The organism is Nonomuraea angiospora, assembly GCF_014873145.1.
Taxonomy (GTDB): Bacteria; Actinomycetota; Actinomycetes; order Streptosporangiales; family Streptosporangiaceae; genus Nonomuraea; species Nonomuraea angiospora.
In genome coordinates, this window is the sequence record NZ_JADBEK010000001.1 from 7,830,014 (window position 1) to 7,885,507 (window position 55,494).

Below are 55,494 nucleotides of genomic sequence, written 5' to 3' on the forward strand. Positions count from 1 at the left end.
CTTCGACGCGGAGTACGCCGACACTCCGGGGAAGGACATCCGCCCACCCTGGCTGCTCATCTGCACGATCGTCCCGGTGCCCCGCGCGCGCATCGCGGGCAGCGCCGCCCGCACCAGCGCGGCGGGGCCGAACAGGTGCAGGTCCATCAGCTCACGCAGTTGCGCGTCGCCGACCTCCTCGACCGCTCCCACCACGGCCCGGCCCGCGTTGTTGACGAGCACGTCGAGCTGTCCGAACCGGACGAGGGTGGCACGCACGAGCTCGGCGGCCGCGGCGGCGTCCCGGGCGTCGAACTCCGCGATCAGGCAGTTGTCCGGGTGCTTCGCCGCCAGGTCGGCCACGCTCTCGGGCCGGCGCACCGCCGCCACCACGCGGTCGCCCGCCGCGAGCGCCGCCTCCGCCAGTGCGCGTCCGAAACCCCGGGAAGCGCCGGTGATGATCCAGGTCTTGGTCGTCATGGCGGGAACGCTATGGCTTCGAGCGCGCTCGAACGCAACTACCTGGGGCCGGGCGACCGGAAAGCCATGACATTGAAGACCGTCGAGGTGACGAGGAAACAGACGGCGGGAACCATCAAGATCATTCGCAACAGCGGATCGACGTCCAGGACCTGGGGGAGCAGTATTGTCGTCAGCGAGGCGGACATGAAGATCTGTGCCCAGGCGAACGGCTTCCAATAAGCCGATTTTCTTGCCGGAACCCAGGGCGGGAGCCTCTTGGCGATCAGCGTGAAGACGCCTACCAAGAACACGACAGCACACAGAGTGAGAGCGATCAGCGCCATGTAGTCCGTGCCCGTCTCTAAGCCCTCAAGCATGTGACCCGCTCTCCACAACACGTCGCTCCGCGGCGTCGATGTAGTCGCGCAGGGACTGGCGGGAGCGGGCGAGCGTGTCGATGTGCTCGTCCAGGCCGTGCAGGCGGGCCTTCAGGGTGTCCAGGAGCTCGGGGCAGGGCTCCAGGTCAGGGGCGACGCCGGTGGCGCAGGGCAGGAGGTACGCGATCTCCGGGGTCGACAGCCCGGCTTCGAGCAGCCGGCGGATCTGGGTGACGGTCAGGACGGCGTCGTCGCCGTACTCGCGGTAGCCGTTGGAGCCGCGCTCGGGTTCGAGCAGGCCCTGGGCCTCGTAGTAACGCAGCTGATGTGTGTGAACTCCGGTCTGCCGGCTCAACTCCCCGATCAGCACGCTCGTTCCCCCTTGACCTTCATATCGGTATGAACGTTGAGGATTCTGCCATGAGCACCAACAACGTCAACCACACTCCCGTGACGGTCATCGGCCTCGGGCTGATGGGCCAGGCGCTGGCCGGAGCGTTCCTGCGTGCGGGGCATCCCACCACCGTGTGGAACCGTACGGCGGCCAAGGCCGACCAGCTGGTGGCGCAGGGCGCGACGCTCGCCGGCTCGGTCGGCGAGGCCGTCGCGGCCGCCCCGCTCGTGGTCGTCTGCGTCACGGACTACGACGCCGTGCACGGGCTGCTCGACCCGCTCGGCGCGGTTCTCGACGGCCGGGTCCTGGTCAACCTGGGGTCGGGCACGTCGCAGGGCGCCCGTGAGACCGCCGAGTGGGCGGCGCGGCAGGGCGGCGCCTACCTCGACGGCGCGATCATGGCCGTCCCCGCCGAGATCGGGGCGGACGCCGTCATCACCTACAGCGGGCCGCGCTCGGCCTTCGAGCCGTACGAGCCCGCCCTGAGGAGCCTCGGTTCGGGAACGACGTACCTCGGCGACGATCACACCCTGTCGGCGCTGCACGAGATGGCCGTGCTGAGCCTGATGTGGAACATCCTGAACGGATTCCTGCAGGGCGCCGCCCTGCTCGGCGCGGCGGGGGTGCGCGCCGGAGCGTTCGCCCCGCTCGCGGGCAAGGGGATCGAGATCGTGAACGGCTGGCTGGCGGACTACGCGGAGCAGGTCGACGCGGGCACGTACCCGGCCCTGGACTCCACCATCGACACCCACCTGGCCGCGATGGACCACCTCATCCACGAAAGCGAGGCCCTCGGCGTCAGCGCCGAGCTGCCGAGGTTCATCAAGGCCCTGACCGACCGGGCCGTGGCCGACGGGCGCGGCGGCGACGGTTACGCGGCGATGGTCGAGCAGTTCCGCAAGCCGTCATGAGCGCCACACCGTTCGACCCGCGTGCGCTGCTCGCGGAGAGCCGGCTGGGGGTCCTCGCGACGATCAAGGCGGACGGCCGCCCGCAGCTCTCCCCCGTCATGCCCTTCTACGACCGGGAGGCCGAGGTCGTCCACGTGTCGATGACCGAGGGGCGGGCCAAGACCGCGAACCTGCGCCGGGACCCGCGGGCCGCGCTGGAGGTCACCAGCCCCGACGGCTGGTCGTGGGCCACCGCCGAGGGCACGGTGACGCTCACGGGGCCGGGCGCCGACCCCCACGGTCCCGAGGTGGAGGCGCTGGTGGACTACTACCGCCGCGCTGCGGGGGAGCATCCGGACTGGGACGAGTACCGGTCGGTGATGGTGTCCGACCGCAGGGTGCTCATGACGATGCGGGTCGAGCACGTGTACGGCGAAAGAGTCCGCTGACCGGCGGGCGTTTCGCCGTTTCCATGACCTCCCGGCCATCCAGCGGGACCTGCACGCCACGCCTTCGCAGATTCAGTTCGTGGTGGCGGGGTTCGGCGTCGCGCTGGCCGCCGGGCTGATCACCGCCGGCCGGCTGGGGGACCTGTACGGCCGGCGCCGCATGTTCGCCGCCGGCCTGGCCGTCTTCACGGTGGCGTCGGCGCTCTGCGGGGCGGCGCCCACCGCCGGGATCCTGATCGCGGCCAGGGTCGGCCAGGGACTCGGCGCGGCGCTGCTGATGCCGCAGGTCCTGGCCATCATCAACACCGCCTTCACCGGTGAGCGCCGGGCCAAGGCGTTCAACGCCTACGGCGTCACGATGGGCTTCGGCGGCGTGTTCGGGCAGCTCATCGGCGGCGTGCTGATCAACGCGGACCTGGCCGGGCTGGGCTGGCGCACCATCTTCCTGATCAACGTGCCGGTGGGCGCGCTCGCCATCGCCCTGGTCCCGCGCCTGGTGCCCGAATCCCGCCTTCCGGGCGGCCCGAAGCTGGACCTGGCCGGTACGGCGCTCGTCTCGCTCGGCCTGGTCGCCATCGTCTACCCCCTCGTCCAGGGTCAGGAGCAGGGCTGGCCCGCGTGGACCTGGCTGTGCCTGGCGGCGGCGGTCGCCCTGCTGGCCTCGTTCGCGCTGCACCAGCGGCGGGCCGCCGCACCGCTGGTGGACCCCGGGCTGTTCCGGCACCGCTCGTTCTCCGCGGGCACCGTGGTCAGCCTGCTGCACTCGATGACGATGGGCTCGTTCTTCCTGATCCTGGCGCTCTACCTCCAGCAGGGCCGCGAGCTGGACGCCCTGGGATCGGGGCTCATCTTCCTCCCGCTGGGCCTCGGCTACTTCGCGTCCTCGACGCGGGCCGTCCGGCTGGCGGCCAGGCTCGGCCGCCAGGTCGTCGCGCTCGGCGCGCTGACCATGGCCCTCGGGTACGGCCTCCTCGCCCTGACCGCCACCGCCCTGGGCGAGCACGGCCCCATCGCCTGGATCATCCCCGGCCTCGTGGTCGCCGGCGCCGGAATGGGGCTGGTCATGGCCCCGCTGCCCGCACTCGTCCTGAACGGCGTGGACCCCGGGCACGCGGCCGCCGCCTCCGGCGTGTTGAGCACCGCGCAGCAGGCGGGCGGCGCGATCGGCGTGGCCGTGGTCGACGTGGTCTTCTATGGCGCGCTGGGCGGCTACCCGCACGCCTTCGCCATGGGCCTGCTCCTCCTCATCGCGCTGGACGTGGCGGTCGCCGCCCTGGTCCAGGCCCTGCCCCGGCCGAACCACCCATGAGCTGCGGGGTCAATCTAGGTTGACGCCAACGATCGCGTCAACCTAGGATGACGCTGTCAGGCTGATCCCGTCGCTCTCGTGCGAGGACCCATGAGCTCTCAGTCAGCAGTGCGTGAGGCCGTCGCGGTCGCGATAGCCGCGAACCTGCCCGTCATCCTGTGGGGCGCCCCGGGCACCGGCAAGACCTCGTCGGTGCTCGCGCTCGGCGCCCGGCTCGGCCTGCCCGTCGAGGTCGTCGTGGGCTCGATCCGCGAACCGAGCGACTTCTCCGGCCTGCCGGTCCTGCGGGACGGCGGCACCTGGTTCGCCCCGCCCCGGTGGGCCGAGCGGCTGGCCGCGGCCGGCCACGGGCTCCTGTTCCTCGACGAGCTGACCACCGCGCCGCCCGCGGTGCAGGCCGCCATGCTGAGGGTGGTGCTGGAGCGTACGGTCGGCGATCTCACGCTGCCGGACGAGGTGCGGATCGTGGCCGCGGCCAACCCTCCGGACCAGGCCGCCGACGGCTGGGATCTGTCCGCGCCGCTGGCCAACCGCCTGATCCACCTGCACTGGCAGGTCGAGGCGGCCGACATCGCCGAGGGCTTCGCCACCGGCTTCGCGGTGCCCGAGCCGGCGCCCGCGCCGAGCCCCGCGGCGGTGGCCCGGGCCCGCGCGCTGGTCGGCGCCTTTCTGCGGGTACGGCCCGAGCTGGTGCTCGCGGTGCCGGACAGTCCGGAGCGGGCGGGACGCGGCTGGCCGAGCCCGCGAAGCTGGGAGATGGCGGCCAGGGCCGTCGCCGCCTGCGAACACGGCATGGCGGCCAGGGCCGTCGCCGCCCGCGAACACGGCATGGCGGCCAGGACCTCCGCGACCGGCGAAGACGGCGAGGCCGCCAGCACCTTCGCGGCCGGCGAAGGAGGCAAGATCTCCGAGGATGTGGTGGCCGAGCTCGTGCTGGGTGCGGTCGGCGAGGCGGCCGGTTTCGAGCTGATCTCCTGGCTGCGCAACCTCGACCTGCCCGACCCCCAGACCCTGCTGACCGACCGGCACGCGCCACTGCCTGACCGGGTCGATCGCCTGTACGCGGTGCTCGGCGCGGTCGTCTCCCACGTGCTGGCCGACGGCAGTCCACAGGCGTGGGAGCAGGCGTGGACCGTGGTGGCCCGGGTCGCCCGCAGCGCGCCCGACGTCGCGGCCGGCGCGGCCAGGTCGCTGGCCAGGGGTCGGCCGGCCGGTGCGGCCCTGCCGCACACCATGCTCGAACTGGCGCCGATCCTGCGTTCGGCGGGTCTGCTGCGATGAGCGAGGGGGCGGACCTGGTCGGGCAGGCGATGGCCCGGTTCGCGGCGGCCAGGCTGTGGGCCGCGCACCGGGCGCCGTACCTGGCCACCGCGGTGTTCGCGCTGAATCCGGTGGTGCTGGAGCCGTACCTGGACGACAGGACCGGGCGGCCGGTGCCGGACGTGGAGTTCCGCGCCTTTCCCGCCGACACCCGCTGGAACGTGCACGTGGACACCGGCACCGCGCTGGCCACACCGGTCGAGGAGATCGGCTGGTGGCTGCTGCACCAGGTGGGCCACCTGGTACGGGCGCACGCCGAGCGCTCGCCCGCGGCTGAGGCGCACCGCTGGAACCAGGCGGCCGACGCGGAGATCAACGACGACCTCGAGGCCGAAGGGCTGCTCGGACCGGCCGGCGTGATCTCGCCCGCCGCGCTGGGCCTGCCGCCCAACCGTATGGCCGAGGAGTACGTGCCGATGCTGGACGTGCTCGCCGAGGCGGTCGGCAAGGGCGGCAGGGAACTGTCGGAGGCCGTCGACTGCGGCAGCGCCGCGGACGGCGTCACCCGAGGCTACGAGGGATCGGGCGGCGGGCTCGGCGACCTGGACCGGGAGCTGCTGGAGCGCTCCGTCGCCGCCGGCATCCAGGAGCGGATCGGCGCCCGCAGCGAGGTGCCGTCCGGCTGGCGGCGCTGGGCCGAGGAGCGGCTGCGTCCCGAGGTCGACTGGCGGGCGCGGCTCCGCGCGGTGATCCGGCGCGGGCTGAGCTCGGCGGCCGGCCGGGTCGACTTCAGCTACCGGCGGCCGTCACGCAGGGCGGGCGCCCACCCCGAGATCGTGGCCCCGGCCATGGTCAGCCCGGTGCCCGGCGTCGCGGTGGTCGTCGACACCTCGGGCAGCGTCACGGAACCGCGGCTCGACCGCCTGGTCACCGAGCTCACCGGCATCCTGAACGGAGTCGCCGGCCGGAACCGGCGGCTGCGCGTGATCTGCTGCGACGTCGCGGCCCATCCGGTGCAGGAGGTCCGGCGCGCCGCCGACGTACGGCTGGTCGGCGGCGGTGGCACCGACATGCGGGCCGGGCTGGCCGCCGCGACGGCGCTGCGCCCCCGGCCGGACCTGGTGATCGTGCTGACCGACGGGCAGACCCCCTGGCCGGAGCGCCGGGTCGCGGCCGACGTCGTGGTCTGCCTGATCGGCGAGGACGGGCACGCCCCGGAATGGGCGGCCACCGTGCGCGTACCCAAGGAGGATCGATCATGATCGTGGCATTCCCCGACGACGCGGAGCCGCGTCCCGAACCGCTGCACACCTGGCAGGAGCACGGCTTCACCGTCGCCGAGGCCCGTGGCTGGATCAAGGAGGGCTTCCGGCTGCCGCAGGCGCGGCGGTGGCGTGAGTCGGGGGTCTACGCGGCGGACCAGGCGCGGCAGTGGCGTACCGCGGGTGCGACGCCGTACACGGTGGACGTCTGCCTGCGCGCGGGCATGACGCCGCGGGACGCGGTGCGCTGGCGGGAGCTGGGGCACTCGCTGGAGGAGGCGGCGGATCGGCATCTGGCCGGTGAGAGCCCGCGGCCGAGGCGGTGGCTGCGCCGCCTGTTCGGCGGCGGCCGGAGCAGGGCCGCCGAGCCCGGCGCGATGCGGGAGCTGTTGCGGGCCGGTGTCGCGGCCTCGACGGCCCGCGGATTCGCCGATGCGGGCTGGGCCGGTCGCGACGCGGTGGAGTGGGCGCGGCGCGGCGTGGCGCCGACCGACGCCAGGATCTTCCGCGCGCTCGGCTTCTCCGCGGCCGAGGCGGAGAAGCTGGACGAGGACGCGATCTCGGTGATGGTCGGGTGGTGGCGGGCCGGAGTGCCGTTCGACGAGGTCGCCGCCTGGCGAGGAGCGGGTTTCCAGCCCGGCGAGGCGGTCGCGCTGCGCGCGGACGGGACCGGGGTGGAGCAGGCGAAGATCCTGCGGGCCCTCAGCGACGGGGCAGAATGAGCCGGTGACCAGTCCCATCGAGGCGCCCGCGCTCGTCCTCGTCCCGTTGCGCCCGGAGCACGCCGACGAGATGGCCGCCGTGCTGTCGGACCCGGACCTGCACACGTTCACCGGCGGCGCCCCGCTCACCGCGCCGGAGCTGCGCGCCCGCTACGAGCGGCTGGTCGCGGGGCCGCCCGGCTGGCGCAACTGGGTGATCTGGTCGCGGGAGCAAGAGCGGCTGGTCGGGTACGTGCAGGCCACGATCGACGGCCGGACCGCCGAGATCGCCTGGGTGATCGGCACGCCCTGGCAGGGCCGCGGCCTGGCCACCGCGTCCGCCCGGGCCCTGGTCGACCAGCTCGTACGGGACGGGATCGACACGATCGTCGCGCACATCCACCCCGGCCACGCGGCCTCCGCCGCCGTCGCCACGGCGGCCGGCCTGCGTCCCACCGACCGCTGGCACGAGGGGGAGGTCCGCTGGGAACGTACCGTCTGATCCGCAAAGATCCCCTACCCTTGGGGGAACTTGATCGCAAGGGTCTGACGTCGGGGTGTTGAATCGTGGTCACGCACGAAGAGATGGTCGAGGCTTTCGGTGACGAGGGCCTGCTGCTGATGGACGTCGAACAGTGCCGCGAGAAGGGGCTGTCGGAGGAGGACGTCCGGATCCTGTCCGAGGTCGGGCTGCCGGTGCGCGCGGACCAGGCGTTCACCACCTTCATCGCCGACGAGCCGCGGGTGGGCTCCCTCGTCGTGTTCAGGACGCCGGGCGGGGACCTCAACGTCCTCACGCTCGGCGGCACGTCGGGGGACACGGGCATGCGCTACTTCCTCGACATCCGCAGCGGCGTCGTCGGCCTGCTCTCGATGGACGAGACCCCGCAGGCGGAGAAGGTCAACAGCTCGCTCGCGAACTTCGTCGAGTTCCTCTACCGGCTCAGGCTGCGCCAGCAGGCGTTGAACGGGGAGTCCCAGGAGGCCGGCAAGGAGTACACGGAGAAGCTGTGGCTCTCGCTCAAGGAGCTGGATCCGGACGCCTTCGACGACGCCGAGGCCTGGTGGTCGATGGTGATGGACACCCTGATGAGCCGGAACCTCATCTCCGAGACCCGCGCGTTCCTCGAACAGCGCCGCGCCGAGGTCGCCGACACGCTGTCCAAGCTGATCGAGTTCGAGGAGGCGGTCTCGCCGCGCGGCACGCAGCGCGAGGGTTTCGACCGGGCGCTGAGCCGGTTGGAGCACGAGGGCTGGCAGATCGTCGACGCCGAGCGCTTCGCGTCCGACGTCGGGACCAGCGGCCTGCTCAGCCAGTGCGCCGACCACTTCACCCCGGACGGCGCGCTGGCCGATGACGTGCCGCTGGCGTGGCGGGGCGGGCTGCCCTCCAACATCCAGGCGGCGTTCGCCCGTGAGGGTCTCGTGGTCTCCGTTCCCGGGCAGGCGGGTCAGGACGACGACTACGACGCGCTGCTGGAGATGGACGACGAGGAGCTGGCCAGGCACAGCGACGCCATGATGGAATCGCTCGTCGCCGCGGTCCACGGCTTGAACAAGCCGGAGGAAGGGGTGGTGACCTGCCTGGCCGCCGACCGGTCGTCCGACCTGTGCCGGATCTCGGCGGCCTTCGACCGGCTGGCCGCCCACGGCTACCTCGCCGAGCCCGACCTCTGGCCGACCGCCTCCGGCGCCTGGCAGCAGGTCCACGAGGCGGCCGCCGCCGCCGGGCAGCCGCCCAGGGCCGTCTTCTGGACGACGCAGTCGCACACGGCGAGCTTCGACGCGTACGGCGATCTGGTGGACGAGCTCGTCCTGCAGTGGGCCGGCGATCGGGAGCTGATCGCGCAGGCGCTGGCCGGCACCGGGCTCGAGGTGGAGGTCCCTGAGCACGAGAGCACCGCGTTCCTCCTCCGCCCGGCCTCGAAGGGGCGTTTCGAAGTTTCTTGATGTGAGCCGTCGCGGGTCGCGGGCCTCTGTACCGTGCTGCCGGTGAAGATCCAGAAGATGGGAACGCGGCCGTGGCTGGCCGCCGGCGCGGCGATGATCACTGTGCTCACGGGGGTGGCCGGCCCGGCCCGGGCGGGGGAGAACTACGGGCAGTACTCCCGGTTCGCCGACCGCAGCGCCGGACAGTACTGGTCAGACGGGCAGGCGGCCGGGCAGTGGACCTGGAAGCCCCTGTCGTCCACGACCTCGGAGATCAGCTGGGGCGATCCGAAGAAGTGGCCGCCGGACTACGCGGAGAAGTTCGTGCGCGACGGCGACTGGCTGACGCTGGACGGGTGGCGGGGCAACGGCACGTACTACACCGTCAGGGTGAGCAAGGAGCAGATCGGCGACGCCAAGTGCGGCGACCTGCGTACGTTCGCCACGTCGGGTCCGCAGCACTATGTGAAGTGGGACATCCCCTCGCAGGGCTACTGCCTCAAGGCGTGGGGGACCATCACCGAGAAGTCGTCGGGGAAGGTCATCGACTTCGGCCACACCCAGATCTGGTCGCCGCCCGCGCCCTGCTCGAACCAGTACCTGAGCGGGAAGACCTGCATCAAGCAGTGGGAGTCCTGGTGGGACAACAAGGACGCCCCCGGCAAGCCGATCACCAGGAAACTGGACCGCGACCAGTACATCGCGCGCGGCCTTGGCATGGCGTTCAAGATCCAGCAGTATTTCCCGAAGGACTGGAAGTCGGAGGCACGCTCCTACTGGACCTGGTGATCCATGATCGTCTGATTGAACGGACGATTCGGCGCCGTGAGGGAGCTCGTTCCGCTCTTTCCCGGCGCTCGCTACTTCAATCCCGAGCAGGTCGTGGACACGACCGAGCAGCCGCCCGCCGAGGTGGCCAGGAGCATCGCGAACCGGCTCGGCTGAGGGTGTTCATCCACAGGTGTGTGCCCAGGCCGGTGGACAGCCGGGCCGAGGTGGTCGCGGGCTGTGGTATTGCGACGCCAAGCCCTGATTCTCCAGCGTTCCGGCCCTGCCGGGGCGTCGGGCGCGGGTGCTTCCGCCACCCCTGGTGAGGGCCGGTACGGGCATGGTTATCCACAGGATGACCCGGTTATCCACAGTCGGCGGCCCTCTCGTACGAACAGCAGGGCGAAGGCGGGAAGGGCCGCCAGAGCGCTCATCAGGATCACGGCCCCCGCCAGGTTGCCCGCCACCAGCAGCGGGGTGACCACGGCGGCCCCGACGGGTGGGGTCGCCTGCATCATCGTGCGGAAGACGCTGAAGACCCGGCCGCGCTGGGACGGCGGGATGCGCTCCATGCGCAGCGACTGCGCCCAGACGGTCATGGGGGCGCTGAACATGCCGATGACCAGGAAGCCCGCGGCCACCGGGATCCAGTCGGGCGACCCCAGCGCCGCCAGGAACCCTGCCGCCGCCACCAGCTCCACCACGGCGATCGCGACCAGCCTGTCGATCCGCGGGCGCCAGGCCCCGGCCGCGAACCCGCCCAGGAGCTCACCGGCGGACAGGGCGGCCATGAGGAGCGAGAGGGCGGCGCCGTCCCCCGGAAGCTGCTCCTTGGCCAGCCACGGGGCGACCACCATGGTCATCGCGCCTTCGGCGATGTTGAAGGCCATGAAGGCGAGCGTGGTGCTGACGAGGACCCTGTCGCGGAAGACCGGCACGGGTGCGGACCGGGCCGACGGCTTCGCGTGCGGGCGCAGGGGGCGGCGGATCAGGGCCACGGCCCCGGCGAAGCAGGCGTAGGTGGCGGCGTCCAGGGCCAGGATGTTCGCCGGGCCGAGGGCGCCCAGGAGCGGGGCGGCCAGGCTGAAGCCGATGATGCCGGACAGGGAGTAGCTCACGGATTCGAGCGCGTTGGCGGCGTCGCGTTCTTCCGGGGCGACCAGGTCGGGGATGGCGGCCGGGACCGCCGCCATGGGGACCATTTTCAGCAGGCCGTAGAGGGCGGCGACGAGGAAGGGGAGCCAGGCCGGCACGGTCGCGACCGCCGCCGAGAGGGGGATCGACCCGACGGCGACACCGCGCAGCACGCTGTCGGCGATCAGCGCCGCCCGCTTGTCGAACCGATCGAGCAGCGGCCCCGCCACCAGGCCCCCGACCACGACGGGGGCGGTGTAACAGACGGCCAGGAGGCCCAGCTTCGCCGTTCCGCCGGGCTGGGCCAGGACGAGCCAGGACAGGGCCACGAACGTCATGCTGTCGCCCATCACCGAGACGGACGCGCCGAGCCAGAGGCTGCGGAAGTCGCGCCTGTTCTTGAGGAGGGACAAATAGGTCGACACGAAGGTTCCTCAGGGGGTGTGGGGGTGTGGCGCGCTCAGGTGCTGCATCGCGTACGAGCGCCAGGGCCGCCAGCGGCGCGCGTCCCCGGCCGTCAGCCCGAGGCGGTGCAGCCCCTCCTGCACGGCCGGGTCGGAGGGCAGGAAGACGTCGGGGTCGCCGAAGGCTCGCATGCGGATCCGTGCCAGGGCCTCCGCGTCCAGGCCCGGCAGGGTCAGGAGCTCGCGTTCGACCTGGTCGCGATCGGCTTCGGGGCCGAGGTGGAGGGTCCCGGCGGTCAACGCGCGGGCCAGGGCGGCGACCGAGGCGGGCCCGTCGGAGCTCGCCAGGGCCTCCATACGGGGGAAGGCGTGAGTGACGCCGGCCGCGTGGAACGGCGGATGGGGGAGCAGCGTGCCGTAGGTGCGGACCAGTTGGGTGAGCCGGGATCGGCCGGTGGGGGTCTCCTCGTTCAGGATCGCGCGGATCGCCATCTCGGCCGCGTCCACATGGCCGGGCACGCGCCTGCCGGGAGTCCGCGCCACCACGGCGGCGAGGAGCGGGTCGCGGGTCAGGTGGTCGGCGATGTCGCGGGGGTCGGCGTCCAGGTCCAGGAGGTGGCGGCAGCGCTGTACCGCCGCCGCCAGGTCCTTCAGGTCCTCCAGGTGGAGCTCGCAGGAGACGTACGTGCCCGCGGGGCGGAGCGCGACGAGGCCGAGGCCGTGCGGGAGGGTCAGCGAGCGGCGGTAGCAGTGGGCAGTGGCGTCCTCCAGGCCCGGGATCGCGCGGGTGGCGAGGTAGGAGAACAGGGCCGGCAGGTCCAGGGGCGGGCGGTAGGTGAGGCGTAGCCGCAGCGCGCCGGGTGGGCGGCGGGCGGAGGGCGCGCCCCGCAGGGCGGTGGGCGTCGTGCCGTAGACCTTGCGAACGGTGTCGTTGAACTGGCGGATCGACGAGAAGCCGGCGGCGAACGCTATCTCGCTCGCGGGCAGGTCCGTGGTCTCCAGGAGCGTCCTGGCAGTGGCCGCGCGCTGGGCCCGGGCCAGGGCCTGCGGGCCCGCGCCCAGGTCGGCGGTGAGCTGGCGGTGCAGCTGGCGCTCGCTGTAGCCGAGCCGGGACGCCAGGCCGGCGACTCCTTCGCGATCCACGAGGCCGTCGGCGATGAGCCGCATGGCGCGGCCTGCCACGTCCGCCCGGACGTTCCACTCGGGGGAGCCGGGGGCGGTGTCCGGGCAGCAGCGCTTGCAGGCGCGGAAGCCCGCCTCCAGGGCGGCCGCGGAGGAGGGGTAGAAGCGGACGTTCTCGCGCTTGGGGAGGGCGGCCGGACAGCTCGGGCGGCAGAAGATGCCGGTGGTCACGACGGCGACGAAGAACCGGCCGTCGAACCGGCCGTCGCGGCTTCTGAGCACGGCATACGCGTCTTCGTCGGTGAGCACGCGGACCACTCTTCCGGCTCCACGGCCGCACCCACTAGTGGAAATCGGACATCAAGCGGCTCAGCCCAGGTCGCGGTCGTGCAGGCGGATCAGGGCGGTGGTGACGAGCAGCGCGGTCAGGGCGAGGATCACCGTCGCAGGCACCGCGGTGAACGGCTCGCCCGACACCGTGTTGGGCGTGTAGTGGAAGGGCTCCACGCGGCTCCAGCCCCACAGCCCGATCAGCGGCCCGGCCAGGTCGCCCACCACGGTCACCGCGCCCCAGACCGTCCACGAGAAGGCGACCGACACCCGCGGCAGCACCCCCACGGCGAAGGCGGCGAACGCTCCGACGAGCCAGGCGGCCGGTACGTGTTCGAGCGCCGCCGCCAGGACCCGGCCCACCGCCGGGTCCCCCATGACCAGCGAATAGATCAGCCCCGTGACGAACCCGCCGAGGGCCAGCAGCGCCAGCGTGCCGAGCGCGGCCACGGTCAGGTGCGCCGCCGCCCAGCGCAGCCGGCTCACCGCGGTGGCCAGCAGGGCCTCGGCGTGGCCGGAGGACTCCTCGTGGTGCAGCCGGAGCGTGGCGAGCACCGGGTAGAGCGCGACCGTGTACGCCAGCAGGAGCACGATGATCCACAGGTACGCGTCCACCGGATCCCCCGACGGACCCCCGTACCGCCGCAGGAAGGCGTCGAGGACCCGGCCGGGCTGCTCCGCGAGGCGGGGCGCGACGCCGCTGAGGCCGGCGAAGAGCGCGGCGGCGGCCGTCACGCCCACCGCCCACTTGGCCAGCAGGCCGCGCTGGAGGCGCCAGGCCAGGCTGAACGGCCCCCTCAGGTACGGGCCCGCGGCCGGCCCAGGGCGTACGGGGAGCAGGCCCGCGTCCAGGTCGCGGCGGGCGGACAGCGTGTACGCGAGCGCCAGCAGGACCCCCGTCGCCACCAGCGACACGATCAGCGGCCACCACCGGTCGGCCGAGTAGGCCCGCACCAGGTGGCTCCAGCCGAGCGGCGAGATCCACGTCAGCCAGGTCGCGCCCGAGGCGTCGCCGAGGTAGCGCAGCACGTAGGAGACGCCGAGCGCGAGCAGCCCGAGCGTGGTGGCGGTGCGCGCGGTCTGCGCGAGCTGGGAGGTGACCGCGCCGATCGCGGCGAAGACCCACCCCGCCGCCGTGATCGCGGCCCCGTACGCGAGCGACCCGGCCGCCTCCATGCCGATCGAGACGAGGACGCCCGAGGTGAGCGCTCCGGCGACCAGCGCGGCGACGGCCGCGGTGACGAGGGCCGCGGTGAGCGGCGCGGCCCTGCCGATCACGCCGGACAACATCAGCTCCTGCCGCCCGGCCTCCTCCTCCGCCCTGGTGTGCCTGATCACGATGGTCAGGGCCATCCAGGCGGTGAGCAGGAAGAGCAGGCCGCCGCTCCGCCAGGCCGCCATCGCGCCGACCGAGGGTTCGGCGACGGGGCCGCCGAGGCCGAGGAAGATCGGGTTGCCCGAGATCACCCGGGCGTACGCGCGCAGCGCCTCCTGGGTGGTGAAGTAGCCGTCGATGTAGGAGACCAGGCCCGCGCCGAGCATGACGATGACCAGGATCCAGACGGCCGAGCGGAGGCGTTCGCGGCGGGCGGCCAGCCCGAGCAGCACGGTCATCGCGCGGCCTCCTGGTAGTGGCGCAGGAACAGGTCCTCCAGGCTCGGCGGGCTGCAGGTCAGGCCGCGTACGCCGATCGCGGACAGCCGGGCGAGCAGGCCGTCGAGCGCCTCGGAGTCGGCCCGGCAGGTGAGGCGGCCGTTCTCGACCAGCACGTCGTGTACGCCGGGCAGATCACCCAACGAGCCGGGGGAGCCCGCCAGGTCGGCGGTGATCGAGGTACGGGTGAGGTGGCGCAGCTCGGCAAGGCTGCCCGACTCCACGGCCCGGCCCGCGCGGACGATGGTGACCCGGTCGCACAGGGCCTCGACCTCGGACAGGAGGTGGCTGGACAGCAGCACGGTGCGGCCCGCCCGCTGCTCCTCGATCACGCTGGTGCGGAAGGCCTCCTCCATCAGCGGGTCGAGGCCCGAGGTCGGCTCGTCCAGGATCAGCAGCTCCGCGCGGGAGGAGAAGGCGGCGACCAGCGCCACCTTCTGGCGGTTGCCCTTGGAGTAGGCGCGGGTCCTCTTGCGCGGGTCCAGCTCGAACCTGTCCATCAGCTCGGCGCGGCGCCGCTGGTCGAGCCCGCCCCTCGCCCGGCCGAGCAGGTCGATCACCTCGCCTCCGGTGAGCGCGGGCCACAGGGTCACCTCGCCCGGCACGTACGCCAGGCGCCGGTGCAGCTCGGTGGCCTGCCGCCACGGGTCGCCGCCGAGCAGCCTGACCGTGCCGGAGGTGGCCCTGATGAGGCCGAGGAGGATGCGGATGGTCGTGGACTTTCCCGCGCCGTTCGGGCCGAGGAAGCCGTGCACCTCGCCGGCGCGTACGGACAGGTCGAGCCCGTCGAGCGCGCGGGTCGCGCCGTACGACTTCGTCAGCGCGGTGACCGAGATCAAGTCGTCCATGGGGATTTCCTTGTGAGAAGGCATGGCGGGACGGCGGCGTGGCCGCAGAGAGCCCGCCGCGTCCGCTCTGGGTTTCAGCCGGAGGCCTGGTCGAGCACCTTGGCAAGCCCGGCGATGGCGGTCCTGGCCGACTCGATGCGCCTGGTCTGCGCCTCGTCGGTCCAGCCGAGCCGCAGGCCCTCCGCGGCCAGCTCGTCGAACGCGGTGAACGCGGCGAGCTTCTGCCGGATGACCTTGGACCAGGCGTCGTCCTCGATCTGGTAGTAGACGTTCCGCTCCCCTGGCTTGCGGAACCTGCGGATGAGTTTGATGGACGTCAGGAGGTGCATGTTCGTCGTGAGCGAGGCGCGGCTCGCGCCGATGGCGTCGGCGATCTCGCCCGCGGTCTGCGCCGGCGGGTCGCACGCCATGAGCCAGCCCAGGACGCGGCCGGTGATCGGGGCGAGTCCCCATTCAGCGGAGACGAAAGCGGCCACCCGCTCGACCCATTCGAGCACCTGCTCGCGGTCAGGGCCGTCCTGCGTACTCATGCGGTCATCCTAACGTTCAGCTTTCCAGCCAGTAATTTCAGACTAGACTGAAACAACTGGCATTGGCAAGCAGAGTTCAGCGTCCGAGAGACAGTCGCCTGAGCTGCTGCGCCCGCGCGCCCGCGTCGCCCGGCAGGTCCCGCTCGGCGAGCCCGTCCGCGATCCGCTCGCGGAACTCGACCGCCCGGTGGTCGTCGTACTTGAACTTGGCCCGCACGTCCACCACCTCCAGCCGCAGCCCCCGGATCGCCGAGAGCATCTTCCGGTACGGCCCCGCGTCCGCGGCCACCTCGCCGTGCCCGCCCTCGGGCTCGTGGTGGGCCAGCTGGCGGCGCAGGATCTCGGCCTTGCCCTCCTTGTCGTCCACGATCCGGGCCCGGCAGGTGAGCTGCACGGAGGCGTAATAGCTGGTCGGCACGCCGGTCTCCGGGGTGCCGGAACGCCAGCCCGACGGGATGTAGGCGTAGTCGTCGTGCACGGTCACCACCACGGCCGGGTTGGCCTCCAGCGCGGGCCAGATCGGGTTCGGCCTGGCCAGGTGGAGCACGACCGCACTTCGGCCGTCGAACAGGAAATGCGTCGGCACCACGACCGGCGGCCCGCCGTCCACGCCGTTCGCGGCGAGCTGGCCGAAGTCGCGCGTACGCAGCCAGGCCCGCCATTCGTCGCCGTCGTGGGCCGCGTCCCAAGGATGAATGAGCACCCCATACCTCTTTGTATTAGTACATAATAGATTTTGTGTCAGAAAAGTACCTGATCGTGGGTGGAACGGCCAGCGAGCTTGCGGCCGGGGTCGAGGCCGCCGTGTCGGAGGGACGGCTGTCACCAGGCGCGATGCTCCCGCCGGTGCGCGAGCTGGCCTCGCGGGCCGGGGTCAGCCCCAACACGGCGGCGGCCGCGTACCGGCTGCTGCGCGAGCGCGGCGTCATCGAGACCGCCGGTCGGCGCGGCACGCGGGTCAGGCCGCGCCCGGCCAGCACGTTCCGGGAGGAGATTCGCATCGAGGTGCCTCCCGGCGCGCGCGACCTGTCCACGGGCAACCCCGACCCGGCCCTGCTGCCACCTCTGGGGGACGCCCTCGCCGCCGCGGCCCGCGCGCACGAGGAGCGGCCCGCCATGTACGGGACGGGCGACGACGAGGAGCTGATCGCCCTGGCCGTCGAGCGCCTGCGCGCGGACGGCGTACCGGCCGGCCCGCTGGCGATCACCTCGGGCACCCTCGACGCGGTCGAACGGGTGCTGGCCGCCCAGCTGCGCCCCGGCGACGCGGTGGCCGTGGAGGATCCGAGCTGGACGGCCCTGCTCGACCTGGTCGGCGTCATGGGGCTGCGTCCCGTGCCGATGCGGGTGGACGACGAAGGCCCCCTGCCCGACGAACTCGCCCGCGCCCTGCGGACCGGGGTCCGAGCCGTCGTGATCACGGCCCGCGCCCAGAACCCGTTCGGCGCCGCCGTCTCCGCCGAACGGGCCGGGGCCCTGCGCGAGGTGCTGGGGGCGTACCCGGGGGTGCTGCTCATCGAGGACGACCACGGGTCCGGCTTCGTGGACCTTCCCCTGCACCCGCTGGCGGGCGTCACGCAGCGCTGGGTGCTCACGCGTTCGACGGCCAAGGCGTTCGGCCCCGATCTACGCGTCGCCCTGACCACCGGCGACCCGGTCACGCTCGGCCGGCTGCGCGGCCGCCAGCGCCTGGCCGCGGGCTGGGTCAGTCACCTGCTGCAACGCGCCGTCGCGCACCTCTGGCGTACGGGCGCGGTGGACACCGCCGCGGTGGCGGCCTCGTACGCGCGGCGCAGGGACGGCCTGGTGACGGCGCTGGCCGGGCGCGGCATCCCGGCGCACGGGCGGTGCGGGCTCAACGTGTGGGTCCCCGTCCCGGACGAGGCCGCCGCGATCACCCGCCTGCTCGCCCGCGGCTGGGCCGCCGCGCCCGGCGCCCGCAACCGCGTCGCCACGCCGCCCGCGATCCGCCTCACCGTCTCGACCCTTGCCACCGACGAGGTGGACCGGCTCGCGGACGACATCACCGCCGCCCTCCGCCCGGCCTCGAACGGCCGGTACGGCTAGGTCCAGGACGGATATCGCGCTTCCGCGAGGTCCTCGGCGAGGTCCTCCAGCGTGAGGTCGGCGTTCAACGTGGTGACGACCGCCTGCGTCAGGGGGCGAAAGGCATGGACGTGCCGTATCGCGTCGAGGTCCACTGGCATTTCGTAGTAGTCCTCGGCGAACCGCTGGAACGCCTCCGGCGTCGGATCCACGAGCAGCGCGAACAGGTGGGCCGACCCGTCGGGGTCGTGCGCGCCGTCCGGATAGTCGATCTCGCCCACTCGCCAGGCGTCGTCGCCGGCCTCCCGCCAGAGACAGGCGGTCACGACGGGCATGCCGTCCTTGTCGCGGAACGCGGGCTCCTCCACACATCGGCGGAAGACATCAGGCACCGAGTCGAGCACTCCCGGCCACGGCCCGTCGTTCCCGTAGGGGCTCATCGCCGCCTCGTGGTCGAAACCGCGCACGTAAGCGCCGCCCGCCATGAAGACGATGGAGTATTCGTCTCCGGAACCGTTCCGCATGGACGCCATCTCCTCTCCTGGGGCCCAACCGGCGTCGAAGGAGTGGCGGCGGCTCGCCCAGTCTGGGCTCAGAATGGCCTCCAGCACGGCCACGGACCGGCAGAAGTCACGGAGCACGGGGACCTCGGGGAGAACGCGAGCGATGTCATGCGCAGTCATGCGCCTCATCCAACCGGGGTGCCGGCCGGTCATCGCACGCGGGGCTCGCGAAGGAGGGGCCAACGCCCCAGGGTCTTTAAATAGGAGATGACCAAATTTATAATTTTGGGCATACATAAAGGAGGCTCACCTTTGCGGTTTCATAAGTACTTGACGGCGAGTTGAAGAGCCGCAAAATTTCACCTCCATAGAGATTGATGAAGAGAACTTTCAAGGATATCTTCATGATCGACCCGCCCTCCCCCACGGGCGGTGAGGTGTCGAAATGCTGACATGTCGCTAATCGACGCCGTTGGAACCGGGTGCCCAACCATATCCCCCCAGCACGCACCTGTTCAGAGAGGTGAGCATGCCCACAATCGGCAGGCCGACCTGGCCCAAGGCCCTCAGACCCGCGATCACTGTCCTGTTGGTCACTGTCGCGGCGGCGCTGATTCCCCAGGCCGCCTCAGCGCAGGACGCCAGTGTCCTGGCTGTGTCTCACAAGAGCCCGTTCAACTGCGGTAAGACCTTCTACGCCAACAACTGGATCGGGACCCCCGCCCACAACCCGTCGGGTTCCATCGACTGGCAGGACTACGGGGGCGACGACATCAACGGCGAGACCGTGCGTGCCACCGCGGCGGGCACCGCGACGTTCAACGACGCGGGAAGCACCAGCTACGGCAAGTGGATAGAGATCCGGCACAGTGACGGCACCAGGACCCGCTACGCCCACCTGGCGACCATGGTGAGGTCGGCCGGCAGCACGTTGAGCGTCAGCCAGGGCACCGTGATCGGGACCGTCGGCTCGACGGGCGGCTCGAACGCGCCGCACCTGCACTACGAGCAGCGCACCTCCACCGGCGCGATGGACACCAGCCCGACCGTGGACGGCGTGACGGTGTCCCTGGGCCAGAAGAAGGCCATCACCAGCAGCAACGGCTGCGGCAGCAGCAACCCCTACACCCCCGAGGAGGTCTGCGGCAGCGGTTACTCGGTCATCGACTCGGCCGCTCTCACGGGTGGCCGCACGTACCTGCTCTACAACTCGGGTAACGGCTACAACTGCGTCGTGACGCTGAAGTCGACGAACCTCGGCTCTGCGACGGCGGTGTCGGCCTTGCTGGAGCCGCAGGGCGAGAGCAGGACGACCGACTCGGGCAGCTACGACTACTACGCGGGTCCCGTCAGGCGCGACGCGGCCGGGCAATGCGTCAAGTGGGGCGGCTCGGTCGGCAGCAGCTCCTACACCAGTGGCTTCGAACACTGCGACTGAAAGTGTGACGTCAATGGCCACTCTCCGGTCGCGGGGGGTGGCCATTGCGCCGCCGCCGCATCGACCGCCGCCCGGCACCGGTCCCGAGTTGGCGGGGCGTCAGGCCACGGGGTGCGGTGCGGTGCGGGACCGGTCGGCCAGTAGGTGGTCGATGAGCGCGAGCAGCACGTCGCGGGCCGCCGCCCGGTCGCGGGCGTCGCAGAGCACCAGCGGCACCTGCGGGTCGAGATCGAGCGCCTTGCGGATCTCCTCCTGCGTCCGGTCCTTGACGCCGTGGAAGCAGTTGACGCCGACGACGAAGGGGATGCCGCGGCTCTCGAAGAAGTCGATCGACGCGAAGCTCACGTCCAGCCGCCGGGTGTCGACCAGGACGACCGCGCCCATGGCCCCGTGGACCAGGTCGTTCCACATGAACCAGAAGCGTTCCTGCCCGGGGGTGCCGAACAGGTAGAGCACCAGGTCACGGTTGATGGTGATGCGCCCGAAGTCCAGCGCGACGGTGGTGGTGGACTTGCCGCTCACGCCGTCCAGATCGTCGACGCCGACGCTGGCGTGGGTGAGGTACTCCTCCGTACGCAGGGGGGCGACCTCGCTCACCGCGCCGACCATGGTCGTCTTCCCGACGCCGAACCCACCGGCGATAAGGATCTTCACTGCCAGGGGAGCGTCGTCCTGGTCAGAGCTTGCGTAGGCCATCCCGCACCGCCTCAAGAATTGTCACATCAGGAGCACCGCCCGCCTGGGCGAAGGCCAGCGGTGGCCGGGCCCGCATCTGACCGTTCTCGATCAGATCGCCAATGAGGATCTTGGTCACTGACACCGGGAGGTTCAGCGCTGAGGCGACTTCGGCCACCGCCAGCGGCCGCTCGCACAAGGTCAAGATGGTGCGGTGCTCCGGCTGCATGCGCCTCAGCCCGCGTCCGGTCTGCGAAGAGCCGCCGGAGATCGAGGTCACCAGCGTGATCAGTGTGAGGTCGTCCCGCTCGGGGGCGGTCCGTCCGCCGGTGATCGTATAGGGGCGGACAAGGGGCTCGTCGGCGTCATCGTCGTCGAACCCCTCAGTCCAGTGCTTCATCCGCGTCTCCCCGCGTCATCGGCCTGCGGGGTACGCGCGTCGGTGCCCAGCTTCTGGCCGACCTGCTGGACCAGGGTGTGCATCGCGACGCTCATCAGCTCGGCGTCCACCTCCTGGGAGGCGACCACGGCCAGATGGGTGCCGCGGCCGGCGATCGTGATGAACAGCCACAGCTCGGCCATCTCGATGATGACCTGTTGGACCGGTCCGCCGCTGAAGAGCTGCCCCACGCCGCGCGCCAGGCTCTGCTGGCCGGTGGCGATCGCGGCGAGGCGCTCGGCGTCCGAGCGCTCGATGGACCGGGACCGGCTGATCACCAGGCCGTCGTCGGACAGCACGATGGCGTGCCGGGTGCCCGCGACCTGATCGACCAGGCCGTCCAGGAGCCAGTCCAGGTCTGCGTTGGTGGCGGTGGTTCGCTGCGTCATCATCGATCTTCCGTCGTAGGTGAACCGGGCTCGGGGGATCCGTCCGGCCGGGGCTGGAAGGCGTCATCACCGGTCCGGCGCCTGCGAGACTGCCTCTGGAACGCGCCGATTGTCGCACTGGATCGGCTGGGCTGCTCGCGTGGGGCCCAGGCCTCCTGTTCGGTCTGTTCATCCCTGTTCGCCGGGACCTTGAGCTCGGTGACCAGGCTGGCCTGGCGCACCCGCTGGGGCAGCGGCCGGCGGGCGGACGGCGGCAGGGCGTCGTCCGGGATCCCGTCGGGCGCTGTCACGTACGCCATCGCGCGCCCCCTGGTGCGGGTCGGCAACTGCCCGTCCTCGCGGGGAGCCGCCGGCTCCTTCTGCGGCTGAGGCTCTGGCCGGGTCACCTCCGGCGCCGGAGCGGCCTCCTCGGGCACCACCTGCGGACGGTCCACCACCAGCGCTTCGGGGAGCAGCACGATGACCCGGGTGCCGCCGAAGGCCGACGACCGCAGCTCCACCTGCAGGCCCAGGCTCGCGGCGAGCCGGGCGACCACGTACAGGCCGAGCCGGACGTCGTCGGCGTGGGTCATCACGTCGAGCCGTGGCGGCGACTTCATCAGGGCGTTGGCGGCGGCGTACTGCTCGGCCTCCATGCCCAGGCCGCGGTCCTCGATCTCCACGGCGACGCCCCGGCTGACCGGTGCGGCCCGCACCTCGACGGGGGTCATCGGCTTGGAGAAGGTGGTGGCGTTCTCCATGAGCTCCGCCAGGACGTGGACGAGCGGTCCCACCGCGCGCTCGTTCACCCAGGTCTCGCCCTCGACGTCGATCGAGATCCGCCGGTAGTCCTGGACCTCGCCCTGCGCGGAGCGCAGCACGTCGAGCAGGTGTACCGGTTTGCGCCAGCGGCGCTGCGGCTGCCCGCCGCCGAGGATCACCAGGTTCTCCTCGTAGCGGCGCAGGCGGGCGGTGAGGTGGTCCAGGTCGAACAGGCCCTCCAGCACCTCGGGGTCCTCGTGCTTGCGTTCCAGCTCGTCGAGCTTCTTCAGCTGCAGGCCGATGAGGATCTGGGTACGGCGGGCGATGCGCTGGAGCATGCGCTGGAAGCCGCGGTGCTGTTCGGCCTGCCGCACGGCGGTGAAGACCGCGCTGCGGCGGGCCAGGTTGAGGGCCTGCCCCAGCTCGCCGAGCTCGTCGGGGGTGGGCTCGAGCATGTGCACTTCGGCGTCCACGTCGACGTCCTCGCCGCGCTCCAGCCGGGCGACCACCTTGGGCAGCCGCTCCTGGAGCTCATGGGCGTCCTCGCGCAGGTGGAGGATGCGCCGGCGAAGGATGGAGGTGAGGCGCCAGCTCGTGAAGATGACCAGGCCCAGGGCGAGCAGGCCGACGCTGGTGACGCTGATGAAGATCACGAAGAGCATGCCGGCGTGGTCGTAGCCGATCTTGCTGACGTCGGCGAGCCGGAGCCGCAGGAGCTGCGTCACCTGCTCGGTGACCGCGTCCGCCGAGGAGCGCCACGCGGCGCTGTCCTCCCGCAGCGTCACCTGGTTGCCGCCCGCCGGAGTCAACCGCTCTTCCAGGGCGGTCATGGTCTGCCACGCCTTGCCGGTCATCAGCGTCTCGTACCGCTTCTCGTCGCCGATGAGGCTGGGGATCACCTGCGACCTCAGGAGGTGCTTCCTGGTGCCGGCGGCGTCCATGACGAGGCCGTACTCGTCCCTCGTCAGGCGCCCCGACTTCCAGCCGCGGGCCAGGACGGCGTCCTCGCGGCCGATCACGTTGACGACCCAGAAGAGGTCGACCAGGGTCTGCGCGCTGCTGTTCACCTCGCCCTCGTCGGTGTGGCTGAGGACGGTCAGCACGCGCAGGTCCGACTCGATGACTCCGCTGTAGTAGTCGAACGCCTTCTGCGGGCTGGCCCAACCGGCGTCCACCGCCCGGCGCTGCTCGTCGAGGAGGTTGAGGCTGCGGTCGGTACGGGCGATGGCGTCGGCGAGCCCCTCCGGCCCCTTGCCGGTGTCCAGGGCCGTCAGGGGGCGGAAGGCGCTCACGGCCTGGTCGGTCACCGCGCGCTGCTTGGCGAGCTTGGCCGGGGCGGCGCCACCGGGGTCGGCCTGCGTCTCCGCGGTGAGCCGCCGCTCCTTGTCGAGGCTGAAGAACAGGTCGGACGCGGGTACGCCGACGGTCTTGGTGGCCAGGTCCATCTGGGCCTTCTCGGCCCGCCACTGGGAGGACAGCTGGAACATGCCCGAGGCCAGCAGCGGGGTGAAGGTCAGGCTCGGCACGAACACGATGATGAGCAGCACCGTACGCAGGGGCAGCCGGCGAACACCGGCCAGCCGCCGCGGCTGGGACGACGCGCTCCCGTCGCCCACGGTCTCCGTCCGCCGTCGCCCGACCCTGCCCCATCCAGCCACGTGCAGGACACTCTCCTCACCAATCGGTGACAATCACCCAACTAGGCGATAGGTGCCTGATAGTAGCCATCTGGCAGTTGAGTCGAAAGCCCCGCTTCGCCGGGCTTCGTCGCTCACCGGATTGCCGCCCCCGGCGCGGGCCGGGAGCGGCGGCGGGGTCACTTGTAGCCGGCGGCGACGATGTTGGCCTGGACCGCGTTCTCGGTGGCGTCCGTCGGATAGCCGGAGGTCATCACGCCTTCGTAGAAGGTGCCGGCGGAGCTGTTGCAGTTGTCGCCGCCGATGCCGAGGATGATGGCCCCTTCCTTCTTCATCGGGTTGTAGCCCGCGGCGTTGGGGCGTGCGCCGTTGTAGTAGGTGGACAGGTTGCCCGACTGGGCGTTGCCGGCCCGGATGGACCAGTGGTTCGGCTCGCCCTTGACGATGGCGGTCAGGTAGCGGTGGCTGACGGTCGGGTTGCCGGCGTTGTAGCCGGGGTTCGCGCCGGAGAACAGGCCGTTCTCCAGGCCGGCCATGACCCAGGGGCCGTTGCCGGTGCCGTAGCCCCAGACCTTGATGTTGCCGAAGTAGATGGCCTCCATGGTGCCGTTGCCGTTGTCGCGGCTGTTGGTCTCGGCGTTGCCGTAGTCGAAGCAGCAGCCGCCGTTGTAGTGCGTGCCGTCGAAGACGGCGTACAGGCCTTCCGGCTGGTCGCCCCTGGCGATGCCGTTGGTGTTGTTGTTGCGGTAGCCGGTGCCGGGGGCCACGAACACGCCGTACGCCTTGTGGCCGTTGATCGTGGTCGGTGCCGCGGTCGCGTTCGCGAGGTTGTCGTATCCGCCCGCGCTCAGGACGCCGATGTTCTGCGTGGTGTTGTCCGAGGAGCGGCGTACCTGGTGGAGCGAGCCGTTGTAGGACCCGTACAGAGCACGGGTCGTGCTGTGCGCCGCCACACACGGCGTGCCGCCCGAGGCGTAGAGGTCACACGGCTGGTTCGACGACGGCGGCGGCGTGACGGTGGGGCTGGGGGTGGAGACGCCGCCGGTGCAGGTGACGCCGTTCAGGGCGAAGCTCGACGGACGGTCCCCGGCGGAGAGCGATTAGTCAACGAGCCCGGATTCCCGGGCTTCCGGACCCCCGCTGAGCTGGGGCTCGGCACCTGGACGAACCGGTCGGAGCCGAAACTTTCACCCGTTTATTCGGAAACGATCGGTAGATCGCTCGGGGCTCCTGGGACAGATGGGCCCAAACACAAAAATCGTGATTACATACGACCCTTGGGCTTTGACGTGCTATTTGCGATTAACGAGGTAACTGAGAATATCTGTATGGGTATGTCCGGTTCCATCTGAGTGTCCGTCGAAATGGCGGATGCCAGGTTCCGGACCGATCTATCCATGAACGGAAACGAGACACGTGAACACCAACAGTCGGCGGACGCGAGGGCGGCTCGCAGCACTAGCTATCACCGGCGCGGTCGCCGGTGTCATGCTTCTTCCACTGGGTCAGGGGGTGGCCTCCGCGACCGCGGCCGGCGGCCCGCCGCCCACTCCTCGTAAGGTGACCCGCGTGGTGCAGCAGGCCGCGCCGAGGGTCGTCACCCACGAGAAGCCCGTCTTCATTCCTCGGCCCATCCGTCAGGGGCGCGAGCGCGTCTTCGTGGACGTGGAGAACCGCAACCGCAACTTCAACAGGCAGGAGCGCCGGCGGAACGTCATGCACCGCCACCACGAGCACCAGGACCACCAGAAGCAGGAGAACGACGGCACCTGGAGCGACAACAACCAGGGCCCGGAGTGGTCGGAAGACACCTCGTCGGAGTGAGGGTTTCTTCCGCTGACACCGCGGCCGGCGCCAGGTGAAAGTGGCGCGCACCTTCTCGGTGACAGCGGACGATCTCGGCGTCGAGGAACAGTGGAGTGGCTTGGTCCATTGTTCCCGACGCCGAACTCGGCGTTAGGCTTCGGCCACATGGATGTGCTCTTTCCTCCCAAGCTGAACGCAGGCGACGTCATACGCGTGGTGGCACCGGCCAGGTCCCGCGCGATGGTGATGGAGCACGATCACAGCGACCTCATCAGGTCCCGGTTCGGCGAGCTCGGCCTGACGCTCTCGTACGGCGCCCACGTCGATGAGCGGGACGCGTTCGACTCCTCCAGCGTCGCCTCCCGGGTCGCCGATCTGCACGAGGCCTTCGCGGACCCGTCGGTGGCGGGGATCCTGACGGTCATCGGCGGCTACAACTGCAACGAACTCCTGCCGTACCTGGACTGGGACCTGATCCGCGCCAACCCCAAGATCTTGTGCGGCTATTCCGACATCACCGCCCTCCAGAACGCCATCCTCGCCCGCACCGGGCTGGTCACCTACTCCGGTCCGCACTGGTCGACGTTCGGGATGCGAGATCACCTCGAGGAGACCCTGCACTGGTTCACCTCGGTCATGTTCGACACCGCTCCGGTCGCGCTGACCCCGGCGGCGCGGTGGAGCGACGATCTGTGGTTCCTCGACCAGGACAAGCGCGAACTGATCCCCAACGAGGGATGGTGGCCGCTGCGGCCCGGCACCGCCGAGGGGCGCATCGTCGGCGGCAATCTGAGCACGCTGAGCCTGCTGCGGGGCACTCCCTACATGCCGTCCCTCGACGGCGCGATCCTGATCGTCGAGGACGACTTCGAGTCGCACCCGCCGAGGTTCGCGCGTGACCTGACGTCGCTGCTGCAGCTTCCCGACGCCCCGAAGATCCGAGGGCTGGCGATCGGACGGTTCCAGCAGGCCAGCGGCATGTCCCGGCTGCTGCTGGAACAGATCATCGCCACCCAGCCGGCGCTGAGCCGCATCCCCGTCCTGGCCAACATCGACGTCGGCCACACCACCCCCTTGGCCACCTTCCCGATCGGCGGCCAGGCCCGGCTCACCGTCACCGTCGGGGGTGGTGACGCCGCCACTGCCACTGACACCGACTCTGGGACGACGAGCCTGACGCTGCTGCGCCACTGACCACCGGGTCTTACGCCGGGCGGAGGGCGAAGACGGCCAATGCGGCGGCGATCAGGAAGCCGAGGCCGCCGACGACGACGTCGGCGTGCAGGCCCGGCACGAGACCGCCGCCCGCGACCAGCGTTCCGACCAGCGCCACCCCGATCGCGCTGCCGGTCTGACGGGCGGCGTTGAACACCGCGGAGGCCGCCCCGCCGAGCTCCGGCGGCGCCGCCTCCATGATCGCCGCGGTGGCGGCCGGCATCGTGAAACCGGTCCCGAAGCCGGTGAGCATCAGCGGTACGAGCAGCGCCCAGTAGCTCGTGCCGGCGTCGGCCGGCAGCCAGCTCAGCAGCCCGATCCCGCCGATGATCAGCCCGTACGCCATCGGCGGGCGCGGCCCGGTGCGCGCGGCGACCCAGCCGCTCAGCGGCGAGGCGATCGGCGGCATCAGGGCCATCGGCAGCATCGCCAGCCCGGTCGCCATCGCGTCGAGGTGCCGTACCTGCTGGAAGTACAGCGGCACGACGAACAGCAGGCCGTAGAAGCCGAGGTTGAGCAGCACGCCGATGGCGGCCGAGGCCGAGAAGCGGCGGCTCGCGAACAGGCCGAGCGGCAGCATCGGCGCGCTCGCCCGGCGTTCGAGCAGCAGGAACGTCGGCAGCGCGAGCACGAACAGGGCCAGCCCGCCCAGCACCACCGGCGAGGCCCAGCCGCGCGCCCCGGCCTCGATCAACGCCGCGGCCAGCCCGGCCAGGCACAACGCCCCGGCCACCTGCGCCGGCGCGTCCAGCCCCCTGCGCTCCGCACGTCCCCGCCCTGTCCGGCCGGGGACGTGCCGTACGGTGAGCAGGACGCCGAGCAGGCCGAACGGGATGTTCACGAAGAACACCGCCCGCCAGCCGATCGCGGACACCAGCACGCCGCCGAGCACCGGCCCGGCGCAGGCGGCGATCCCCGCGACCATGCCCCACACGCCGAACGCCCGCGCCCGAGCACCCCGCTCCGGGTACGCCTCGCGCAGCAACGCCAGCGAGGCCGGCACCATGGCCGCGGCGCCGGCGCCCTGCACCAGCCGGGCCCCGATCAGCGCACCGGCCGACGCCGCCAGCCCGCACCAGGCCGAGGCCACGGTGAACACCGTCAGCCCGGCCAGGAAGACCGGCTTCCCGCCGAGCCGGTCGTTGAGCCCGCCACAGAACAGCAGCAGCCCGGCGAACACCAGCGTGTAGCCGTCGACGACCCACTGCAGCTCGGTCAGCCCGGCGGGCAACCTGGCGCCGATCACCGGGATCGCCACCGTGACCACGGTGACGTCCAGGATGACCAGGAAATATCCAAGGCAGAGCGCGATCAGCGGCGACCAGCCCGCGGTCCGCGAGAGGGACGCGGCCGGCTCTCTCGTTGTACGCGTCATGCGTTCCAGTCTGGGACGGAACTACTACGGTGAACGCCGAACTGTCGTCGTCCTAGACTGGCACCATGTGGAAGACCGCCACGGAGGCCGACATCGCGCACGTCGCGGCGGCCATCGGCGATCCGACCCGGACCAAGGTGCTGCGCGCCCTCGCCGACGGCGGCGTGCTGCCCGCCAGCGCGCTGGCCGCCGAGGCCGGGGTGAGCATCTCCACGATCAGCGGCCACCTGACCAAGCTGCGCGAGGCCAAGCTGCTCACCGTCGAGCACGACGGCCGGCACCGCTTCTACCGCCTGGCCAGCACCGACGTGGCGCGGGCGCTGGAGGAGCTGGCCAGGATCGCCCGGCCGCTGCCGGTCACGTCGCTGCGGGAGGACGTTCGCAACCAGGCGCTGCTGCGCGCCCGGCTCTGCTACGACCACCTCGCCGGGCGGCTCGGGGTGGTGCTGCTGGCCGCGCTGGTGGAGGGCGGCGTGCTCGCCACCGCCGCCAACGGCTACCGGATCACCCCGGCGGCGCTCGGCAGGCTGGGGGAGTTCGGGATCGACGTCGAGGAGTTCTCCCGGCGGCGCCCGGCGATCCGCTACTGCGTCGACTGGGGCGAGCGCCGCCACCACCTCGCCGGCGCGCTCGGCGCGGCCATCGCGACCCGGCTGTTCGCGCTCGACTGGCTGCGCCGCGGCCGGGCCCGCCGGGTCGTCCAGCTCACCGACGCGGGCCGCACCGGCCTCCACGAGACCTTCGGCGTCCCCCTCGACTGGGACACCCCACAAGCCGCACCCCGCTGACCCGGACCGCCCAAAGACGATCTTGCCCTTGGGGTCGGCCGATCCCGCTGAGCTCGTGCGCGCTCTGGCCGCCCGCGCCATCGGCAGGACCACCTCGACACCGGCGGCCCGCAGCGTCGACGGCCGGAAGGTCGCTCATAACCGGCACGAGGCCCGCCGTCATCGGCCGTACGACGGCGTCGGCCAGGGTCTAGAGTCATCCACCGTGACCGAAACCCCCTCCTACCTGACCACGACGGCAGAGGCCTACGACGCCGTCGCCGTCCTGTACGCCGAGCTTTTCCATGATGCACTCGACCGCCAGCCCCTGGACCGCGCGGCGCTCGCCCCGTTCGCGGAGCTCGTGCGGACCGGCGGTGCCGGGACCTTGGTCGCCGAGGTCGGATGCGGCCCCGGCCACATGACGGCGCACCTCCGGGACCTGGGGCTGGACGCCTTCGGCATCGACCTGTCCCCAGTAATGATCAAGCTTGCCCGTGAGGCCTACCCTGACCTGCGCTTCGAGGTCGGTTCGATGGACGCCACCGACCTGGCCGACGGGGAGCTGGGCGGCATCCTGTCCTGGTATTCCATCATCCACACTCCGCCGCAAGAACTGCCGCCGTACTTCGCCGAGTTCCACAGGGTGCTGGCCCCGGGCGGCTACCTCCTGCTCGGATTCTTCGACTCCGAGGGCGGGCCGGTGATGGAATTCGATCACAAGGTGACGCTTGCCTATCGCTGGCCGATCGACGGCCTGGCCGAACTGGCGCGCGAGGCAGGCTTCGTCGAGGTGGGACGAATGCTGCGCGAGCCCCAAGAAGACGAGCGGCAGTTCCGCCAAGGCCGTCTGCTGATGCGTAAGCAGTAGCTCCCACAGGCGGCCGGCGGCCCGCGCTCCTACGGCGGGCCGCATGCCACCTCGATGTGCCGAATGACCAGCAGCAGATCCCCCGAGCACCCAAGTCGCTCAAGCTCGCGCACCCGGCCACCGAGGACTTCGCGCCGCGCTGCCGTGAGTACGCCGCCGGAATCCAGACACTCGCTGACGCAGCTGCTGATCTCTATGAGAACCGGATCTGTGGAAGGCAGCAGGAAAGGTAAGCGCCGCCGATGCCAGAACCACAACGCGTGCAGCGCCGCTTCCCGTGGAGCGCCGTACCAATACCAGCGAGCCTGAAGGTTCGGATTGGAGTCCCCAGCACGCGGAGACCGCCGACCACGCCTTTTGGCCTCCCGGCGCCTGGTCGCATAAGCCTCTAGCTCGACGCGCAGGGCGGCGCGGCTGCTCTCGATGATGTCGAGAGCACGGAGCAGCGCCGCCCCGTCGCGTTGGAACGTCCCCGCCTGCGACTCGAGAAAACTCAGCGTCGCCTCGAACCCGAGAGGCCGATGCAATTGCACGCAGGAACGGAAAGCAGACACCCGCCACCGATAAGGCAAGGCAGGGTCACGCACCCTACGGGCGAAATTGCCGAAGCTCACCAGAAAAGGTTAGCCAGCCGCTCGCCTGGCGATCAGAGATGAGAGACGACGGATGCCGGCCGAGGTCGCGGATCAGGAGCAGCGCGCGACCCGGGTCACGGAGTACGGCTTGTAGGCGGCGGCGTAGAACTTCTTCTTGCCCTTGGTGTTGCCGTTGACGGTCATGCAGCGGTACTTGGCGGCCTTGTCGCCGACAGAGCCCTTCCTGACGAACATGATCTTGACACTGACCTTGTGGCTGCAGTGGTTGTTGAAGTAGATGGTCGCGGTCGTGTTGCCCTCGCCCCAGGAGTAGTTGGCCCACTTGCCCTTGGGCTTGGAGCAACTGACGCTGTCGCGCTCGATCCCAGCCCGGGCCGACGCCGCGCCGGCCTTCGTCGCGGTGGAGGCCGCGCTGGCCGGTGCCGAGGACAGCAGCAGGGCGGCTGCGGCGGCGGTGCCGAGGAGAACGGATGCGAGCTTCGTGCGAGTCATGCTTCAACCTCATAAAGGTAAATGAATCTTGACAAAACCACCATAGTGGTCGTCCGAATCACGAGTAAAGCCTCCCCCTCACCATCCGTAGAACATCCGGTTACGCAGCGAAGGGCCGCCCTGTCTATCTCGGGACGGCGAGACCAGCCACAGCGACCTGCGCCGGACGCTGGGCATCGACGGTGCGAGCGTTACCCGGCTGGTCAAGGAGTTCGAGGCCGAAGGGCTGGTCGGTCGTCGCCTGGACCCGGCGGACAACCGCTACACCCTGTCTGCGCTGACTTCCGCCGGCGAGCGGGTCGCGGCCGATCTGGAGCGATCGCATCAGACGTACCAGGAACGGCTCCTCGATGGCGTCACCCCGCAGCAGCAGGAGATCGTGCTGGGGGTTCTACGCCGCATCCGCACCAACATGATCGAGCAGGAGAGCCGATGACCGAAGACGTGCGGGCCGCCGCCCGGCGCATGTACGCGGCGTTCAACGCCCACGACCACGCCGCCACGGCGGAGATCTTCACCGCGGACTTCTACAGCCACCCCCTGGACACGACCGGGCCCGAGAGCGTCACCCGGTCGTGGCAACGGTTCCACGAGACATTCCCGGATGCCCGGGTCGTCGTCGAGGACATGGTCGTCGAAGGGGACACGGCCGCCGTCCGTACGAGCGTGCACGGCATTCCCGGCCGGCAACCACCGACCATGCTGGAGATCTTCCGCGTGCGTGACGGACGTATCGCCGAGCTGTGGGGGCTGTCGTCGCTGCGACGCGACTCCTGATGCAGTGGTGGCGGAGCTCAGGCGGGCAGCACCTTGAAGCGGCGGTTGGCCAGGCTCGGGTTCTTGGCGCGTACGGAACGCAGCCGCTCCGCGCCGATGACGGCCGACGCCACCCCCGGGGCCTCGCCCGCCGACGCCACCACCGTGCCCATCGGGTCCACGACCGCGCTCTGCCCGGTGCAGACGGGGCCGGTCTGGCCGCTGGCCAGGACGTAGGCGGTGTTCTCGATCGCGCGGGCGCGGACCAGCGTGATCCAGTGGTCCTCCTTGGCGGGCCCGGCGACCCATGCGGCGGGTACGACGAAGGCCTCGGCCCCGGCGTCCACCAGGAACCGGGCCATCTCCGGGAAACGCAGGTCGTAGCAGGTCAGCACGCCGAACGTGAGGTCGTCCAGGGTGAAGACGAGCGGCTCGGGGGCGTGCGCCTGCACCCGGTCGGACTCGCGGTAGCCGAAGGCGTCGTAGAGGTGCACCTTGCGGTAGACGCCGAGCAGGTCGCCGTTCGCGTCCACGGCGAGCACGGTGTTGCTGGGCTTGCCGTGCTCCCCGGCGGGCGCCTCGGTCATGCCGGCGACGACGGCGATGCCGTGCTGCTTGGCCAGCGCGCCGATCGCGGTCGCGAAGGGTCCGTCGAGGGGCTCCGTGTGGGGGACGATGTCGGCCGTCACGTCCGGGTTGGAGTACATGGCGTTCTCCGGCAGGACGACGAGCCGCGCCCCTTGGGCCGCCGCCTGCTCGATCAGCCCGGTGGCGGCGTCGAGGTTGGCGGACTTGTCGGTGGTGGCGCTGAACTGTCCGACGGTGACGAGCATGCCGTATCTCCTAGTGGGTGAGTTCGTGGGTCTGGTCGAGCGCGGCCTTGAAACCGGCCATGATGGCGCCGTGCTCCATGGTCAGGACGAGTTGGTCGGCCCCGTTCTCCAGGGCGAACGCCTTCTCCTCCGGCGACCACGCGGGCAGCACCCAGGGTTTGCCCGCGGCGCGGGCCGCGTCCGCCACGATCTTGAGGTCGGCGAAGTCCCCCTCCGAGCGGGAGTAGGCGCCCCGGCCGCGGCGGATGGACAGGTCGCTGGGGCCGACGAAGACGCCGTCGACCGTGTCGAGCGCGAGGATGGCGTCGATCTCCTCGATGGCGCCCGCGTCCTCGATCATCGGGTAGACGCGGGTCTCGCGATCTTGGCGTACGATCCACTCGTCGTCGAACCCGCCGTACCGCGCCGTTCGTCCGCCCGCGAAGCTTCTGTCGCCCCGAGGGGGAAACTTCCCGAAGGCGCAGACGGCGGCCGCGTGCGCGGCGCCCTCGATGTGGGGCACGACGACGGCGGTGGCGCCGAAGTCGAGGGCCTGCTGGATCGGCCCCCGCTCGGGACCGAGCACCTTGGCCAGCACCTCCAGACCGAGACCACGGAGGAACGGGATGAAGCGTTCGAGGTCGGCCAGGTCGAAAGAGCCATGTTCGATATCGAGGACCACCGCGCCGTAGCCCAGGTCGGCCACGATCTCGCCTGCGGCGAAACTCGGACCGGACAGCCAGGCGGCGTATCTCCGCTGCAACGGATACTCCTTCTCACGTTTAATATACGCTGTGTATACACACGAGCGTGGGGGTGGCATGAACTGGGAACCGGACATCGCGCCGGCGACTACCGCGGGCGAGCGCGCCTATCGATGGACGCGCGAGGCGATTCTCGGCGGCCGGTTTCCCGAGGCGTCCTTCCTGGAAGAGAAGCTGGTCTGCGACGAGGCCGGCGTGTCGCGCACTCCCGTCCGTGAGGCGTTCCACCGCCTGGCGGCCGAGAAGTACATCGACCTCCTGCCCAGGCGCGGCGCGCAGGTGCGCAGCGTGACGGCCGCCGAGCTGTTCGAGACGTACGAGATGCGCCTGGTGCTCGAGATCCACGGCTTCCGGATCCTGTGCGACAAGAAGACCGACATCCCGCAGGAGCTGTCGGCGCACCTGGACCTGATGGAAGACCCGGACATGATGGCGCGGTGCAGAGCGGGCGAGCGCGACGCGATCGCCGAGCACGCCAAGATGGACTTCTTCTTCCACTTCGCGTTCGTCAGGGCGACGGGCAACACCGTGCTGACCGACCTGTTCAGCAGCCTCCAGCCACGGCACCAGCGGATCGGGGTCAGCGCCGTGGCGGCGCGCCCCGACCGGCTGGCGGTCATCAACCCCGAGCACCGCACCCTGCTCGCGGCCCTGACTATGCACGACTTCGACACCGCCGAACGCACCCTGCGCAACCACCTGCGGCCCGACGAGCGGGTGGTCTCCCACCTGAGGTGATCACCTGGCGATCGCCCGCCACAGCTCGCGGCGCTCGGCCTGCTCGGCGGGGTCGGGCACCGGGGCCGCCGCGACCAGCCTCCTGGTGTAGTCCGTCTGCGGATCGTTCAGCACCTCGCGGGCCGGGCCGTGCTCGACCATCCGCCCGTGCTGCAGCACGGCGACGTCGTGCGAGAGCAGCTCGACCACGCCCAGGTCGTGGCTGATGAACAGGCAGGAGAAACCGAGCCTGTCCTGCAGTTCCTGGAACACCCGCAGCACCGTGGCCTGCACGGAGACGTCCAGCGCCGAGGTGGGCTCATCGGCGATGAGCAGCTCGGGCTCCAGCGCCAGCGCGCGGGCGATCCCGACGCGCTGCCGCTGGCCGCCCGACAGCTCGTGCGGGAACCTGCCGGCCCAGCTCCTGGGCAGCTCCACCTGGTCGAGCAGCTCCAGCACCCGCTCGCGGACGGCGGCGCGGCCCGCGTACCGGTTGATGATCATCGGGGCCGCGATCGAGTCGCCGATCGACCGGCGCGGGTCGAGCGAGGACCCCGGGTCCTGGAAGACCATCGAGTACTTCCTGCGGAACCCGCGCAGCTCCCTGGCGCCGAGCCCGGTCACGTCGCGCCCGCAGATCTCGATCGTGCCGGACGTGGCGCGGACCAGCCCGACGATGGCCCGGCCGATCGTGGACTTGCCCGAACCCGACTCGCCCACCAGGCCGAGGACCTTCCCCTTCCCGATCTCGAAGCTGACGTCGTGTACGGCTTTGAACCCTTTGCGGCCCAGCCGTCCCGGGTACTCGACCTGGAGCCCGGCGACCCGCAGCGTGGCGCCCTGCGGCGTGTCGCCGCCGGCCGGAGCCGGCTCGGCCTGGCCGCGCCGGGGCACCGCGGACAGCAGCTTGGTGGTGTACTCGTGCCGGGGTTCGGCGAACAGCCGGGCGACCGGGGCCTCCTCCACGACCTCGCCCTGCTTCATCACCACGACCCGGTCGGCCAGGTCGGCGACCACGCCCATGTCGTGGGTGATGACCACGACCGCCGAGCCGAGATCCTTCTGCAGGCGGCGCAGCAGCTCCAGGATCTCCGCCTGCACCGTGACGTCGAGGGCCGTGGTCGGCTCGTCGGCGATGATGACCTCGGGCGACCAGACGATCGCCATCGCGATCATCGCCCGCTGCCGCTGACCGCCGGAGAGCTGGTGCGGGTAGCTGTCGATCCGCGACTCCGGCTCCGGGATGCCGACCTTCCTCAGCAGCTCCAGCGTGCGCGAGCGGGCCTCGGCGGCCGGCACGCGCTCGTGGCACTGGATCGCCTCGATGATCTGCTCGCCGATGGTGTAGACGGGGTTCAGCGCGGTCATCGGCTCCTGGAAGATCATGGCGATCCGCTTGCCGCGGATGTCGCGCAGGGCCTCCTCGCCGAGGTCGAGCAGCTCGGTGTCGCCGTACCGGATGCTGCCGCGCCGGCGCGCGTTCTTGGCCAGCAGGCCGAGCACCGACATCGAGCTGACGGACTTGCCCGAGCCGGACTCCCCGACGAGCGCCACCACCTCGCCCTTGGCGACCGCGAAGCTGACGTTCTTGACGGCGGGCACCCATTCGCCCGCGATCTGGAAGTCCACCGAGAGCCCCTCGACCGAGAGGATCGGCTCCACGGGTGTCATGCGTCCACCGAGGTGTTCCGGTCGTATTCCTTTATGTAGGCGGAGCAGAAACCGATCACTCGCTCGATCCAGATCTCGCCTGTCTTCGCGCTGCCGAGGCTCACGTCGCCGGTGCAGCCGGTCGCGCTCACCTCGGAGAAGTCCCACAGGACGGTCCCGCGCACGTCGTGGCCCGGGATCGCCGCCTCCGTGTAGCTCGTCGGGGTCCACCCGCTGCTCGACGCCAGGCCGCCCGCGACCGCCAGCTCGCTCTGGACCTGGTCGGGGAACATCGCGAGCATCGCCGAGTGCTCGGGCTCCGCGCCGTGGCCGTACGCCTTGGCCGGGTCGTCGTACACGTCCCGCATGAGCGCGTAGCCGAGCTGCCACGGGTACAGGTGGCCGACGAGGACGCCCAGGTCATGACGTGCCTGGAGGCCGGCGTCGATGACGGGCCCGACGTTGCCGCCGTTGTTGTTGATGATGATCACGCGGCGGAAGCCGGACTGCACGAGGGCCTCGATGATCTCGTACGTGACAGCGCGCAGCGTCGCCGGGCTCAACGAGAGGTTGCCGTTGAAGCCACGGAAGACCCCGGAGTGACCGTAGTGGAGGGCGGGCGCGACATAGCACCCGTTCTCCTTCGCCAGCTTGTCGGCCACCCATTCCGCCACGATGGAGTCCTCGTGGATCGGCAGGTGAGGGCCGTGCTGTTCGACCGCGCCGATCGGCAGCAGGATGATCGGATCCCGTTCCGCCAGCTCCTTGACCTGGGTCCAGGACAGCTCGCCGAGCCTGTGGGTGGAAGGGAGGGTCATGAATGCGTTCCTTTCAGTTGGTGCCACGGCGGCGCGGGTCGAGCAGGTCGCGGATGCCATCCCCGAACACGTTGAGCGCGAGGACGACGAGGATGATGAGCACGGACGGGTAGAGCAGCAGCGTCGGCTGGACCTCCAGGAAGTCGCGGCCCGAGCCGACCATCGTCCCGAGCGAGGGCAGGGGCGGCTGCGCGCCGAGGCCGAGGAAGCTCAGCCCGGCCTCCATCTGGATGGCGAAGCTCACCGACAGGCTGAGCTGGACGATGATGGGCGCCGCCACGTTCGGCAGGATCGTCCCGACGAGGATTCCCGCGGGGCGCGCGCCCATGATCTTCGAGGCTTCGACGTACTCCACGTTCCGGATGGCCAGGACCTGCGTGTAGACGATCCTGGTGAACCTCGGGATGTACAGGACGCCGATCACCAGGACGACGTTGACCAGGGCCGGCCCCATGATCGCCACCACCGCGATGGCCAGCACGATCGGGGGGAAGCTCAGCAGGACGTCGATGCCGCGCATGATGATCGTCGAGGCCCAGCGGCCGACGTACCCGGCCACGAGCCCGAGCGCGACCCCGATGACCGCCGCCACCAGCACCGCCGACAGCGCCACCCCGAGCGACACCTGGAGCCCGACCAGCAGGCGGGACAGGACGTCGCGCCCGAAGTCGTCGATGCCGAGCACCGAGGCCGAGGTCAGCGGCTTGCCGACGATGTCGCGGTAGTCGTACGGCGCGATCAGCCTGGCGAACAGCGTGACGATCGCGACCAGCAGCAGGAAGGCGCCCGCGACGGACGTCCTGCGGTTGGACAGCATGCGCCGCAGGAAGGTCCTCCTGCCGGCGCTCTCGATCGCAGGCGCGCCTGACAGCACAGTGGCCATGATCAGTTGTCCTCCGCCCGGGGGTCGAGTGCCCTGGCGACCAGGTCTCCGACCAGGTTGACCAGGATGACGATGGTGGCCGCGGCGAGGACGACGGCCTGGATGACGGGATAGTCGCGCTGCCCTACGGCGTTCATGAGCAGGGAGCTCATCCCCGGCCACCCGAAGATGGTCTCCACCAGGACCGTGCTCCCGATCAGCGTCGTCAGCTCGACCGTCGTCGCGGAGACGACGGCGAGCAGCGCCGTACGCAGCGCGTGCCGGTTGATGACGTGCTTCTCGACCAGGCCCTTCGCCCGTGCCGTACGGACGTAGTCGGCGTTGAGCGTCTCCAGCATCGACGCCCTGGTCATCCTCGTCACCACCGCGCACGAGGCCGCCGTCAGCGTGGCCACCGGCAGGATGAGGATCTGCAGGTGGGCGAGCGGATCCTCGAACGGCGAGGCGAACCGGCGCGGCGGCAGGATCGGGATGAAGAACGCGAACACCAGCAGCAACAGGGTGCCGATCACGAACACGGGCAGCGAGATCCCGAAGATCGACCCGGCGACCAGCGCGTGGTCCGCCGGCTTGTCGGCGCGCGTGGCGGCGATCCTGCCCAGCACGATGCCGACCACCAGCGAGATCGCCAGCGCGATGAGGACGAGCTCCAGCGAGTTCCCGATCCGGGACGGCAGGTCCTGCATCACCGGGCGGCCGCTGATCAGCGAGGTGCCGAGGTCGCCCTGGAACAGCCGGGTCCAGAACCCGACGAACTGGCTGAAGAACGGCTCTTCGAGGTGCATCGCGGCCCGGGTGGCGGCGATCTGCTCGTCGGTGGCCGCGTCGCCGAGCACCGCCCTGGCCGGATCGCCGGGGATGAGCCGTACCAGGAAGAACACGATGGTTCCGACGAGGAGCAACTGCAGGATCGCCTGGGCGAACCGCTTGGCCAGGAAACGCCTCACGCCGTCTTCTCCATCCAGGTCCGGCGCAGGGCCGTGGCGGTCCAGGCGCCCTTCGGGGGGTGCTCGTAGCCCTTGACGTGGTTGTAGTGGGCCTCGCCCTGCTCGCGGCGGATCGTGTACGTCATCGGGACCAGCTCCAGGGCCCGTTTCTCGACGTCCAGGTAGATCTCGTTGCGCAGGCTCTGGTCGGAGGTCCTGCGGGCCCGGGTCAGCAGCTCGTCGATCTTGTCGTCGGCGAAGTCGAGGTTCTTGGCGAAGGTGCCGGCGCTGCCGATGAAGTCGCCGAGCGAGGCGGGATCGCCGAACTTCGGCGACGTCCCCCACGAATGAACGGGGAAGACCTTGGTCGACACGCTGGAGCGGAAGGTCAGCCACTCCTGCTGGGTGAGGTTCACGTTCAGCCCCGCGGCGCGCAGGCCGGGCAGCATCGCCTGCGCCGGCCTGGCGATGACCGAGTACGAGCTGGTGGTCACCACCGGCAGCGTCAGGCCCTCCTGCCCGGCCTGTTTGAGCAGGAATCTGGCCTGTTCCGGGTCGTAGGGCATGGAGCCGGCGAGCTGGGGCGCGTACGGGGCGAAGGTCTCCGACATCAGCGCGCCGTCCATCGGCCTGCCGTGCCCCAGCAGCGCGGTGTCCAGGACGGACTGCCTGTTGATCGACATCGCGATGGCCTTGCGGACGCGTACGTCGTCGAACGGACGCCGGCTGGTCACGAAGCCGACGAAGCCGAACCCGAAGGTCTTGTCCGAGACGAACCGCAACCGCGGGTTCTCGGAGATGACGCCGACGTGGGTGGCGGGGACGTAGTCGATCATGTCCACGGTCGCGGTGCGCAGCGCCGTCACGCGGGCGTAGTCGTCGCCCATCGGCTGGAAGACGATCCCGTTGAGGTACGGCAGGCCGTCCTCGAAGTAGTTCTCGAACCGGACGAAGGTGGTGCTCACCCCCGGGATGCGCTCCACGAACCGGAACGGCCCGGTGCCCATGACCTGCGTCTTGGTGTTCGCCCCCGACTCGATCCACTTCCTGGAGACGATGTTGGTGGTGGGCGCGGCCAGGGCGAACGGGAAGGCCACGTCGGGCTGCTTGAACCGGAACACCACGGTGGTGGCGTCGGGCGCCTCGACGGAGGCCACCTGGTCGAGCAGCGGCGCCGACGCCGCCGCGGTCGCCTTGTCCATCATGCGGCGGAAGGAGAAGACCACGTCGTCGGCCGTCATCGTGGAGCCGTCGTGGAAGCTGACACCCGGGTGCAGCTTGACCTTGTAGGTCAGCTCGTCGGCCCAGCCGAACTCGCTCGCGAGATCACCGACGATCTCTCCTGCTCCGTTGTACTGGACCAGCCCGTTGTAGGCGAGCTGGCGCAGGTAGTCGGAGGCGCTGCCGCTGGTGAGGTGCGGGTCGAGGTTGGCCGGGTCGGTGGAGAGACCGAAATACAGGACTCCGCCACGGGTCGGGCCGCCGCCACCTCCGCCTGGGCGGATTTCCTGCATCGATAGGGGCAAGGTCTCTGGGCTGCCGCAGGCCGTCAGGGCAGAGGCCCCCAGCGTGGCTACGCTTCCGGCGAGAAATCCTCGCCTGCTGATCACTGCCATGACATCTCCGCCTCGTCAGGGCCTGGCGCTGAGTCGTTGGGGTTGGGGATCCATCAGGTATTGCGTATGTATACATGGCGTTCACACCAGGGTCAACGGGTTGCAGCCAGACGGAATATGCGGTAGCGGTCAGGGCAAAATGCGTTTCCGGACCTTGGCGACTGCTCCGATCAGCGCGGCCGCGGTAATGCCACCGGCCCCTCGGGACGGGTGTAGTCCCGCAGGTGAAGCGTGGCGATCGCGCCGCCGTCCGGGGCGTTGGCGAAGGTGAGCCCGGCGCCGATCACGCGGGCCTGGCCGAGGGCGATCGTCAGGCCCAGGCCGTGGCCCCGGCCGCGCTCCGCCGCGCCGGTGCGGAAGCGCTGCGGTCCGTCTGCCAGCAGTTCGCCGGGGAATCCGGGGCCGTGGTCGCGTACGACGATCGACGTGCCGTCCACGTTGACCTCGACCGGCGGGCGTCCGTGGCGGTGCGCGTTGGCGACCAGGTTGGCGATGATCCGGTCGAGGCGGCGCGCATCGGTGTCGGCGACCGGATCACCGGTCACCTTCAGCCGGACCTGCAATCCCGTACGGCCTACGGACTCCCCGACGACCCGGCTCAGCGGTACCGGAGCGCGATCGGCCCGCTCCGCGCCCGCGTCGAGGCGGGAGATCTCCAGCAGGTCCTCCACCAGCGTCCGCAGCACCCGTACCCGATCTCTGACCAGCTCGGTCGCCTCGCTCTCCGGGAGCAGCTCGGCCGAGATGACCAGGCCCATCAGCGGGGTGCGCAGCTCATGGGCGACATCGGCGGTGAAGCGCTGTTCGGCGAGCAGTCGGTCCCGCAAACTGTCGGCCATCGAGTCGACGGTGGCCGCGATGTCGGAGATCTCGTCGCCGCCCCGGCCGCGCACCTTGCTCCGGGCTCCCAGGTCGCCTTCCGCGATACGCCGCGCGGTCCGGGCCACCCGTCTCAGTCGCCGGTTGGGCAGCTCGGCGGCCAGCGCCGCCAGGGGCACGAGGACGGTGAGCACGGCCAGCGAGGCCATCACGATGTGCCGGTCAAGGGCCTGCAGACTGCGCATCTCGGGGCCCATGTCGATCTGTACGGCCAGCGCCTCGCCGCCGACATGCTGTGCCGCCCACATCCAGGGAGTGTCCGGCCGGCGGTCGTCGTACCAGGTGCTGGACTGCCCGGTGCCCCTGATCTGCTGGAGCAGTACGGGCGGAATCTGTGCGGGGTCCGAATCAGCCGGTGTGCTGCCCGTACGCCGGTAGTCGTCCACCGCGAGCAGGAGCGCGGTGAACGCCCGGTCCCTGCCCAGGCTCATGGAACGCTCAAAGGTGCTCTGGTGGACCAGCACCCCGACGGCCAACGCGACCGCGCAGGACGCCACGGCCACCAGCGCGGCGATCTTCCAGCGCAGCGATCGCCAGTTCAGCAGCCCACGTGCCGCCTGAGCGATGGCGTGTCCCATCAGCGCCGCAGCTTGTAACCGAAGCCGCGGACCGTCTCGATCCGGTCGGGGCCGATCTTCTTGCGCAGCCGCTGCACGCACAGGTCCACGACGCGGCTGTCCCCGTCCCAGCCGTAGTCCCAGACGTTGCGCAGCAGCGTCGGCCGGTCCAGCACGATCCCCGGATTCGCCGCGAACTCCAGCAGCAGGCGCAACTCGGTGGGAGCCAGCGCGACCGGCTCACCGGCCAGGTGCACCTCCAGACCCTGGGGGTCGATGGCCAGGTCCCCGAAGACCAGACGGCCGGGGGCCGGCTCGGGAGTTCGCTCGGGGCCTGGCGCGAAGGAAGCCCGGCGCAGCAGGGAACGGATCCTGGCCACCAGCACGGAGGTCTCGACCGGCTTGACGACGTAGTCGTCGGCCCCGGCCTCCAGACCCGACACCACGTCCAGGGCGTCACCACGCGCGGACATCATCAGGATCGGGTCCATGCTGGACTCCCTGATCTTCCGGCACAGCCCGATGCCGTCCAGCCCCGGCAGCATCACGTCCAGCAGCAGCACGTCGTGCCGCCGCTCCCTGAACAGTTCGAGGCCGGTCAGACCGTCGCCCGCCGTGCTCACGCGATAGCCGTAGCGCTCCAGAGCCAGCCCGACCGCCTTGCGGATCACCTCGTCGTCCTCGACGAGCAGCACAGTGACGGGAGTCGACGGGCTGCTCCCGGCGTCCGAAACCGACATCGCTCCTCGAAAATCGTCGATGACTTGACAAAGGACAATATGTCATCAGTCGTCCATGTTGGGCATGGCCGGATGACTCCTGAGCTGGGCGACTCACGGGCTGACACACGCCCGATACGTATCCAAGCGGCCACGGACACACGGCCGCGACAGCGCGGACACCCGCACCGCGCAGGGTGGCTGACGTGCGCCACCGAGGCCTCCCGATCGCCCACCGAAAGGGAAACCATGCCCAATTCACCCCGCTTCGCAGTACGTTTTCGTTCCCTTCTCGTCGTTCCCATAGGACTGGCCGCGCTGGCTGCGACCGCCACTCCGGCCTTCGCCCTGCGCGGCGGCGTCGAGTCGGTGCGGCCGTACTCGTTCATGGGCTCGTTGCAGCGCGCCGAATCCCCGCGCGCGGACGGCCATGTCTGCGGGGTCACACTGATCGCGCCGCAGTGGGTGGTCACCGCGAGCCACTGCGCCCGCACGCCCAATCAGGCTCAGGTCGGCACCCCTCGGGGCTGGCGGGTGCGCATCGGCTCACTGAGTGTGACCTCCGGCGGTGAGTCGGCCGAGGTCGACAGGTTCTATCGGTACTCCACCGAGGTCTACGGTAAGGATCTCGCGCTCCTGCACCTGCGCACTCCGGTTCGGGCGAAGCCGGCGCGGATCGTAGCGACCACGCCGGGCGACCACACCCCCGCCCGCATCATCGGCTGGGGCGTGACCTGCGACGAGCGAGAGCCGAAGTGCTACCCGGACCGCCTGCGCGAGGCCGACACCGTGGTGCAGCCGGACGCGGAGTGTGCGGTGAGCGGTATCACCGGCAAGCGTGAGCTGTGCGTGGGCAGCCTGGACGGAAGCGTCTCGGCCACCAACATGGACTCCGGCGGCCCGGCGCTGGTCCGCCGCGATGGCAGCTGGCTGCTGGCCGGGGCGGTCAGCGGCAGCAACGGCAACGACACGGCGACGGTGTACAGCGACGTGTCGGTGTATCGGAAGTGGATCCGAGGCATCGTCACGGGCATCGCGGTTCCGCCGGAACCTCACATGCCGTCCCTTGAGGGTGCCGTGCAGTTCGGCGGCTGTTCCGGCGCCGTGGTCCGCACCGCGGCCGCCCGGGCGCAGGATCCGGCTCTGCTCCTCACGAACGGCCACTGCGTCCAGGGCGCCCGCCCCGCGCCGGGATCGGCGCTGGTCGACCAGCCGGCCACCCAGCCGGTCACGATCACCGACCGCGAGGGCTACCCCAAGGTCGAGGCCAGAACGACCCGGCTGGTCTACGCCACCATGACCGGCACCGACGTCGCCCTGTACCGCCTGGACCGGACGTACGCGGAGCTGGCCGCCGCCGATGCCAAGGTCTTCGACCTCACCAGAACCCCGGTCGCGGCCGGTGACCGGGTGGATCTGCTGTCCGGCACCTGGGGCCGCCGCTGGAGCTGCACGGTGAAGGCAGTGGTGCCGAGACTGCGCGAGGGCGGGTACGAGCAGGAGAACGCGGTGAGGTACTCCAGTGCCTGCGAGCCGGGGCACGGCGCCTCGGGGTCGCCGCTCATCGCCCCGGACGGGCGGACCGTGGTCGGGCTGCACAACACGAGCAACGACGAGGGGAAGAGCTGCACGGAGAACAATCCGTGCGAGGTCGACCCGGCCGGCCAGGTGACGGTGCGCAAGGGCGCCCATTATGGGCAGCAGGTCGCGGCCGTACCCGCCTGCCTGACGCCCGGCTCGGTGCTGGACCTGTCCCGCCCGGACTGCACGCTACCCGCGCCCGGCCGCCCGGCGCCCGGAACAACGAAAGCCGGGTAGCACCCGTCACCGCGCCGCAGAGCTTGCGGCATGACGCGGCACTGCATATCGTGCCGATGTATCAGGTCGATATATCGGGCCGACGGTTCCCCGTGGCCCGACTGGCGCGGGAGCTGCGATGAGGCGGATCGACTACGACACCGAGCAGTACCAGGACTACGCGCGTGGCCGCGCGCTCTCCGAGCAGCAGTTGCAGACCTGGATCAGCGCCTTCCAGGCGGTGCTGCCCGAGCGGCGTCCGCTGGCGGGGCTGGACGTCGGCTCCGGGACCGGCAGGTACACCCCCGCGCTGGCGCGAACGTTCGGGCCGGTCACCGGCGTCGAGCCGTCGGTCCGCATGCGCGAGATAGCGCAGGCGCAGTCCCGGCATCCCGAGGTGCGGTATGTGGCAGGTTCCGCCGAGGATCTGCCGGTGCCCTCCGGCAGCGCCGACTACGCTCTCATGTTCCTGTCCTGGCACCACGTCCAGGACAAGCCGCGGGCGGTCCGGGAGCTGGCCAGGGTGATCAGGCCCGCCGGGCGGCTGCTGCTGCGCGCGAATTTCAGCGACCACCATCCCAGGCCGTGGTGGCTGGAGCACTTCCCCCGCGGCTTCGAGGCGGACGCCTCGCTGTTTCAGCCGCTGCACGAGGTCATCGAGATGTTCACGTCGGCCGGCTGGCGCGTCGCCGGCTTCGGCACGGTCACCGAGCCGTCCTACGGCACCCGCGCCGACATGCTCGAACGCCTGCGCCTGCGCACCCTCTCGTTCTTCGCCCAGCTCAGTCCCGACGAGCTGGCGGCCGGCTTCGACCGCCTGGAGCAGGCCGTGGCCGCGGATCCCGACGCGCCGGCGCCCGTGTTCTCCGAGCCGCTGCTCACGCTCGAACGCTGCCGGTAGGCCGCGGGCCCGATGTAGGGCAAGGGCGGCGGCGGGATGCCGTACCTGTACGGGCAGATCCTCGATCCCGGCCGAGCCGGCGACGCTGTCCGCGCTGCTCAAGAAGGGCACGACGGCCGGGAACAAGGTCACCGGAAAGATCACCTTCACGGATCTGGCCAAGGTCTCGCCATGGTTCTCCCGCTCGGAGGTCCGCTCCTGGCCCGGCAGCACGGAGGTCGAATACACGATGACGCTGACCTCGGCCGGCCTGGTCAGCAAGCTGTGGAGTTCGTTCACGGCCAAGGGCGTCCCGAACGACTACTCCGAATACGAGAGCAGCACCTTCATCGTCGACACCCGCTACACCGGCTGGGGAAGCAAGGTGTCGGTCAAGGCGCCGAATCCCAAGACCGTGACCGACAAGCAGTTCGGCTGAACGACGCCGGGTTCGGGGGCCGCGGACATCGAGGCGTCGGCGGCACCGCCCGTGACGGCCAGTGAAACCCGGCCGAGGGTGCCGTGAAACCGGCACCGCCGAAAGTGAAGCCATGAGCATCACAGAACTCGGACGTACCGAGGGCGGACCCGCCCTCGGCCGGGCCGCCGAACTGGCCGTACGCGCGCAGGGGCTGGTGAAGACGTTCGGCGAGCACCGCGCCGTCGACGGGATCGACCTGGAGGTACGCCCCGGCGAGATCTTCGGCGTCCTCGGCCCGAACGGCGCCGGCAAGACCACCACGATACGGATGCTGGCCACCCTGCTGACGATCGACGCGGGCCGCGCCGAGATCTTCGGCGTGGACGTGGCCGGCAACCCGCACGTGATCCGCCAACTGGTCGGCGTCACCGGACAGTACGCGTCGGTCGACGAGAACCTGACGGCCCGCGAGAACCTCTGGCTCTTCAGCCGCCTGCAGGGCATCGCCGCCCCGCGCGCCCGGCGCATCGCCACCGAACTGCTGGGCCAGTTCGGCCTGGAGGAGGCCGCCGACAAGGCGATCGCGCACTTCTCCGGGGGCATGCGCCGGCGCCTCGACCTGGCGGCCAGCCTGATCACCAGGCCACCGCTGATCTTCCTCGACGAGCCGACCACCGGTCTCGATCCGCGCACCCGCGGCCAGATGTGGGACACCATCCGCGGCCTGGTCGCCGACGGCTGCACGGTGCTGCTGACCACGCAATACCTGGACGAGGCCGATCAGCTCGCCGATCGGGTCGCCGTCATCGACCATGGCCGCAAGGTCGCCGAGGGCACGCCCGACGAGCTGAAGACCCAGGTCGGCAACTCCACGCTCCAGTTGCTGCTCGCCGACCCGGGCGAGGTGCCCGCCGCCGTGGAGGTCGTACGGCGCGTCCTCGGCGAGGACCCGGTGCTCAGCCCGGAGCAGGGCCGCCTCAACGTCGCCCTCGACCAGGCCGACCTGGCCGCGGACGTACTGATCGCGCTGCGCACCGCCGGGGTGTCGATCTCCTCGGTGAGCGTGGCCAAGCCCAGCCTGGACGAGGTGTTCCTGGCCCTCACCGGCCACGAGACCGATGGGGACGACGAGACCGGCACGAAGGAGAACCGATGAGCACCGTGATCGCACCCGCCCGCGAGGCGGTACGGGCCGCCGACCGGGTGGCGGCCGCCCGGCGTCGCGTCTCCACGGGGGAGACGATCGGCCAGACCCTGACGATGGCATGGCGGGCGGTCAAGAAGATGCGCCGCAACCCGGAGCAGTTCTTCGACGTGACGTTGCAGCCCATCCTGTTCACCGCGATGTTCGCCTTCATCTTCGGCGGCGCCATCGCCGGTGACGTGGAGAGCTACCTCCCCCTGATGATCCCCGGCATCCTCGCCCAGACCGTGCTGACGACGTGCATGGCCACGGGCACGCAACTGCGCGAGGACCTGGAGAAGGGCGTCTTCGACCGGTTCAAGTCGTTGCCGATCGCCCGGATCGCGCCGCTCGCCGGCCCCATGGTGGCCGACCTGCTGCGCTACGCGATCGCGGCCACTCTGACCTTCGGCATGGGTCTGGTGATGGGCTACCGCCCGGGAGGTGGAGCGGGCGGCGTGCTCGCCGCGATCCTGCTGGCGATCTTCACGGGCTGGTCGCTGGCGTGGGTTTTCACCTGGGTCGGCACCATCGCCCGCAGTGCCCAGGCGGTGCAGGGCATCTCAATGATGATCTTGTTCCCGCTGACGTTCCTGTCGAACGCGTTCGTCCCCGTCGAGACCCTGCCCGGCTGGCTGGCCGCGTTCGTCCGGTTCAACCCGGTCTCACACCTGGTCACGGCCACCCGCGACCTCGCCAACAGCGGCCTCGTCAGCGGAGAGGTGGCCTGGACGCTGCTGGCGTGCCTGATCGTCATCGTGATCTTCGCGCCGCTGTCGGTACGCAGCTACAAGCGGCACATGTGACGTGCGCCCGTCGCGGCCGGAGACCCGCTCGACGAGACCGCGCGCCTCGTCGAGCAGGTCGGAGCCGCGCCGATCGCCGTACTCGGCCCGCACGGCGGCGATCATCCCGGGCGCGGCCCGCTCCGCGTGCGGTTCGATCCGCTCGAAGGCCATGCTGGGCATGCTGGTGTTGTACGCGAACCGTTCGGCCAGCACCAGCAGCCCGATCGCGTCGCGGGGGGCCAGGGCTTCGCGCAACAGCCCCCACGCGCCGAGCGCGAAGAGTCTCGAGCCCAACAGCGGATAGTCGAGGATCGGGTTGTCCGCGGCCAGCAGGTCGTAGCCCCGGACGGCGGAGAACAGCTCCTCGCCGTACCGGGCGTCCTCCGGCGGGGCGTGGTACGCGTACGCCGTCAGAGTGACCGACTCCGCCATGATCGCCCACGGCGTGGTCTCCGCGCGCAGCACCCCGGGCAGACGCAGGTTGTGCGCCCGCTGAACGGCCAGGCGGTACTCCGCGAGCGCGGCGGCCGTCCTGCCGCGGGCGAGGGCGAGCTCGGCCGCGCACAAAGAGGCCATCGCCACCCCGCCGAGCACGGTCTCGTTGTCGTTGATCCGGATGATCTCGGCGAGTTCGGCCTCCGCGGTGTCGAGGGCGCCGTCGGCGAGAGCGGAGATCAGCAGCAGCGCGCGGAGCTGAACCTCGTCGTCGGCGGCGCCGATCCGGCTCAGCACCGGGATGGCGGTGCGCGCGTGTCCGACCGCCCGCCGCCGGTCGCCGCGCTGCATGACCAGGTGGGCCAGCATGGCGTGCATGATCGCGGCGAACCATGGCCCCTCGTCCTCGCGGAGCAGCGTCAGGGTCCGTTCGGCGGCCTCGATCGCCCCGGTGACGTCTCCCATGTTCTCCAGGACCTGGGCGCTCATCTGCGTCGCCACCAGAACCACGTCACGGTCGGTGCTCCGCGACAACTCCTCCAGCCGGCGACACACGTCGGCGATGTCGTCGGCCTCGCACGCGAGCAGCACCGTGGCCATCGCCCTCAGCAGGGGATCCGTCGCGTCACCGGTGGGCAGCGCACGGAGGAGGTCGCGCATCGGACCGCTGCCGCGGTCGGTGAAGTTCAGGCTGTTCATGAGCGTGATCAGCATGGCGGCCCTGGCCACCTCGACGAGCTGCGGCGGCGGCAGCCAGCCGCTGACCACCTGGGCGATCGCGTCCCGGTGAACGAGAATCCGGGAGTGGTCGCCGCGGATCGACCACAGCGCGCCGATGCCGGCCAGCAACTGGACCGTCGTGACGGGATCGGGCTCGCCGAGAGCCTGCCGGAGCAGATCGGCGAGGTTGCTCTCTTCCGCGTGCAACGCGTCGGCCGCCGCGAACTGCGTCGGGCCGAACAACCTGGAGCCGTGTTCGAGGGCGTACGCCGTCGCCCAGGCCCGCTGCGCCGCCCGAGCGGACACCTCTTCGCCGGCCTCCTTCAGCCGCATCCGCCCGAACTCCCTGACGGTCTCCAGCATCCGGTAGCGCAGGCCGTACGCCGTCTCGCGGACGTTCAGCATCGACTGCTCGGTCAGCGCGTTCACCACGTGCAGGGCGTCCGGGCCCAGCACGTGCTCGGCCGCGGCCAGCGTGAATCCGTCGCCGAACAGCGACATCCACCGCAACGCCAGCCGTTCCGGCTCGTCCAGCAGGTTCCACGACCACTCGATGACCGCGAGCAGCGTCTGGTGCCGGTCGGGGGCCGTGCGGTTGCCGCCGCGCAGCAGGGCGAACCGGTCCGCCAGGCGCCGGGCGATCTCCTCCACCGACATCACCCGTACCTTGGCCGCCGCCAGCTCGATCGCGAGCGGCAGCCCGTCGAGGCGGGCGACGATCTCCTCGACCACTTCCTCGTCGATCCGCACCCCCGGGCGCGCGGCCGTGGCGCGCTGGCGGAACAGCTCCACCGCGTCGCCCGTGGGCAGCTCGCCGAGCGGGTAGACCCGTTCGGCGGGGATCGACAAGGGGGCGCGCGAGGTCGTGAGCACCCGCAGGTCGCGGGTCGTCACGGTCAGGAACGCCACCAGCTCGGCGACGGCCTCGATCACGTGCTCGCAGTTGTCCAGGATCAGCAGCGCCGGAGCCTGATCGAGATGCTGGGCGATCCGGGCGCGAACGTCCGAGCGCTGCTCGGCGGTCAGGATCCGGCGCCCGCTGACCGAATCCCGGACCCCGAGCGCCGAGCCCACCTCGCCCACCACGCCCTCCGGCGAGGACACGCCGACGAGCTCGACGAAGTGGGCGACGGGCTGCGCGGCGTCCCGGCCGACGACATGAGCCAGCCGCGTCTTGCCCAGCCCGCCGGGGCCGATGATGGAGACCACCCGGTTGGTCTGCACCAGGGCGTGCACCGCACGGATGTCGCCATCGCGGCCGAGCAACGAAGAGCCGTCGAACAGGACGCCCGCACGCACCGGCCGGTCCGCGACGAGGAGCTCGGCGTACACGCGGGCGAGCTCAGGCCCTGGTTCGGTGCCGAGCCGCGCCACCAGGCCCGCGCGATAGCGTTCGTAGCGCTCCAGAGCGGCGGCGGCGCCTCGTACGGCGGCCTCGCTCCGCAGCAGGCAGGCCAGCAGCTCCTCGTCGTGCGGCCCATCGGCCGCGGCCTCCTCCAGCAGCGGCAGCGCCGCCTCGTGAGCGCCGCTCCGGCCCCGCGCGATCGCCGCCACCCGCCGGGCCTCGGCCGCCCACCTCGCCGCCAGGCCTCTCAGCTCGGCGAGCGCGCCCGTGGCGCCGTCCGAGCCGCCGGCCACGAGACCCATGGCCTCTTCCGCGCGGCCACGCGCGAGCGCCACGTCGTCCTCGCCCAGCGCGGCCCGCGCCTCCTTCACCAGCGCGCCGACCAGCAGCGCGTCCACCTGATCGGCGGCCAGCCCAAGCCGGTAACCACGTGGCATCCGCACCACGACCTCGGCACTGGTCGCCGCCCTGGTCCGCGAGACGACCACCTGCAGCGCCTTCGTCGGGTTGGCCGGCGCCTCGTCGGGCCACAGCTCCTCGACCAGGCGCTCGTCACTGACCCCCGCACGCCCGTGCAGGGCGAGCACGGACAGCAGGGTGTGCGCACGGTCGCCGACCACGCGCACACCACGCCAGCGGACGCCGTCGAGCAGGACCAGAGCGGGGGACACACCCTCAGCTTACGGACGAGTCAGCCGCGAGCGGCGTGACCGCTCAGTCCGAAGTGGCCGGGTCGCGGAAGAGGAAGGCGTTCGAGCGATCCGTGTGCAGGTAGTGCTGGAACCGCGTGGCCTTCGCCTGGGCTGTCCTGTCGGCGGCGACGACCGTGAGGAGGACGTATTTCCCGGTCGCGGTCACCCGCCGCTTGCCGTAGACGTACTTGTCGAGCATCTTGTCGCGGCGCCACTTCACCGCCCCCGAGGAGTTCGCCAGGCGCACGGCCGCGGCCTTGGCCGCCTTCGCGGTGGGGAAGGACATGATGACCTGCACCGCCGTGAGATGCCCTCGGTAGGCCGTATAGGCCAGTTGAACGGCGTGCTCACACCTGTTCCTGGCCAGCACGCCGTTCCTGTCCACCGGCGCGCAGGAGTCGTACGTCCAGCCGCCCACCTTCTCGGCCTTGAACGTGACGCTGCCCAGCCGGAAGTTCCAGTCGCCGTATCCGTCGGCGTCGATCGGCGGCTTCGGGCGCTCGCTCTTGCTGGGGCTCGGCTCCTTAGGTTCCGGGGCCGGGGAAGCCGCGGCGGTGCTCGGGTCGGGGGCCCTGAGGTACCTGTACACGCTGAACGTGAAGCCGCCCGGCAGAAGCACCGCCAGGATCACGACCAGGGCAGAAACCACACCGGGGTAGTCCCGCGGGCCGGGCTGCCGAGGGTGTCCCATGCGTCAATTGTGCTGTATGTGCCAGCGGCCCGCTGATCAAGTCAGCAGAACAGCGGCTTGCCGGCATCCTTCGGAACCTTCGGCATGGAGTCGACGACCTTCACGGTCATCACTGCCGAACTGGCGCCCGGAGTCTCCCTGACCTGTCCGCCCTCCTGCTGCCCGATCCAGCTCCGGTAGCCGAGGAACCGGTAGGTGCCCGGCTCGAAGATGAGCTCCCCACGTTCCCAGCCGCCGGGGTTCTCAAGCTTGAGCGAGGCGCCCACCCCGTGCCGTCCGGCGGGGTCGGTGAGGCCCGGGACGATGGTCACGGTCGGCAGCTTCGACAGCGCGCCGAAGACCGTGGCCCTGGTCCGGGAGGAGGTGAGCGGGTCCTGCGCCAGTTGGAGCAACGAGCTCGCGACGACCTTCTCGACCCGCATGCCGATCTCGTCCGCGCCCAGGTTCGTCTCCCCTCGTCTGCGCTGGTCCGACCGGACGAACGTCTCCGCGCCCTGGCGGATCTTCGCCAGAACCCGATCAGGATCGGAGGGAAGATCGGCGGCCTGGAACGGCAGGCGCAGGGAGCGCCCGCCGCACTGCCCCGCGCGCTGGTACTCCACCGTTCCGGGAGACTGCACGTGCTCAGGGCGCCGCCCGCTGATGACGTGGATCTGCCCGTACGTCGAGCGCGTCAGGGCCTTGCCGGGATCCCCGGCGGGCATCCATACCTCTTGGCGCACGTCCTGGGTGTACTCGCCCTCGGAACCGAAGGCGAACGTGACGTTCTTCCGGTCGACGTAGAGGAACTCCCCCGGCCCGGGCCGCGCATCCTCCCGCGCCGCGACCGTGGCCGCATGCCGGAGCAGCTCGGCGGCGCTGGCCGGAGGGGTCCCGAACGGAGCGGAGTCGTGACCGCCACGCACCATGAACAGTCCCGCGGTCACCGCCGCCGCCAGGCCCACGGCCGCGCCGGCCCTCATCGCCCACCAGCCGGCCGGCAACCCGCGAAGAGGCCGCCGCCGTGGCCGCGCCGGCTGACGGTGGCCGCTCCCGGTCCGCTCGGCCTCGATCTCCTCGGCCACCAGCACCCATGCGCGCGCGGTCACCTCGGGCGCGGGTCCGGGCAGGCTGTCGTGGTGGTCCTTGATCGCTTCGAGTTCGTTCATCACAGCGCCTCCCCGGCGGGACCGATGATCTTGCGGAGCTTCTTGCGGGCGCGGTTGAGACGTGATCCCACCGTTCCCTGAGGAATGCCGAGAGCCTCGGCCACCTCCTCGTAGCTGAGTTGGGCGCAGGCGACCAGCAGCAGGACGTCCCTGTCCCCGGCCGAGAGCCGGGCGAGACCGGCGGCCAGCCGCGGTTGCATGACCGCCGCGGCGACCCGCTGCACCACGCGCTCGTCGTGACTGGCGATCTCCGGGACATCGGCGCTTCTGGCCAGTGCCCGATACCTGCGCGCCTCACCGCGACGGTGCTCGGCGACCAGGTTGGAGGCGATGCCGAACAGCCAGGGCCGGGCGCTGGGGCAGGTCAGGTCGAACCGGTCCCGGCTCCGGAAGGCGCGCAGAAAGGTCTCTGCGGCGAGGTCATCCGCGGCCGACTCGCCCAGGCGCAGGTGAACATAGCGGTGGATGGCTGCGAAATATCGATCGAAGACGGCGCCGAAGCGATCAGGGTGACGCCACGACGCCTCTATCACTTGCGCGTCGGTGCCCTCGCTGGGAGGCGCCGAGTCTTTGGGGGGAGCTGTCATGCAGGCCGGCCTTTCAGGCGGTTACCTCGGAACACCTCTAGTTCGGCGAACCCCCGATTCCTCTTCACGGTCCATCACGCCGGCTGAGCGCCCGCATGAGCACGGCACCGGTCGCGAACGCCAGCACCACGCACAACGGGGTGTAGAGCAGCAGGTTGAGCCAGTAGAACGGGGTGCCGGTGTCCGTGCCCAGCCCGAAGGCCCATGCGAGGCCGAGCTCCGCGCGCGCGAGCAGCCCGGCGCCCAGAGCCAGAGTGACCGCCTTGACGAGCCGGCCGCCCCGCCCGAGGGAGACGGCGATCGTCGAGAGGGCGGCGACGGTGAGCACGACGATCAGGGGCACCAGGACGCGCGCCGTGAAGGGCGTGTCGAAGTTGAGCACCGCCAGGGAGAGCGCTCGCGGGTCCGCGGCCGGCCGTACCAGCCAGAAGAGGTGGAGAAACGCGTCGAGCAGCAGGACGGCGGCGACGAAGGCCGCCGGGAGTGAGATTCTCATGCCCGGCAGGAGGAGCGGAAATCGCCGGTGGTTCCATGGAACCTTCTTCACGGTCGACGCCTCTGGATGGATATGACTTGGCCTGTTGCTGATCTGGACCCGGTACGGAGGCTGCAGGTGCTCGCCTCCGCCATCCCCGGGGCGTCCATGGCGGAACGCGTCATCGCCGCCCCCTTCGAGGACGTCTGGGCCGTGGTGAGCGCCCTGGAAGAGGAGTTCGGCACCTTCGAGCCGGATATGCGACACCTGACCATCGTGTCCGGGCGGGGGAGCGAGCGCCTGGTGGCCAAGGCGCGCAGCAGGTACGGCATGCGCGCGAGGTTCGACGTCGAGCTGCGGCCCGGCTGGTGCTGGATGCAGAGCAGGTTCCTGATCGTCGGCGTCGCGGCGGCAGCCGTACCGGGAGGAACCCTGGTCGCCCAGACGGGAGGAGTCCGCGTTCCCGGCCGGGCGGCGCTGGTGCCCCTGGGCGTGCGGGCCGCGGGAGAGAAGGCCCTGGCCAGGCTCGAGGCGAGGGTCGTACGTCGATGAGCGCCGACCTGGTGCGCGCCGCGCAGGGCGGCGACACGATGGCCATGAACGACCTGCTGAGCGAGCTCACGCCCTACCTCGGCCGGATCTGCGGGCCCATCGCCCTCGACAACGGTCCCGACGCCGTCCAGGAGGCGCTGATCTCGATCTTCCGGAACCTGGGGAGCCTGCGCGATCCGCCGGCGTTCCGCGGCTGGGCCCGGGCGATAGCCGTACGGGAGGCGGTCAGGATCGCCAGGCGGCAGCACCACGCGGTGGAGCTCGCCGAACTGCCGTCGAGGCAGGACGTCGAGAGCGCGGTGGACATCCGCGACGTGCTCGAGCGGCTGTCACCCGAACATCGGGCGGTGCTCGTCCTGCGTGACCTGGAGGGGCTGCCGGAGGAGGAGGCCGCACGGCTCCTGCACGTACCGGAGGGGACGGTCAAGTCGCGCCTGCACCGCGCCCGCCGGAGCTTCCGCAAAGCCTGGCAGTCGTGAGGAACCTCGTGAGGCTCGTTCGCCTCCTTCTGGTGGAATCCCACAGAACGGAGAGCACCCATGAGACCTCGTACACTCGCGGTCCTGAGCCTGATCCTCACCCTGGCCGTCGGCGCCGTTCTTTACGGCGCGTACGGCTACCGCCCCGCGGTGGCCGGCTACCGGCCGCCGGCGAACGCGCGCTTCCTCGACACCCCACTCGCCCGTTTCCACTACGTCAAGGAGGGCTCCGGCACACCCGTCGTGCTGCTGTCGCCCGGGGCTTCCTGGACGTACGGCTGGCGGCGCCAGGTGCCGGAGCTCGCCCGCACCCACACGGTCTACGTGGTGGACCTCCCCGGCCAGGGATTCACCCGGCTGAAGGACCGCGCCTTCACCTGGGACCTGAGGGGGATGACCACGGCGATCGGCGTGTTCCTGAACGCGGCGGGCATCCAGCGTCCCGCGCTCGGCGGGCTGTCGTGGAGCGGAGGCTGGGCCCTGGCCTACGCCCAGCGCCACCCCGAACGCGTCAGCAGCCTGCTCCTGCTGGCCCCCTCCGGCGCCGCCACCCGCGATACGTGGGTGTACGAACTCATGAAGTACCCGGTCGTCGGGGAGCTGTGGAACAACTGGTACTACGCCGACCGGGCCAGCTCCCGCGCCGCGCTCGACCGGATCCACGTCAACCGCGGCAGGATCCTCGAGGAGGACGTCGACGCGTTCTGGGCACCCGGCACCTTCCCCGACAACCTGGAGAGCCAGGTCCTGCTCGAACGCGGCCTGGACTGGCGTGAAACCCTGGCCGCCATGCCGTCCACCACCACGCCCACCTTGGTGATCTGGGGCCGCCAGGACACCGTCAACCCGGTGCGGCAGGCCCAGGAGTACGCTCGCCGGATGCCCGCCGTACGGGTGCGCGAACTCGACGGCTGCGGCCACGCGCTGACCACCGACTGCCCGGAGCAGGTCGCGCGGCTGATGGCGGACTACCTGGCTTCAGGGCCTGCATCTTCATGATCTCCAGCACGCCACGCGCGACGCAGACCAGGAGAAGATCGCTTACCAGCGCCTTATGATCTCGTTCATGCGCGAAAGGATCTCCCGGTCAACCGCTCGCGTGCTGCTGGTAGATGACGTCGATCGGCTCCTGGTCTACCGCGGGCTGCTGCTTCAGGTTGAGGATCCTTTCTACGCCTGGTTCACCCCCGGGGGCGCCGTCGATCCTGGTGAAGACCTGCATCAGGCCGCCGCACGCGAGCTTCGAGAGGAACTGGGGCATGTCATCGCTCCCTCGGCTCTCGGACCGGTCGTCGCGATCAGTTCGGGAACGTGGTCACTGGGCGGTGAGACGTTCAGCTCAGTGGATTCCTACTTCTTCCTTCGCGTCAGTGGACTGGAGGTGGATACCTCCGGCATGGATGACGAGGAACG

At 70.8% G+C, this 55,494-nt stretch carries 58 protein-coding genes and 1 pseudogene (2 of these 59 only partly in view); 27 read left to right on the forward strand and 32 right to left on the reverse strand.

From position 1 onward, the window contains the following. The 3 genes in view from H4W80_RS35690 to H4W80_RS35700 are tightly spaced (at most 38 nt apart) and all read right to left on the reverse strand, a layout consistent with a single transcriptional unit that may run on beyond the window. Positions 1-459: the 5' portion of an SDR family NAD(P)-dependent oxidoreductase gene (locus H4W80_RS35690; RefSeq protein WP_192789087.1), read on the reverse strand. The gene continues 402 nt to the left of window position 1, outside the view; only the first 459 of its 861 coding nucleotides appear in the window; it begins with the start codon at positions 457-459; the stop codon falls past the left edge of the window. 38 nt (positions 460-497) lie between these two features. Further along, positions 498-818, reverse strand: a complete 321-nt coding sequence (locus tag H4W80_RS35695; protein WP_192789088.1) for a hypothetical protein — start codon at positions 816-818, stop codon at positions 498-500. Then, complete coding sequence (locus tag H4W80_RS35700; RefSeq protein ID WP_192789089.1) at positions 811-1,188, reverse strand: MerR family transcriptional regulator; 378 nt, start codon at positions 1,186-1,188, stop codon at positions 811-813. Before H4W80_RS35700 ends, H4W80_RS35695 begins: the two co-directional genes overlap by 8 nt. Positions 1,189-1,238: 50 nt before the next feature. Here H4W80_RS35700 and H4W80_RS35705 point away from each other — a divergent pair, with 50 nt between their 5' ends. From H4W80_RS35705 to H4W80_RS35745, 9 genes are all read left to right on the forward strand, one after another. Then, a complete protein-coding gene (locus tag H4W80_RS35705) occupies positions 1,239-2,123 on the forward strand; it encodes an NAD(P)-dependent oxidoreductase (protein ID WP_192789090.1) in 885 nt (294 codons plus the stop codon). Further along, on the forward strand, positions 2,120-2,551 hold the full coding sequence (locus H4W80_RS35710; protein WP_192789091.1) for a PPOX class F420-dependent oxidoreductase: 432 nt from the start codon (positions 2,120-2,122) through the stop codon (positions 2,549-2,551). The genes H4W80_RS35705 and H4W80_RS35710 overlap by 4 nt, the downstream gene beginning before the upstream one ends. 37 nt (positions 2,552-2,588) lie before the next feature. Next, positions 2,589-3,860 carry an MFS transporter gene (locus H4W80_RS35715; protein ID WP_192793941.1) on the forward strand — a complete coding sequence of 424 codons (1,272 nt, stop codon included), beginning with the start codon at positions 2,589-2,591 and terminating at the stop codon, positions 3,858-3,860. Between the two features lie 90 nt (positions 3,861-3,950). Then, the gene (locus H4W80_RS35720) at positions 3,951-5,141 is read left to right on the forward strand and encodes an AAA family ATPase (RefSeq protein ID WP_192789092.1); all 1,191 of its coding nucleotides are present in this window, start codon (positions 3,951-3,953) and stop codon (positions 5,139-5,141) included. After that, positions 5,138-6,382: a vWA domain-containing protein gene (locus H4W80_RS35725; RefSeq protein WP_192789093.1), complete on the forward strand. Its 1,245-nt coding sequence runs from the start codon at positions 5,138-5,140 to the stop codon at positions 6,380-6,382. Before H4W80_RS35720 ends, H4W80_RS35725 begins: the two co-directional genes overlap by 4 nt. Then, positions 6,379-7,104, forward strand: a complete 726-nt coding sequence (locus H4W80_RS35730; protein ID WP_192789094.1) for a hypothetical protein — start codon at positions 6,379-6,381, stop codon at positions 7,102-7,104. Before H4W80_RS35725 ends, H4W80_RS35730 begins: the two co-directional genes overlap by 4 nt. Before the next feature lie 4 nt (positions 7,105-7,108). After that, on the forward strand, positions 7,109-7,585 hold the full coding sequence (locus H4W80_RS35735) for a GNAT family N-acetyltransferase (RefSeq protein ID WP_192789095.1): 477 nt from the start codon (positions 7,109-7,111) through the stop codon (positions 7,583-7,585). A gap of 65 nt (positions 7,586-7,650) precedes the next feature. Beyond that, positions 7,651-9,033, forward strand: coding sequence for an SUKH-4 family immunity protein (locus tag H4W80_RS35740; RefSeq protein WP_192789096.1), 1,383 nt, complete (start codon positions 7,651-7,653; stop codon positions 9,031-9,033). Positions 9,034-9,075: 42 nt separating this feature from the next. Next, on the forward strand, positions 9,076-9,801 hold the full coding sequence (locus H4W80_RS35745; protein ID WP_225963842.1) for a hypothetical protein: 726 nt from the start codon (positions 9,076-9,078) through the stop codon (positions 9,799-9,801). A 323-nt stretch (positions 9,802-10,124) separates the two neighbouring features. Here H4W80_RS35745 and H4W80_RS35750 read toward each other — a convergent pair whose 3' ends face one another. From H4W80_RS35750 to H4W80_RS35775, 6 genes are all read right to left on the reverse strand, one after another. Further along, complete coding sequence (locus H4W80_RS35750) at positions 10,125-11,339, reverse strand: MFS transporter (RefSeq protein ID WP_192789097.1); 1,215 nt, start codon at positions 11,337-11,339, stop codon at positions 10,125-10,127. A gap of 9 nt (positions 11,340-11,348) precedes the next feature. Continuing rightward, positions 11,349-12,749, reverse strand: a complete 1,401-nt coding sequence (locus H4W80_RS35755) for a DNA-3-methyladenine glycosylase 2 family protein (RefSeq protein WP_192789098.1) — start codon at positions 12,747-12,749, stop codon at positions 11,349-11,351. Between the two features lie 60 nt (positions 12,750-12,809). Beyond that, a complete protein-coding gene (locus H4W80_RS35760) occupies positions 12,810-14,384 on the reverse strand; it encodes an ABC transporter permease (protein ID WP_192789099.1) in 1,575 nt (524 codons plus the stop codon). Beyond that, the gene (locus H4W80_RS35765) at positions 14,381-15,271 is read right to left on the reverse strand and encodes an ABC transporter ATP-binding protein (protein WP_192789100.1); all 891 of its coding nucleotides are present in this window, start codon (positions 15,269-15,271) and stop codon (positions 14,381-14,383) included. The genes H4W80_RS35760 and H4W80_RS35765 overlap by 4 nt, the downstream gene beginning before the upstream one ends. 74 nt (positions 15,272-15,345) lie before the next feature. Next, on the reverse strand, positions 15,346-15,801 hold the full coding sequence (locus tag H4W80_RS35770; protein WP_192789101.1) for a GbsR/MarR family transcriptional regulator: 456 nt from the start codon (positions 15,799-15,801) through the stop codon (positions 15,346-15,348). A 76-nt stretch (positions 15,802-15,877) separates the two neighbouring features. Next, entirely contained in the window at positions 15,878-16,504 is a 627-nt protein-coding gene (locus tag H4W80_RS35775; RefSeq protein WP_192789102.1) for an FMN-binding negative transcriptional regulator, read from the reverse strand. Positions 16,505-16,539: 35 nt separating this feature from the next. Between H4W80_RS35775 and H4W80_RS35780 the strand changes: the two genes are divergently transcribed. Further along, complete coding sequence (locus tag H4W80_RS35780) at positions 16,540-17,868, forward strand: aminotransferase class I/II-fold pyridoxal phosphate-dependent enzyme (protein ID WP_192789103.1); 1,329 nt, start codon at positions 16,540-16,542, stop codon at positions 17,866-17,868. On the opposite strand, the gene H4W80_RS35785 is transcribed toward H4W80_RS35780, so the two are convergent. Further along, positions 17,865-18,530, reverse strand: a complete 666-nt coding sequence (locus tag H4W80_RS35785) for a hypothetical protein (RefSeq protein WP_192789104.1) — start codon at positions 18,528-18,530, stop codon at positions 17,865-17,867. The genes H4W80_RS35780 and H4W80_RS35785 overlap by 4 nt on opposite strands. A gap of 475 nt (positions 18,531-19,005) precedes the next feature. On the opposite strand from H4W80_RS35785, the gene H4W80_RS35790 reads away from it, so the two are divergent. Further along, positions 19,006-19,788: a M23 family metallopeptidase gene (locus tag H4W80_RS35790; protein WP_318787220.1), complete on the forward strand. Its 783-nt coding sequence runs from the start codon at positions 19,006-19,008 to the stop codon at positions 19,786-19,788. 99 nt (positions 19,789-19,887) lie between these two features. Here the strand turns inward: H4W80_RS35790 and H4W80_RS35795 are convergent, their stop codons facing one another. The 5 genes from H4W80_RS35795 to H4W80_RS35815 form a co-directional block, all read right to left on the reverse strand. Next, complete coding sequence (locus H4W80_RS35795; protein WP_192789106.1) at positions 19,888-20,484, reverse strand: GTP-binding protein; 597 nt, start codon at positions 20,482-20,484, stop codon at positions 19,888-19,890. Continuing rightward, positions 20,465-20,863, reverse strand: a complete 399-nt coding sequence (locus H4W80_RS35800; protein WP_192789107.1) for a DUF742 domain-containing protein — start codon at positions 20,861-20,863, stop codon at positions 20,465-20,467. The genes H4W80_RS35795 and H4W80_RS35800 overlap by 20 nt, the downstream gene beginning before the upstream one ends. Beyond that, positions 20,860-21,294 (reverse strand): roadblock/LC7 domain-containing protein, encoded by a 435-nt coding sequence (locus H4W80_RS35805; RefSeq protein WP_378526851.1) that lies wholly within the window; start codon positions 21,292-21,294, stop codon positions 20,860-20,862. The genes H4W80_RS35800 and H4W80_RS35805 overlap by 4 nt, the downstream gene beginning before the upstream one ends. Further along, the gene (locus H4W80_RS35810; protein WP_318787221.1) at positions 21,291-23,690 is read right to left on the reverse strand and encodes a sensor histidine kinase; all 2,400 of its coding nucleotides are present in this window, start codon (positions 23,688-23,690) and stop codon (positions 21,291-21,293) included. Before H4W80_RS35810 ends, H4W80_RS35805 begins: the two co-directional genes overlap by 4 nt. A 158-nt stretch (positions 23,691-23,848) precedes the next feature. After that, the gene (locus H4W80_RS35815) at positions 23,849-24,733 is read right to left on the reverse strand and encodes an arabinofuranosidase catalytic domain-containing protein (RefSeq protein WP_225965627.1); all 885 of its coding nucleotides are present in this window, start codon (positions 24,731-24,733) and stop codon (positions 23,849-23,851) included. Between the two features lie 424 nt (positions 24,734-25,157). Between H4W80_RS35815 and H4W80_RS35820 the strand changes: the two genes are divergently transcribed. Further along, positions 25,158-25,493, forward strand: a complete 336-nt coding sequence (locus tag H4W80_RS35820; protein ID WP_192789109.1) for a hypothetical protein — start codon at positions 25,158-25,160, stop codon at positions 25,491-25,493. Between the two features lie 147 nt (positions 25,494-25,640). Beyond that, complete coding sequence (locus H4W80_RS35825; RefSeq protein WP_192789110.1) at positions 25,641-26,669, forward strand: S66 family peptidase; 1,029 nt, start codon at positions 25,641-25,643, stop codon at positions 26,667-26,669. Between the two features lie 10 nt (positions 26,670-26,679). Here the strand turns inward: H4W80_RS35825 and H4W80_RS35830 are convergent, their stop codons facing one another. After that, positions 26,680-28,065: an MFS transporter gene (locus tag H4W80_RS35830; RefSeq protein WP_192789111.1), complete on the reverse strand. Its 1,386-nt coding sequence runs from the start codon at positions 28,063-28,065 to the stop codon at positions 26,680-26,682. 65 nt (positions 28,066-28,130) lie between these two features. Here H4W80_RS35830 and H4W80_RS35835 point away from each other — a divergent pair, with 65 nt between their 5' ends. Next, positions 28,131-28,853, forward strand: coding sequence for an ArsR/SmtB family transcription factor (locus H4W80_RS35835; RefSeq protein WP_192789112.1), 723 nt, complete (start codon positions 28,131-28,133; stop codon positions 28,851-28,853). Between the two features lie 205 nt (positions 28,854-29,058). Then, positions 29,059-29,703, forward strand: a complete 645-nt coding sequence (locus H4W80_RS35840) for a class I SAM-dependent methyltransferase (protein WP_192789113.1) — start codon at positions 29,059-29,061, stop codon at positions 29,701-29,703. A 29-nt stretch (positions 29,704-29,732) separates the two neighbouring features. Here the strand turns inward: H4W80_RS35840 and H4W80_RS35845 are convergent, their stop codons facing one another. Then, the gene (locus H4W80_RS35845) at positions 29,733-30,317 is read right to left on the reverse strand and encodes a hypothetical protein (protein WP_192789114.1); all 585 of its coding nucleotides are present in this window, start codon (positions 30,315-30,317) and stop codon (positions 29,733-29,735) included. Between the two features lie 72 nt (positions 30,318-30,389). Continuing rightward, positions 30,390-30,791, reverse strand: a complete 402-nt coding sequence (locus H4W80_RS35850) for a hypothetical protein (RefSeq protein WP_192789115.1) — start codon at positions 30,789-30,791, stop codon at positions 30,390-30,392. 94 nt (positions 30,792-30,885) lie between these two features. Between H4W80_RS35850 and H4W80_RS64710 the strand changes: the two genes are divergently transcribed. Further along, complete coding sequence (locus H4W80_RS64710; protein WP_192793944.1) at positions 30,886-31,227, forward strand: MarR family winged helix-turn-helix transcriptional regulator; 342 nt, start codon at positions 30,886-30,888, stop codon at positions 31,225-31,227. After that, the gene (locus H4W80_RS35860; protein WP_192789116.1) at positions 31,224-31,568 is read left to right on the forward strand and encodes an ester cyclase; all 345 of its coding nucleotides are present in this window, start codon (positions 31,224-31,226) and stop codon (positions 31,566-31,568) included. The genes H4W80_RS64710 and H4W80_RS35860 overlap by 4 nt, the downstream gene beginning before the upstream one ends. A 17-nt stretch (positions 31,569-31,585) precedes the next feature. On the opposite strand, the gene H4W80_RS35865 is transcribed toward H4W80_RS35860, so the two are convergent. Beyond that, positions 31,586-32,380, reverse strand: a complete 795-nt coding sequence (locus H4W80_RS35865; protein ID WP_192789117.1) for a carbon-nitrogen hydrolase family protein — start codon at positions 32,378-32,380, stop codon at positions 31,586-31,588. Between the two features lie 10 nt (positions 32,381-32,390). Then, positions 32,391-33,122 (reverse strand): HpcH/HpaI aldolase family protein, encoded by a 732-nt coding sequence (locus H4W80_RS35870; protein WP_225963843.1) that lies wholly within the window; start codon positions 33,120-33,122, stop codon positions 32,391-32,393. A gap of 58 nt (positions 33,123-33,180) precedes the next feature. Between H4W80_RS35870 and H4W80_RS35875 the strand changes: the two genes are divergently transcribed. Further along, positions 33,181-33,861, forward strand: a complete 681-nt coding sequence (locus tag H4W80_RS35875) for a GntR family transcriptional regulator (RefSeq protein WP_192789118.1) — start codon at positions 33,181-33,183, stop codon at positions 33,859-33,861. On the opposite strand, the gene H4W80_RS35880 is transcribed toward H4W80_RS35875, so the two are convergent. The 7 genes from H4W80_RS35880 to cseB all read right to left on the reverse strand — a co-directional run bounded on the left by H4W80_RS35880 (position 33,862) and on the right by cseB (position 41,909). Beyond that, entirely contained in the window at positions 33,862-35,511 is a 1,650-nt protein-coding gene (locus tag H4W80_RS35880; RefSeq protein WP_225963844.1) for an ABC transporter ATP-binding protein, read from the reverse strand. Next, entirely contained in the window at positions 35,508-36,308 is an 801-nt protein-coding gene (locus H4W80_RS35885) for a creatininase family protein (RefSeq protein WP_192789119.1), read from the reverse strand. Before H4W80_RS35885 ends, H4W80_RS35880 begins: the two co-directional genes overlap by 4 nt. Positions 36,309-36,321: 13 nt before the next feature. Continuing rightward, positions 36,322-37,191, reverse strand: coding sequence for an ABC transporter permease (locus H4W80_RS35890; protein WP_192789120.1), 870 nt, complete (start codon positions 37,189-37,191; stop codon positions 36,322-36,324). Between the two features lie 2 nt (positions 37,192-37,193). Continuing rightward, the gene (locus tag H4W80_RS35895) at positions 37,194-38,138 is read right to left on the reverse strand and encodes an ABC transporter permease (RefSeq protein ID WP_192789121.1); all 945 of its coding nucleotides are present in this window, start codon (positions 38,136-38,138) and stop codon (positions 37,194-37,196) included. Continuing rightward, positions 38,135-39,631 (reverse strand): ABC transporter substrate-binding protein, encoded by a 1,497-nt coding sequence (locus H4W80_RS35900; RefSeq protein WP_225963845.1) that lies wholly within the window; start codon positions 39,629-39,631, stop codon positions 38,135-38,137. Before H4W80_RS35900 ends, H4W80_RS35895 begins: the two co-directional genes overlap by 4 nt. Positions 39,632-39,903: 272 nt before the next feature. Further along, positions 39,904-41,190 (reverse strand): sensor histidine kinase, encoded by a 1,287-nt coding sequence (locus tag H4W80_RS35905; RefSeq protein WP_192789123.1) that lies wholly within the window; start codon positions 41,188-41,190, stop codon positions 39,904-39,906. After that, positions 41,190-41,909, reverse strand: coding sequence for a two-component system response regulator CseB (gene cseB / locus H4W80_RS35910; RefSeq protein WP_192789124.1), 720 nt, complete (start codon positions 41,907-41,909; stop codon positions 41,190-41,192). The genes H4W80_RS35905 and cseB overlap by 1 nt, the downstream gene beginning before the upstream one ends. A 228-nt stretch (positions 41,910-42,137) precedes the next feature. Here cseB and H4W80_RS35915 point away from each other — a divergent pair, with 228 nt between their 5' ends. The 5 genes from H4W80_RS35915 (at position 42,138) to H4W80_RS35935 (ending at position 46,975) form a co-directional block, all read left to right on the forward strand. Further along, positions 42,138-43,706 carry a trypsin-like serine protease gene (locus H4W80_RS35915; RefSeq protein ID WP_192789125.1) on the forward strand — a complete coding sequence of 523 codons (1,569 nt, stop codon included), beginning with the start codon at positions 42,138-42,140 and terminating at the stop codon, positions 43,704-43,706. A gap of 118 nt (positions 43,707-43,824) precedes the next feature. Further along, positions 43,825-44,586 carry a class I SAM-dependent methyltransferase gene (locus H4W80_RS35920; protein ID WP_192789126.1) on the forward strand — a complete coding sequence of 254 codons (762 nt, stop codon included), beginning with the start codon at positions 43,825-43,827 and terminating at the stop codon, positions 44,584-44,586. A gap of 229 nt (positions 44,587-44,815) precedes the next feature. Then, positions 44,816-45,004, forward strand: a complete 189-nt coding sequence (locus H4W80_RS35925; protein ID WP_192789127.1) for a hypothetical protein — start codon at positions 44,816-44,818, stop codon at positions 45,002-45,004. A gap of 112 nt (positions 45,005-45,116) precedes the next feature. After that, entirely contained in the window at positions 45,117-46,142 is a 1,026-nt protein-coding gene (locus tag H4W80_RS35930) for an ATP-binding cassette domain-containing protein (protein WP_192789128.1), read from the forward strand. Continuing rightward, positions 46,139-46,975: an ABC transporter permease gene (locus tag H4W80_RS35935; RefSeq protein ID WP_192789129.1), complete on the forward strand. Its 837-nt coding sequence runs from the start codon at positions 46,139-46,141 to the stop codon at positions 46,973-46,975. Before H4W80_RS35930 ends, H4W80_RS35935 begins: the two co-directional genes overlap by 4 nt. Positions 46,976-49,018: 2,043 nt before the next feature. Here H4W80_RS35935 and H4W80_RS61470 read toward each other — a convergent pair. The 5 genes and pseudogenes from H4W80_RS61470 to H4W80_RS35960 form a co-directional block, all read right to left on the reverse strand. Further along, positions 49,019-49,894 (reverse strand): annotated as a pseudogene (locus H4W80_RS61470) (BTAD domain-containing putative transcriptional regulator); the annotation flags it as partial. Positions 49,895-50,171: 277 nt separating this feature from the next. Beyond that, entirely contained in the window at positions 50,172-50,840 is a 669-nt protein-coding gene (locus H4W80_RS35945; protein WP_192789130.1) for a hypothetical protein, read from the reverse strand. A 41-nt stretch (positions 50,841-50,881) separates the two neighbouring features. Further along, positions 50,882-51,988 (reverse strand): CU044_5270 family protein, encoded by a 1,107-nt coding sequence (locus tag H4W80_RS35950; protein WP_192789131.1) that lies wholly within the window; start codon positions 51,986-51,988, stop codon positions 50,882-50,884. Beyond that, positions 51,988-52,575 (reverse strand): RNA polymerase sigma factor, encoded by a 588-nt coding sequence (locus H4W80_RS35955; RefSeq protein ID WP_192789132.1) that lies wholly within the window; start codon positions 52,573-52,575, stop codon positions 51,988-51,990. The genes H4W80_RS35950 and H4W80_RS35955 overlap by 1 nt, the downstream gene beginning before the upstream one ends. Positions 52,576-52,639: 64 nt before the next feature. After that, the gene (locus tag H4W80_RS35960) at positions 52,640-53,071 is read right to left on the reverse strand and encodes a DUF3995 domain-containing protein (RefSeq protein WP_192789133.1); all 432 of its coding nucleotides are present in this window, start codon (positions 53,069-53,071) and stop codon (positions 52,640-52,642) included. Positions 53,072-53,188: 117 nt separating this feature from the next. On the opposite strand from H4W80_RS35960, the gene H4W80_RS35965 reads away from it, so the two are divergent. From H4W80_RS35965 to H4W80_RS35980, 4 genes are all read left to right on the forward strand, one after another. Then, positions 53,189-53,602, forward strand: coding sequence for a hypothetical protein (locus tag H4W80_RS35965; RefSeq protein WP_225963846.1), 414 nt, complete (start codon positions 53,189-53,191; stop codon positions 53,600-53,602). After that, the gene (locus H4W80_RS35970; RefSeq protein ID WP_192789135.1) at positions 53,599-54,081 is read left to right on the forward strand and encodes an RNA polymerase sigma factor; all 483 of its coding nucleotides are present in this window, start codon (positions 53,599-53,601) and stop codon (positions 54,079-54,081) included. The genes H4W80_RS35965 and H4W80_RS35970 overlap by 4 nt, the downstream gene beginning before the upstream one ends. 60 nt (positions 54,082-54,141) lie before the next feature. Then, positions 54,142-55,080 carry an alpha/beta fold hydrolase gene (locus tag H4W80_RS35975; RefSeq protein ID WP_192789136.1) on the forward strand — a complete coding sequence of 313 codons (939 nt, stop codon included), beginning with the start codon at positions 54,142-54,144 and terminating at the stop codon, positions 55,078-55,080. A gap of 67 nt (positions 55,081-55,147) precedes the next feature. Beyond that, positions 55,148-55,494, forward strand: the 5' portion of a protein-coding gene (locus H4W80_RS35980; RefSeq protein WP_192789137.1) for an NUDIX hydrolase. 181 nt of this gene lie beyond the right edge of the window; only the first 347 of its 528 coding nucleotides appear in the window; its start codon is at positions 55,148-55,150; its stop codon lies beyond the right edge, outside the window.

What these genes read in the sequence shown, in the direction of transcription:
- H4W80_RS35885 (WP_192789119.1), bottom strand. Translation starts at nt 36,308, where the DNA reads ATGACCCTCCCTTCCACCCACAGGCTCGGCGAGCTGTCCTGGACCCAG.
- H4W80_RS35960 (WP_192789133.1), bottom strand. Translation starts at nt 53,071, where the DNA reads ATGAGAATCTCACTCCCGGCGGCCTTCGTCGCCGCCGTCCTGCTGCTC.
- H4W80_RS35725 (WP_192789093.1), top strand. Translation starts at nt 5,138, where the DNA reads ATGAGCGAGGGGGCGGACCTGGTCGGGCAGGCGATGGCCCGGTTCGCG.
- H4W80_RS35730 (WP_192789094.1), top strand. Translation starts at nt 6,379, where the DNA reads ATGATCGTGGCATTCCCCGACGACGCGGAGCCGCGTCCCGAACCGCTG.
- H4W80_RS35795 (WP_192789106.1), bottom strand. Translation starts at nt 20,484, where the DNA reads ATGGCCTACGCAAGCTCTGACCAGGACGACGCTCCCCTGGCAGTGAAG.
- H4W80_RS35970 (WP_192789135.1), top strand. Translation starts at nt 53,599, where the DNA reads ATGAGCGCCGACCTGGTGCGCGCCGCGCAGGGCGGCGACACGATGGCC.
- H4W80_RS35955 (WP_192789132.1), bottom strand. Translation starts at nt 52,575, where the DNA reads ATGACAGCTCCCCCCAAAGACTCGGCGCCTCCCAGCGAGGGCACCGAC.
- H4W80_RS35920 (WP_192789126.1), top strand. Translation starts at nt 43,825, where the DNA reads ATGAGGCGGATCGACTACGACACCGAGCAGTACCAGGACTACGCGCGT.
- H4W80_RS35915 (WP_192789125.1), top strand. Translation starts at nt 42,138, where the DNA reads ATGCCCAATTCACCCCGCTTCGCAGTACGTTTTCGTTCCCTTCTCGTC.
- H4W80_RS35720 (WP_192789092.1), top strand. Translation starts at nt 3,951, where the DNA reads ATGAGCTCTCAGTCAGCAGTGCGTGAGGCCGTCGCGGTCGCGATAGCC.
- H4W80_RS35945 (WP_192789130.1), bottom strand. Translation starts at nt 50,840, where the DNA reads ATGGGACACCCTCGGCAGCCCGGCCCGCGGGACTACCCCGGTGTGGTT.
- H4W80_RS35830 (WP_192789111.1), bottom strand. Translation starts at nt 28,065, where the DNA reads ATGACGCGTACAACGAGAGAGCCGGCCGCGTCCCTCTCGCGGACCGCG.
- H4W80_RS35890 (WP_192789120.1), bottom strand. Translation starts at nt 37,191, where the DNA reads ATGGCCACTGTGCTGTCAGGCGCGCCTGCGATCGAGAGCGCCGGCAGG.
- H4W80_RS35900 (WP_225963845.1), bottom strand. Translation starts at nt 39,631, where the DNA reads ATGCAGGAAATCCGCCCAGGCGGAGGTGGCGGCGGCCCGACCCGTGGC.
- H4W80_RS35835 (WP_192789112.1), top strand. Translation starts at nt 28,131, where the DNA reads ATGTGGAAGACCGCCACGGAGGCCGACATCGCGCACGTCGCGGCGGCC.
- H4W80_RS35875 (WP_192789118.1), top strand. Translation starts at nt 33,181, where the DNA reads ATGAACTGGGAACCGGACATCGCGCCGGCGACTACCGCGGGCGAGCGC.
- H4W80_RS35820 (WP_192789109.1), top strand. Translation starts at nt 25,158, where the DNA reads ATGCTTCTTCCACTGGGTCAGGGGGTGGCCTCCGCGACCGCGGCCGGC.
- cseB (WP_192789124.1), bottom strand. Translation starts at nt 41,909, where the DNA reads ATGTCGGTTTCGGACGCCGGGAGCAGCCCGTCGACTCCCGTCACTGTG.
- H4W80_RS35765 (WP_192789100.1), bottom strand. Translation starts at nt 15,271, where the DNA reads ATGGACGACTTGATCTCGGTCACCGCGCTGACGAAGTCGTACGGCGCG.
- H4W80_RS35930 (WP_192789128.1), top strand. Translation starts at nt 45,117, where the DNA reads ATGAGCATCACAGAACTCGGACGTACCGAGGGCGGACCCGCCCTCGGC.
- H4W80_RS35880 (WP_225963844.1), bottom strand. Translation starts at nt 35,511, where the DNA reads ATGACACCCGTGGAGCCGATCCTCTCGGTCGAGGGGCTCTCGGTGGAC.
- H4W80_RS35785 (WP_192789104.1), bottom strand. Translation starts at nt 18,530, where the DNA reads ATGACTGCGCATGACATCGCTCGCGTTCTCCCCGAGGTCCCCGTGCTC.
- H4W80_RS35695 (WP_192789088.1), bottom strand. Translation starts at nt 818, where the DNA reads ATGCTTGAGGGCTTAGAGACGGGCACGGACTACATGGCGCTGATCGCT.
- H4W80_RS35975 (WP_192789136.1), top strand. Translation starts at nt 54,142, where the DNA reads ATGAGACCTCGTACACTCGCGGTCCTGAGCCTGATCCTCACCCTGGCC.
- H4W80_RS35705 (WP_192789090.1), top strand. Translation starts at nt 1,239, where the DNA reads ATGAGCACCAACAACGTCAACCACACTCCCGTGACGGTCATCGGCCTC.
- H4W80_RS35905 (WP_192789123.1), bottom strand. Translation starts at nt 41,190, where the DNA reads ATGGGACACGCCATCGCTCAGGCGGCACGTGGGCTGCTGAACTGGCGA.
- H4W80_RS35950 (WP_192789131.1), bottom strand. Translation starts at nt 51,988, where the DNA reads ATGAACGAACTCGAAGCGATCAAGGACCACCACGACAGCCTGCCCGGA.
- H4W80_RS35925 (WP_192789127.1), top strand. Translation starts at nt 44,816, where the DNA reads ATGACGCTGACCTCGGCCGGCCTGGTCAGCAAGCTGTGGAGTTCGTTC.
- H4W80_RS35710 (WP_192789091.1), top strand. Translation starts at nt 2,120, where the DNA reads ATGAGCGCCACACCGTTCGACCCGCGTGCGCTGCTCGCGGAGAGCCGG.
- H4W80_RS35850 (WP_192789115.1), bottom strand. Translation starts at nt 30,791, where the DNA reads ATGACTCGCACGAAGCTCGCATCCGTTCTCCTCGGCACCGCCGCCGCA.
- H4W80_RS35800 (WP_192789107.1), bottom strand. Translation starts at nt 20,863, where the DNA reads ATGAAGCACTGGACTGAGGGGTTCGACGACGATGACGCCGACGAGCCC.
- H4W80_RS35860 (WP_192789116.1), top strand. Translation starts at nt 31,224, where the DNA reads ATGACCGAAGACGTGCGGGCCGCCGCCCGGCGCATGTACGCGGCGTTC.
- H4W80_RS35825 (WP_192789110.1), top strand. Translation starts at nt 25,641, where the DNA reads ATGGATGTGCTCTTTCCTCCCAAGCTGAACGCAGGCGACGTCATACGC.
- H4W80_RS35770 (WP_192789101.1), bottom strand. Translation starts at nt 15,801, where the DNA reads ATGAGTACGCAGGACGGCCCTGACCGCGAGCAGGTGCTCGAATGGGTC.
- H4W80_RS35935 (WP_192789129.1), top strand. Translation starts at nt 46,139, where the DNA reads ATGAGCACCGTGATCGCACCCGCCCGCGAGGCGGTACGGGCCGCCGAC.
- H4W80_RS35760 (WP_192789099.1), bottom strand. Translation starts at nt 14,384, where the DNA reads ATGACCGTGCTGCTCGGGCTGGCCGCCCGCCGCGAACGCCTCCGCTCG.
- H4W80_RS35865 (WP_192789117.1), bottom strand. Translation starts at nt 32,380, where the DNA reads ATGCTCGTCACCGTCGGACAGTTCAGCGCCACCACCGACAAGTCCGCC.
- H4W80_RS35805 (WP_378526851.1), bottom strand. Translation starts at nt 21,294, where the DNA reads ATGATGACGCAGCGAACCACCGCCACCAACGCAGACCTGGACTGGCTC.